We start from the raw sequence: 57,671 nt of genomic DNA, 5'->3' as shown, positions 1-57,671 counted from the left end.
CCGGTGAACTGCTCGCCGGGCCCTGGCAACACTATTACTTAACTAATAAATCTATTTGGCCACCAATTTCATGGTGAATACCGTGCCGGTGCTTTTGCCAGCGCGCAGCAGCATCGTTTTGTCGGTGATGGCCAGAATGCGGTACGTCAGGTCGGGCGCATCGGTGATGCCGATAAAAGTGCCCGCCTTACCCAGCACAAACTGGGCTAGCCCGGCGCCGTCGGCGGCCGTCAGCGTAAAGGGCGTTGAGTCGGAGCGGGGAGCCTGGCACGAGCCGGGGCTGCCAGCCACGAAGGTTTCGGCCTTGGCATCGTAGGTATAGACGTTGGATGCCGAGAACGTGAACTCATCGTCGGCCTGGCAGGCGGGCAGCTGGCCGGCCGCCGGGTTGCCAGCGTAATACTGGCTAGGGTTGCTTTCGGTACCCACAATGATGGGCGCCGCCGAAGCCTGGTCGAGCAGCCAGGTTTTCTGGGTGCCGTTGGTGAGCAGCTGCTTCACGCGGGTCACGGCGTCGAAGGGCACCAGGGTCACTTCGGTCTTGGTGCCATCGGCCAGGGTGCCGCGCAGGCGCAGGGTGGTAGCGGTAGCCTCAATTACGTCGTAGGTGAGGTTATTCACTGCTACTGGCTCCCCGATGAAGGTGCCGGCCTTTTGCAGAATAATCTGCCCTAGCCCGCTAGCCCCGCCGGTGGGCTTGAACACGAACGAGCCGCTGCTCGACTGCGACGTGCCACAGGTGCCGCTGGCGTAGGTGCCCCCGTTGCTTTCATACGTGTAGCTGGCCGAAGTGCCGCTGAACGTAAACTGGTCATCGGCCTGGCACGAGGTCAGCGAGTTGGCCGCCGACGAGGAGATGACGTTGTTGTTGGCGTCGAGGCGCTTCACGGCGCCCTCCGCGTTGGAGTACGTGAATACCCGCGCCCCGGCCGCGTTGCTCTGGCAGTTTACCAGGGTCGAGAAGCCGGCGTTGCCGCACAGCGAGGGGATAACCACGGCCGTTTGGGGCGTAGAGCCCGTGCCGCCGCGACCCGACTCTACCAAGCGCACCTGGTAGGTGCCGGCCTGGTTGTAGGTGTGCGTCACGGTTTTGCCCGTGCCGGTAGTGCCATCGCCAAACTCCCACTCGTTGATGAAGCCGTTCGTGCTGTTGTCGGTAAACGTAACCGTAACGGGGTACTGCGACGAGTTGACGGTGCTGGTGAAGCTGGCCGCGGGGGCTCCGCCTTCGAGGCTGCCCGTGTCGTTTTTCTTGCAGGCTGCCAAAAACAGCGGGCTGGCTAGCAGGACCCAGGCGGCCTTATTCCAAGTATTTTTCATAAAAGACTAAGCTGAGATTTTTTAAAAAAGCGGCTTAGTAGCCTGGGTTTTGCACAAGTTTGGGGTTGGCGTCCAGCTCCGTTTGCGGAATGGGCAGCACGTAATTTTTGTCGGTCGGAATACCGCGCCGCACGCCCACCGTGGCCAGGTAGGCCGACTGGGCCGTCATGCCCGAGATGAGGGTTTTGGTGCGCTTCATGTCAAACCAGCGGTCAAACTCAAATGCTAGCTCATACTTGCGCTCCCGGATTACGGCATCCTGGAAGTTGGGCGTATTGCCTGCGTTCAGGTCACGCGAAGAGGCCACGGTGTAGTCGAGGCCAAAGGCACGGCGGCGCACCTTGTTGAGGGCCTCGTAGCCGGCGGTGGTGCCGCCCAGGCCCTCGGCCACAATCAGGTACATCTCGGCCAGGCGCAGCACCGGCACGTTCTGGGGCGAATCCCAGATGTTGGTGTTCACCATGCCTACAAACCACTTCTTGCAATCGAAGCCGAAGGGCGAGCCCGGTAGGCTCTTGGGCTGAATGCTGCCGTTGGGCGACACATCGCCGGGCACCCACACGCTCACGGCCTTGCGGGTATCGCCGGTTTCGTAGCCCGCCACGAAGTCGGGCTCGGGCACGTTGAAGCCGTAGCCATCGCCGGCTGGCACAAGGCCGCCGCGGCGGGGCGCGAAAAACTGGTTCATCGACGAGCCCACGTTGTTGCGGTCGTACTGGTTGCGGCCGTTGGTAAACTGCACCTCAAACAGTGACTCCTTGGCGTTGTTGTTCTCGTTGGCTACCACGAAGTTATCGCCGTAGTTGGCCCACATCGTCTTGCCCGAGTTGTCGATAACGGCCTGGGCCTGCGTAGCAGCCTCGGCTTTTTTGCCCTCTGTGAGCAGCACCTTGGCTAGCAGGCCTTGCGCGGCCCACTTGGTGGCGCGGCCTAGGTCGGCGCCGCTGTACGAGGCCGGCAGGTTGCCGATGGCGGCCGTCAGGTCGCTCTCAATCACCTTGTACACATCGGCCTGCGGCGAGCGGGCAATGTTTACCTGGTCGATGCCGGTGGGCGGGGTGGTGTACAGGGGAATGTCGCCGTAGGCCCGCACCAGGTCAAAGTACATCTTGGCCCGGATAAACTGCGCCTCGCCCAGGCAGCGCTTCTGAATGGCGGGGTCCATACCCGCGATGAGCGGCACCTTTTGCAGCACGATGTTGCAGCGCTGCACCGAGATGTACGAGCCCTGCCAGAGGCGGGTAATCACGAAGTTGTTCGACGGAATATTGTAGTCGTCGAGCTGCGTGTACTCGATGCCGTCGCTGCCGCCGCCGCCGCCCGTGGTCGAAATATCGGCCCCGATATCCATGCCCCACAGGGCCGCGTTGTACTGGCCTTCCTTGGTGAGTTCGCTGTAGCAGGCCGTTACGGCCTGGATGGCATCGTTTTGCGTTTTATAAAAGTTGGCGTCCGTAATCTGGTCCGAAGGAGATTCTTCGAGAAACTTGCTGGTGCAGCTGCCCAATAGGCCTAGCGACAGCAGAAATACGCCGCAGGTGTACTTAGAGATAATCATGGATTGAGTGGGAATAGACAAGAGCGAGAATTAGAACCCGATGTTGACACCGCCCGTGAACACCCGCGCCTGCGGGTAAATGCCCAGGTCGACACCGCTGGCGCTCACCTCCGGGTCGAAGCCCGTGTAGTGGGTGAGGGTGAGCAGGTTCTGGCCGGTCACGTAGAAGCGAATCTGTTTAGAGCCGACGCGGCTGAGCAGGCTCTGGGGCAGGGTGTAGCCAAACGTTACGTTTTTGAGGCGGATAAACGAGCCGTCTTCCACGAAGTGGCTCGACACGCGCAGGTTGCGGTTGGGGTCCGAGTCGATGGCGCGGGGCACGTCGTTGCTGGTGCCCGGGCCGGTCCAGCGGTTGAGGGTAATGGTGCCGCCGCTGAAGCTACCGTAGAGCGCACTTTCGAGCAGGTAGCGGTTCTGGTTGTAAATCTGGTTGCCCTGGGCGCCGTTGATGAAGAAACTCAGGTCGAAGCCTTTATAGTTCAACGTGTTGGTGATACCAAACGAGAAGTTGGGGTTGGGCTTGCCAATGAACGTGCGGTCGGCCGCGTTGATAACGCCATCGCCGTTGAGGTCCTTGAAGCGAATGTCGCCGGGGGCCGTGCCGTTTTCCTGCTTGGCAGCCTTGGTTACCTCATCAGCCGTCTGGAACAGGCCGTCGGCCACGTAGCCGAAGAACGAGCCGAAGGGCTGGCCCGCGTCGTAGCGGATGATGGGGTCGCCGGCTAGGGTGCCGGGGCCGTTGTAGGGCACGCCCTGGCCCAGCGATTCGAGCTTGGTTTTGAACGCCGATACCGTCACGGAGGTCGACCAGTTGAAGCCGCCGTTTGAGCCAATGAAGTTGCGGGTGTTCAGCGAGAAGTCGATACCACGGTTGTAGGCCGAGGCCGCGTTGGTGTTCACGTTCTCGTAGGTGCCCGAGGCGTAGGACACCGGCACGGGCGCAATCAGGTTGGGCGAATTACGATTATAGACGTCAATCGAGGCCTCAATGCGATTGTCCAGGAAGCCCAGGTCCAGGCCAATGTTGGCTTGGTTGTTATTCTCCCAGCGCAGGTTGGGGTTGGCCAGGCGCGTGGGGGCACCGCCCGTGTTGATAGTCTGGGCCTCGGGGCCAAACGGATAGGTGATGCCGAAGTTAATTGAGTACAGGTAAGCGTAGCGCCCGGCGTTCAGGGGGTTACCTACCCGGCCGTAGCCGGCGCGAATCTTCAGGTTGCTGATGGCGCGGTTGCCCTTGAGGAATTCTTCCTCCGAGATGCGCCAACCCACCGAGGCGCCGGGGAAGAAGCCGAATTTCTCGCCGGGAGGGAACACCGACGAGCCGTCGTAGCGCGCCACGGCCGAGAACAGGTACTTACCGGCAAACTCGTAGTTGAGGCGGCCGAAGTAGCTGGCCAGGTGCTGCGGCGAGCTGATAAAGCCCGCGTTGGCCAGCAGCGTGTTGATGGGGCCGGCGTTGATTACGCGCAGGTCGTTGCGCAGGTAGCCCGTGCGGTAGGCTTCTACGTTGCTGTAGTTAAACTCCTGCGCCGACTGGCCCAACAGGAAGGTTACCTGGTGCTTATCGGCAATGAGCTTGTCATACGTAGCCGTGTTCTCGATGAGGTAGCTAGGGGCGTAGGACGAGGTAGCCGAGGCGCCGGCCGTGGCATAGCGCGACGTAACACCGGGGAAAGGCGGCGCCGAGGGCGCAAAGGAGTTGAACGCGCTGAAGAGCAGGTCGGCCCCCACGTTGGAGCGGATGCGCAGGCCCTTAAACGGCTCTAACTCAGCGTAAAAAGTAGTGAGAATCCGATTTTGCACGTAGCGCTGGTCGTTGCGCTGGGCGCTGGCCAGCGGGTTCTCCTCGATAAAGTTATCGGTGCTGCCGGTGGGCTCGTACCAGTACCCATCCGAGCGGTAGGGCTGGATAATGGCCGGAATCCGGATGAGCTGCTGAATGGTGCCGTACTCGCCGCTGTTCGTCGTTACCTGGCGGTCGGAGAGGTGAGTGAGTTGAATGTTGTTCCCCACCTTCAGCAGCCGGCCGATTTTTACTTCGCCGTTAGCACGCAGCGTATAACGCTCAAAGTTTGAGCCGATAACGATACCATCCTGCTGAAAGTACGAGGCCGACAGGGCATAGCTGGCCTTGTCGCTGCCGCCCGTCACCCCTAGCGAGTAGTTCTGAATCTGGGCACGGCGGAACACCAGGTCCTGCCAGTTGGTGCCGGCTCCTAGCGAAGCCGGGTCGCGCAGGCGGTCTACCACAATGGGCTTGCCCGCCGCAATGCGGCTTTCGTTGTTGATAACTGCGTACTGCTCAGCATTGAGCAGGCTCAGGCGGCGGGCCACCGTTTGCACGCCGGCGTAGGCGTTCACGTTTACGCTCGACTGGCCGGCCTTGCCGTGCTTGGTGGTAATGAGTACTACCCCGTTGGCGGCGCGCACCCCGTAGATAGCAGTAGCCGACGCATCTTTCAGTACGTCAATCGTTTCGATGTCGTCCGGGCTGATGCCTTGCAGCTCGTTGCCGGTGGCATTGCCATTGCCGTCCGTAGAGGTGGCGATGGGAAAGCCGTCGATAACGTACAGCGGGGAGTTGTTGCCCGCCGAGGTGATACCGCGAACGCGTACCGAGCTACCGGCAGAGCCACCCGGCGTGCCGCCGTTGGAGGTAATCGTAACGCCCGCTACCTTGCCCTGCAAGGCCTGCGTTACGTCGGGCACCGGCTGGCGCGTCAGTTCGGCGCCGTTTACGGAGGAGATAGCGCCCGTTACGCTGCCGCGCTCCTGGGTGCCGTAGCCTACTACTACTACCTCATTGAGCTTCTGCGTGTCCTCGCGCATGGTTACGCTCACGTTCGAGGCATTGGCGCTCGTAACCAGCACGGGCTGGCCTACGTAGCCAATAAAGCTGAACAGCAGCGTGCTGCCCTCGGGAGCCCGCAGGGCAAAGCGGCCATCCGCATCGGTGGTGCTGCCAATGGTAGTGCCACGCACCAGCACGGTTACGCCCGGCAGGGGTTCACCCTTGGACCCCACTACCCGGCCCGCAATGGGTATATCAACCAGTACGTGTAGGGCCGAGGTGGGCAAGAGCGGAGTGGTGGCCCCCGCAGCCACTGGTAGCCCGCAGGCTAGCAGCATCGCAGTATGTCGAAACGACGGGGCTAGGTAAAGCTTTCGCTTCATGCTATGAGTGAAAAAAGGGTGGGAAAGGATAAAAAAGTAGCCGGTAAGCCTACCACGTAAGCTGAACGGAAAGACTTCAGGGTGAAAATTCTGCAATCGGTTGCGGAGCCGGCAACGATTGCGGAGCAAGTGAAAAGCGCGTTGCCAGTTAAAAGAGGTCGCCGAATCTTCTGGTCAAAAGTAGCGAGGGTGTTTTGTAAAAAAACAACCCCGATTCTGCCTAAATCGCCTAGAAAAGCACTTTTATCGCTTTGGCACTACCGGCAATTACACCTAGCACACACGCAGCTTGGCGGCCTTTGGTGGTTTAAAAGTGCTGGGCAGGGTTTTAGGTGTAGAAAGAGTGAGGCTAAAAAACAACGCCCCTGGGCCTAAAAATTTAGCGTTTTCAGCCTTCTTTTTTTGTGACGGGTCCAAACCGGCCCGCCAGGCCAGTCTAGGCCGTTTCCAACTCGGGTTCCATATCGGCATTAGCCGTGTCGTCGAAGAGCACGTGCGTCCACGATTCGCTCTCGTCGTAGTCGGGCGCCTGGCGGCGGCGGTCTAGGGCGGCCAGTACTTTTTGGGCAAAAGCCCAGCTCGTAGCGGGGCGAAGCTCCAGCACCCGGGCCAGTTCGGCGGGGGCGTAGCGGCCCCGGTGGGCGTGCAGCAGGAACACCGCGTAGAGCGCCTTCACGATGGGAAACTTGCATTTCTGAAGCAGCGTGCCCGTGGTGGCCGACTCTACGTAGCGGCAGCGGGTGCAGCGGCGGGCGAAGGGCTCGCGGGCCTCGCAGCTCTTTTCGTGGCCGCACTTGCGGCAGCGGTAGCCGTGCTGCCACTTCAGGTCGGCGAGGTAGCGCAGGCAGGCATCCTTGTCGGGATACAGCTGGCTGAACTCGCCAAAATCGAACTCGCGGGCTTGCAGGCGCGCCTCCTTCTGGTCTTGCAAATCGCGGCTCAGGTCGCGGTTGAGCTGCTCAATGGCAGCCGATTGCAGGGCCAGCAGGCTGTTGGTTTCGAGCAGTTCGCGGTTTTGGGCCGCGATGGTATCGTTTTGCTGGCGCAGCTCGTCGGTGCGGCGGGCTACTAGGGCTTCCAGCTCGGTGTTGAGCTGGTCTTTGAGCGCCTGGTTTTCGCGCAGCTGCTCCACCAGCTGGTCCTGGGCCTGGTGGCGCTTGCGCAGCTGCTTAAGCAGGCGCCGCTGCGTGTGCAGCGTGGTGTCCATCAGGCTCTTAATCTTATCGGCCAGCGCGTAGCTGAGCACGGCCACCTCCACTACAAACGCCGCGTTGAGGCTGTACACGGTGTACACGTTGTTGTAAAACTCGATGCCCAGCTTGCGGCTGATGAGAAATGCCAGGCTGCCCGCCACCAGTGCCTGGGCCAGCAGCAGGTAGCGCGCTGCGCGCAGCCCACCCCGGTAAGCGCGCCAGGCCGCGTAATACAGCAGCCCGTAGGGCAGCAGATACAGCCAAAAGCTAAAGCCCGAGTGAATGAGCGCGGCATCGAGCACCAGCAGCGCGCCGCTCAGCGATACCACCCAGCGGATGAGGCGGTCGAGGTGGGGCAGGCGGGCGCCCGCATCGAGAAACGAGCGGGCGTACTGGGCAAAGGTGAGCAGCAGCAGCACCGGCGCCGCCACCGCAATGAAGTGGTTGACCGGCGCGCTGCCCGGCCACAGGTATTGAAACCCTAGCCCGTCTTCCGACAAAAACAGCAGCGCCCCGCTCAGCACGTAGAGCACGTAGTAGAGGTACGACTTTTCCTGTAAAAAGAAATACAGGAAAAGATTGTAAACCAGCATGATAAACAGGATGCCGTAGAAGCCGCCCAGCAGCCAGTATTGCAGGCTCATTTCGGGCAGCAGGCCGGGGCCGCTGTGCAGCATGGCCCGGAAGCTGTTGGGCGAGTCGGAGCGCAGGCGCAGGTAGTAGGTTACCGGCTGGCCGTGGCGCAAAGGCAGGTCGAACAGGAAGTTTTTGTAGGGCAGCGGGCGCGTGGCAAACGGGTAGCTAGCCCCCGTCAGCACGCTATCGTAGGCCAGGGCGCCGCCTGCGCCGGGGCCGCCGCGCGGCCGAAACAGCGTAGCCGCCCCAATGTGCGAGTCATACAGCTCCAGGTACCAGTCGCTGGCCGGGCCCGCGGCGGCTCTCACCGTAAAGCGCAGCCAGTAGGTGCTGCGCGGGTGCTGCATATTGGGCGGCCGCCGGGTGCCCACGAGCGTGGTAAAGCGCCGGGCCCAGGCCGGGCTGCTTATTTGACTTAAGCCCAGGCGGCCGCTCGGGTCTTCGAGCACGCTGTAAAACCGGTCGTCCAAAAACTGGGCGGGGTGGGTGGGGCTAGCCACCAGCGTGTCTTCGGGGGCGGCGGCAGCCGGGCGGGCCAGTGCCAGCAGCAAAACCAGACCCGCTAAGTGGGGCCAGCCGGCCAGGCCACGGCCCGGCAGGCTGCGGCTGGCCAGGCACGCCAGCCAGCGAAGAGAGGAGTGGAAAAGTAACAAGAGCGAAGTGCGTTTGGGTGGGAAAGGGACGCGCACGGGAGAAGGGTAGTAAAAGTAACAAAAAATGATGACCCGCCGACCGGCAAAAGCCGGCCCGCAGTCGGCACAATCGGCCCGGTGGTCGGGCGGGGGCGGGGTGGGGCGGGTGGGCGGCTACTTTTGGCGCGCTTACTTACTATTGCTATGGCCGTATTTTCTTTTCAACGCTTCCTTACCCCGCTCATCCACGTGCTGGCGTGGGGGCTGCTGGCCCTGGCGCTGCTGCTTTTTCAGCCCATGCAGGGGCGGGTGGTGCTGCCCACCGAATACTGGGTGAAGCAGGGCGCGCTACTGCTGCTGTGGATGAGCGCCTTCTACCTCACGGCGCGCCTGAGCGTGCCGCGCCTGCTGCTGCGCGGCCACAGCGGCTGGTTTGTGCTGGTGTTGGCTCTCACGGCGGCGGTGGTAATGCTGCTGAGCCGGGGCCTCGATAATGCCCTGAACCTGCCCGAGCTGCTGCACGCCGCCTTTCGGGCGGCGGGCGAGGGGTTTGGGCGGCGTGGCCCGGCGCGGCCCCGGGGCAATTATTTCGACCTGGTGGGCCTGCTCATTACGCTGCTGGTGCTGGGCATTGCCACGGCCATCACGGTGGTGCAGCACTGGCAGCAGGAAGCCCGCCTGCGCGAGCGCCTCGACCAGCAGCGCACCGAGGCCGAGCTGGCCATGCTCAAGGCCCAGATAAACCCGCACTTCTTCTTCAATACGCTCAATAACATCTACTCGCTCACGCTCATCGACGGCGAGCGGGCGCGGGCGGCCCTGCACCGCCTCTCGCGCATGATGCGCTACGTGCTCTACGACACGGCTTCGGGCCACGCCCGCCTCAGCCAGGAGGTGGCTTTTATTCAGGATTACATCACACTGATGCAGCTGCGCCTTACCGACCGCGTGCAGGTGGTATTCGACCACCCCGAGCCGGTGCGCGAGGTGCTTATTGCGCCCATGATGCTGCTGCCGTTTGTCGAGAATGCCTTCAAGCACGGGGTGGCCGCCACGGCCCCTAGCCGCATCTACATCGGCCTGAGCCAGCCTGCCGCCGACTTACTGTCGATAGTGGTGCGCAATACCTTGTTTCCCAGCAACGGCACCGACCTGGCCGGCTCCAACGGCATTGGCCTCGTAAATACCCGCCGCCGCCTCGATTTGCTGTATCCCGGCCACTACACGCTGCAAGTCAACGAGAAAACGCCCGATAATGAGTTTGAGGTCACCCTCAGCCTGCAAGTAACGGCCTGAACTGCCCCTGGCATCCTTATCCCATTCTGCCGCTGCCACGTAGGCTAGTCTTCTTCCTATTCAACACGCATCCTCTCTGCCCATGTCCGTTTCCTGCATCGCCGTCGATGATGAGCCGCTCGCGCTGGCGCTCCTCTGCACGTTTATCGAGCAAACGCCTTTTTTGAAGCTGGTGGGCCGCTACGGCAGTGGCGTGGAGGCCTTGCAGGGCCTGCACGAGCTTACCGAAAAGGTCGACGTGGCCTTTCTTGATATTCAGATGCAGGAGCTTACCGGCCTGGAGCTGGCCCGGGTGCTGGGCCAGCAGGCCGCGCCGCCGCGCATCATTTTCACCACTGCTTTTCCGCAGTATGCTCTCGATGGCTACAAGGTCGATGCCCTGGACTACCTCGTGAAGCCCTTCAACTACGAAGAGTTTTTGCGGGCCGCCCAAAAAGCCCGCGCCTACGCCGAGCTAGCCCACGCCAGCGCCGAAACGGCACCGGCCGCCGCGCCCACGCCCGAAGAAGAGCACATTTTTCTGAAAGTAGAATACCAGCTCGTGCGCGTGGCCCTGAGCGATATTCTGTACGTGGAGGGGTTGAAAGACTACGTGAAAGTGCACCTTAAGAGCACGCCCCGGGCCTTGCTTTCGCTCATGAGCCTGCGGGCGATGGAAGAGAAGCTGCCCGCCCGGCGCTTCCTGCGCATTCACCGCTCGTTTATCGTGGCGCTCGATAAAATTGAGGCCGTGCGCCGTCTCACCGTTCAGATTGGTACCGAAACCATTCCGGTGGGCGAGCAATACAAAGAAGCCTTCGCCCAGTTTTTGAGCCGCTGGACGTAAGCTACTAAACAGGTACTAGGCGTCAATCAGCGAGTAAAGAAAGCACTCATTGCTACCTATTGGCCGGGCACGCGCATTTCGGGCAAAGGGCGGCTGGGCTTGAGGCCGCGCAGCTCCTGGTATTTGTCAAGCTGGCTAGGGGTGAGCACGGCGCCGAGCTTGGTTTCAAAATCGGCTTCCTGCGCCTGGCGGCGGGCGTGCTCGGTTTCGTCGGGGCGGTGGGTGAGGCGCTGCTTGCGCAGGGCCTTGTTCTCGTCGATAAGCGTGTTGATGCGCGCCACCTGCGCCGGGCTCAGGTTGAGTTGCCGCAGCACGCCGGTGCGCTTGCCCGCGCGGCCCAGCACCACCACTTCGGGCAGGGCTTGCGCCCGCAGGTCGGTATAAAGGAGAGTGGCCGCCAGCAAGGCCAGCGCCAAAAAGTGAGTACGCATACTAAAAGCAGCTGCCAAGGTGGCTAGGGGTAGAAAACCTGGCCCGGCCGCAAAAGTACCGGCCAAGGCGCGCGGCAGCTTGCACCTAACACCAGCAGCGTAGCCCTGGTGCCCAGGCGCCGCTATTAGGTGCCCGATACCAATTTACACGGCCGCCCGCTGCATGAGGGGCGCATGAAGGTGCCCCTGCGCCAAAACCTCTGCCCCACAAACTGCGTCTTTGAGCCTAAGCTAGCCAGCCGGCTGCGGCCGGGCCGGCGGTTTTCCCCTTTCCCCCAATCTTTTTTCATGCCCCAAAATCCTCATCCCCGCCTGGCGGGGCAGTTTGCCCTCGTCACGGGGGCTAGCTCCGGCATCGGGGCGGCCGTGGCCGTGGCGCTGGCCGCTTATGGCGCCGGTGTTGTCGTCAACTACGGCCATGACCTCGACGGGGCCAATGCCACGGCCAAAGTCATTACCGATGCCGGCGGCACGGCCCTCGTCATAAAGGCCGACGTGAGCCAGGAAGACCAGGTGCAGGCCATGTTCAAGCAGGCCATCGAGAAATTTGGCACCCTGCACATTGTGGTGTCGAACGCCGGCATTCAGGTCGATTCGCCTTTTCTCGACATGACCCTGGCGCAGTGGCAGAAGGTGATTGACGTGAACCTGACCGGCCAGTTCTTGTGCGTGCGCGAAGCCGCCCGCGAGTTTGTGCGGCGCGGCCCGCAGCCCGAAGTAAGCAAGGCGCTCGGCAAAATTATCTGCATGAGCAGCGTGCACGAAGTCATTCCGTGGGCTGGCCACGTGAACTACGCCAGCAGCAAGGGTGGCATCATGCAGCTTATGAAAAGCACGGCCCAGGAGCTGGCGCCCCGCAAAATCCGGGTCAACAGCATTGCGCCCGGCGCCATTGCCACGCCCATCAACCTCTCGGCCCGCGACACGCCCGAGGAAGAAAAAGCGCTGTTGGAGCTGATTCCGTACAACCGCGTGGGCGACCCCGCCGACATTGGCGAGCTGGCCGCCTGGCTAGCCTCCGATGAGGCCGACTACATAACGGGCCAGACCATTTTTATGGATGGCGGCATGACTCTGTATCCCGGCTTCGCCGATGGGGGCTAGGAGAATGAGCTGAGAGTTGGGAATGAGGAATGAAGGATTGCTTCGCAGGTTTCTCAGCATCAATTCTTTATTCCTCCTTCCTGATTTCTTAGCACTAGCAAATGACTGCCGAACACCAGCGCCTCTTCGAAGCCGATACCGACCAGCAGCCGTGGCGTAAATTTGGCCCATACCTATCTGAGCGCCAGTGGGGTACGGTGCGCGAAGACTATTCGGCCGGCGGCGATGCCTGGAACTACACCACCCACGACCAAGCCCGCAGCCGTGCCTACCGCTGGGGCGAGGAAGGCCTAGCTGGCTTCTGCGACGACGGCCAGCGCCTGTGCCTGGGGCTAGCCCTCTGGAACGGCCAGGATGCCATCCTCAAAGAGCAGCTTTTTGGCTTGGGCGGCACCGAGGGCAACCACGGCGAGGATGTGAAGGAGATTTACTACTTCCTCGACAGCACCCCCACGCACTCGTACCAAAAGCTGCTTTATAAATACCCGCAGGCGGCTTTTCCTTACGAGAAGCTGGTGGCCGAAAACGCGAAGCGCGACCGCCGGCAGCCCGAATACGAGCTGCTCGACACGGGTATTTTCGACCAAAGCCGGTATTTCGACGTGTTTGTGGAGTATGCCAAGGCTGGCCCCGACGACCTGCTGGTGCGGTACACCATCGTGAACCGGGGGCCCGAAGAGGCGGCGCTGCACGTGCTGCCGCAGCTCTGGTTTCGCAATACCTGGGCCTGGGGCGAAGACGACTACCGCCCCAGCCTGGCGGCCCCGGCCGGCGGCCCCGTGCAGGTGAGCCACCGCGACCTGGGCGAGTTGGCTTGCTACGCCGAAGATGGCGCGCAGTGGCTGTTTTGCGACAACAATACCAATACCGAGCGGCTGTTTCATGCGCCCTCGCCCGAGCAGTTTTTCAAAGACGGCATAAACCAATACCTGGTTGAGGGCCAGCCCGATGCCGTGAATCCGGCCCTGGCCGGCACCAAGGCGGCGGCGCACCACCAGCTTACCCTGGCGGCCGGGGCCACCCGGCAGGTGCGCCTGCGGCTAGGCCCGGCGGGCCAGACCGCCCCTTTTGCCGATTTCGAGCAGCTGTTGCAGCAGCGCCAGGCTGAAACCGACGAGTTTTACGCCGAAATTCAGCGCGACCTCACCGATGCCGACGCCCGGCTGGTGCAGCGCCAGGCCTTTGCCGGGATGCTGTGGAGCAAGCAGTTTTACCACTACAACGTGGCCCGCTGGCTGGTGGGCGACCCCGCTCAGCCCGCCCCACCGCCCGAGCGCCTGCACGGCCGTAATGCCGATTGGAAAACCCTGGATAACACCGACATTATCTCGATGCCCGACACCTGGGAGTATCCATGGTACGCGGCCTGGGACCTGGCTTTTCACTGCATTCCGCTAGCCCAGATTGATTCGGCGTTTGCCAAAAACCAGCTGCGCTTGCTGTGCCTCGACTGGTACATGCACCCCAACGGCCAACTGCCCGCCTACGAGTGGCGCCTCGAAGATGTGAACCCGCCGGTGCACGCCTGGGCGGCCTTCCGGGTGTATAAAATGGACCAGAAGCGGCGCGGTGACGGCGGCGATGTGAACTTTCTGCAAACCGTGTTTCACCGCCTGCTGCTCAACTTCACGTGGTGGGTGAATCGCAAGGACCGCGATGGACGTAACATCTTCGAGGGCGGTTTTCTGGGGCTCGACAATATCGGGGTGTTCGACCGCTCGGCGCCGCTGCCCTACGGCGGCTACCTCGAGCAGGCCGACGGCACGGCCTGGGTGGCCATGTTTGCCCTCAACATGATGCGCATTGCGCTGGAGCTGAGCCGCACCAACCCCGTGTACCAGGACCTGGCGAGCAAGTTTTTCGAGCACTTTCTCTACATCGCCGAGGCCATGACCAACGTGGGCAGCACGGCGCTGAACCTCTGGGACGAGCAAGACGAGTTTTACTACGACGCCCTCAACACCCCCGATGGCGGCCACGAGCTGCTGAAAGTGCGCACTATGGTGGGCCTCATCCCGATGTTCGCGGTGGAGGTGCTCGATGAGGACCTGCTAGCCAGCGCCCCGCAGTTTTTGGCGCGCATGAACTGGCTGCTCACCAACCGGCCGCACTTGGCGGCGCTCGTAAGCCACTGGCAAGAGCCCGGCAAGGGTGCCCGCCGCCTGCTGAGCCTGTTGCGCGGCCACCGGCTCAAGCGACTGCTGTTCAGAATGTTGGATAGCAACGAGTTTTTGTCCGATTACGGCGTGCGCAGCCTGTCGCGGGTGTATAAGGACCATCCTTACGTGTTTCGCGAAACCGATATCACGGTGGCTTACCAGCCAGCCGAGTCGGAAACCCAGCTCTTCGGCGGCAACTCCAACTGGCGCGGCCCCATCTGGATGCCGGTTAATTTCCTGCTCATCGAGGCCTTGCAGCGCTTTCACCACTATTTCGGCGACGATTTTAAGGTGGAATACCCCACGCACTCAGGCCAGTTTGCGACCCTGCTCGAAGTAGCCGACGCCCTCACGGCACGCGTAACCATGCTGTTTTTGCGCGACCCGCAAACCGGCTTCCGCGCCAGCCTGGGCGCTAGCGAAATTATCCGGCACGACCCGCATTTCAAGGATTACCTCACGTTCAGCGAGTATTTCAACGGCGATACTGGCTACGGCCTGGGCGCCAGCCACCAAACCGGCTGGACGGGCCTCATCGCCAAGCTGTTGCAACCCCGCACCAACGGCTAGCATCCCGGCCCCGGCCCCGGCATACGCCTTCTATCACCGCTCACTATTCCGTAAAAAAATGCCCGTACCTGCTCCCTGGCTTGATGCCACCACGCCCATCCGCAACCAGATGGTGCACTGGCCCGATAACCTCGGCGTGACCGTGGGCCGCACCCTTAGCCAGGACCGCGGCGACGCCGCCAACGTAACCGAGCTGCACCTGAGTGCCCACACCGGCACCCACGTCGATGCGCCGCTGCACTTCAGCAGCGATGGCGGCGACAGTACCACCCTCGACCTGGGCCGCCTGCTAGGGCCCGCCACGGTGGTAGCCATCCACGACCCCAAAAGCATCAGCCTGGCCGAGGTGCAAGGCCTTGACATTAAGCCGGGTGCGCGGCTCTTATTTAAAACCCGCATCTCGGGCAGCGAGTGGAGCACCGAGCCCTTCAAGCCCGATTTTGTGGCGTTGGATAGCGATGCTGCCCGCTACCTGCGCGACCTGGGCGTGGTGTGCGTGGGTGTCGATTACCTCTCGGTAGGCAAGGCCGATGCCCACCACGCCCTGCTCGACGCGGGCATTTGCGTAATTGAGGGGCTATCCCTGCAGCACATTGAGCCCGGCGAATATGAGCTGCTGTGCCTGCCGCTCAGCATTGTGGGCAGCGACGGCGCCCCGGCGCGGGTGCTGCTGCGGCCTTTGTAAGCCGGTGGGCAGCCTAGTGGATTCCTAAGCGAAAAGTCTGATTACCATTATACAGGGCGCAGCGGCGCAGGAAAATGAAACAAGCAAACATCGTCGTCATGGGCGTATCGGGCAGCGGCAAAACCACGGTGGGCCAGCTACTGGCCCAGAAAATAGGCCGGCCGTTTTATGACGGCGACGACTTTCACCCGGCCGCCAATGTGGCCAAGATGGCCGCCGGCCACCCCCTCACCGACGAAGACCGCGCTGGCTGGCTAGCCACCCTGGCTGGCCACATGCAGGAGTGGGAAGCCGCCGGCGGCGCCGTGCTAGCCTGCTCAGCCCTCAAGGAGAGCTACCGCCAAACCTTGCAGGCCGGGGCCAGCCTGCCGCTGGATTGGGTGTTTCTCGATACCGACCCCGCCGTGCTGCGCGCCCGCCTCGAAGCGCGCCAGGGGCACTACATGAAGGCCAATATGCTGGATTCGCAGCTGGCAACTCTCGAAAAGCCCACCTACGGCCTGCGCCTCACCGACGATGCGCCGCCCGAAACCCTGGTGGCGCAAGCCGTGGCGCAGCTGCACCTGGCCTTGCCGCCCGCTCAGCCGCAGCCCTAGCCTGCGCTGCTTACCAAAAAGTGCGGCTCACGCCCAGCGTGAAGTAAAAAAAAGAAGCGTCGTAGCCACCCGTTGGCACGTGCAAAGGCAGCAGGTAGCTAGGGGTGGCCGCCACGCTAAAGCGCCCCGCCGCCAGCGTAACCGGCACCGACAGTGTGTAGCCCAGCGTGCTGAAAGCCGGCGTGGCCGGCTCGGTCACCACCGTGGTGGTGCCGCCGCGCTTTTTCGTCCGCACCCGCGAGGTGGTGGCGAGCGAGGCGGCGTAGAAGTGCTGGCTGCCCGCGCCCAGCTCCACGGTGGGCTCTATCGAGAGGGTATCGTGGGCTAGTACCGGCAGCTGAAAGCGGTGGCTCAGGTCCAGGGTCAGCACCACGTCGTGGGTGCTGCCCACAAAAACATCGGCGCTGAGGCTGGCGGTGGCGAAGCTGAAAAACTGCGTGACGCTGGCGCTGATATCGTTGCGCAGCGACGACTGCACCAGCGCGCTCTCACCGTACACGAAAAGGCGCGCGTACTGCACCGTCCAGTAAGTATCGGAGTTGCTCACCGCCTGCCAGCCCGCCATCAGCTCGCCGTAGTTGATGAACGGCTCGCTCAGCGTCTGATAGTTATACGAGTGGTTGAGGTACAGCGAGCCGATGAAGCCCCGGGGAGCCTGGTAGGTGAGGGTGGTGCCGAAATAGCCCTTGTCCTCGGCGGGCGCGGGGGCCCGCTGCAAATAGGTAGTGCGCGTGGCGCTGGCCAGGCCAATAGTGAGGCGCGGCACCGGCGCCGCCGCAGTGGCTATGGTGTCGGTGGGGGCGGCGGGTGCCGCCAGCGCCGGGGCTAGCCCCAGCAAGGCAGTAAGCAAGAAGCAGTACGTAACGAGTTGGGGCATAAAGCGCGAGTAAGCGGCAGGGTAAGGCGAACAAAGATGGTGGCCCGACCTGAACAATTAGTGACGAGGGCCGCAAAGCTGAGGCAGCCGGCGCGCACGCGGCGGTTTCTTCAAAAAATACCGCCCTGTATTGGGCCGTGGGCCACCTGGGGCGGACCTTTGCGCAATACTCGTGCTTCGTTATGCTAAAAAAATACTGGCTGCTTTGCCTGCTGCTTTGCCTTAGCGGCGTGGCCCACGCGCAGGGCTCGGCCCCTGCTACGCCGCTGCTGCGCAGCCTCTCACTCACCTTCGACACGGTGCGCTACAGCCTGGGCGAGCAAATGCTGACCGTGGCCGGCGAGCCTCGCCTCTACTTTTATTACCACAACGACGACCAGGTAGCCGAGCTGCGCCTCGTGCCCGCCAGGCCCGGCCGCCGCCCGCCGCGCCTGCTGCCCTCGCCCGATTTTGTGCTGCAAGATTCGCTCATTGCCGGGCCTGGCGGCGAGTACCGGGGTATGCTGCACTTTCGCAACCTCACCGGGGCGCCGTTTGTGCGGCTGGCCTTTGCGCCGGCCACCGACTCGGCCGGCCAGCCGGCGCGGGCCCAGCAGATTGTGAGCCTGCTGCCCCTCACGCGCACTACTCTCGATGCTCGCCTGGCTAGCCCCGAACTGTTTATCGGGGAGGAGAAAGTGCTGGAAGTGAGCACCAACAACGTGGCCAACGTGCGCGTGCCCAACGAATGGACCAAAAATCAGGACATCGACTACAAGCTGACCCGGGAGAAGAATGGCCTCTTTCTGCACCTCGTGCCCAATACGCTAGGGGCCCACACGGTAATAGTGCGCGCCCTGGCCGAGCGCCCGCACCTCGACGGGGCCGGCCGCCTCACCTACCAGCTGCCGCCGCTGCGCCTCGACTTCTCGGTGCGGGCCAGCCGCCTGCGCTTTCTCACGGCCGAGCGCAAAGATGTGACCTACGACGACGCCGGCCGCAGCCAGGGCACCGAGTTTGTGCTCGATGATGGCCACAACTTCGAGCTGCACCACACTTACCGCGTGGAAGCCCAGCAGGAGCCCGGCGGCGCGCTCGTGGCCGAGCTTTACACCCGTAGCTACCTCTCCAACGACCGGGTGCTGTGCCAGCTGCGGGTGTACAACACCCACCGCCAGGCCGATGGCTACCTCTTCATCAAGGATGGCGACGTGGCCAAGTACATCACCAACTTCGACATCACGCCCCGGCCGCGCATTGCCACCCTGAGCGTGCTGCACCGCGGCGGCGACTGGGGCACCAACACCACCGTGAACCCCGGCGAAACCGTGGACGTACGCCTCGAAGGCGAGTCGCTGCTGAAGGGCCGCTACCACTTCGACGGCGCCAATATTGTGCCTTCCGACTCATCTACGCGCTCCGAGAAGGTGCTCATCTACCGCGTGCAGCTGCCGCTGAGCAGCGTGCGCAAGCGCATTACCATCTTCGACGGCAGTACGCCCACCGACTTTGGCCTGAGCGTGAAGGAGGCCCAGCGGCCCCACCCACTCAACTTTGTGCAGGTGAACTACGGCGATGGCGCGCACCCCATTACGCAGCTCAACGGCCCGATTCTCTACGACAAAACGATTCCCGACGTGGTGTTCAGCTTTAATGCCAACGCCATTGATGAAAGCGGCAACCTCTACGGCCGCCAGTACCTGACGATGGACGTGCGCACCGTCGACGACAAGGGCAACCTCATCGACCAGCGCACCGTGGACCAGCTCGTTATCTGCCCCGGCGAGGCCTCGCCGCGCTACGCCTACTACCAGGGCAACGACTGCCAGGTGGGCAATTTCAGCCTCAACAACCTGCTGGGCCGCAAAACCTACGACCTCGACGCGTGGTACCGCATCATCATCACCGTGCGCAACGATGCCCGGCAATACAGCAGCAAGGGCTACTCGCAGCAGATAGAGCTGGTGCTGCGGCGGCACGTCAACTTCGACATCAGCGTGAGCTTCCCGGCCGGCCTGCTCACCAAATACGCCGGCGAATCGACCTACAACAGCTTCGGCGGCATCAGCCTGGCCACGCTGGCGCAGCTCAGCTTCTACGCCCCCGACCGCATCAACCGGCTGCGGCCCTACCGCATCGGCGCCGGCTTCGTGGCGCTGAATGCCTTTAACCTCTCCAACAACACCGATGTGCAGCGCGACCTGGGCATTGTGGTACTAGGCTCGGTGGTGCCGGTGCGCACCGGCGCGCGGCTCACGTTTCCGCTGTACCTGGGCGGCGGCTACCTGCTCACCAAAGGCCAGCCGTTTTTGCTTTTTGGGCCGGGCATCGGCGTTACGCTGTAGAGGAAAGACTTGCTTACGCGGCTAAGCTCTACACTAAGAGCGTGTTTGGGAATTGTAAAAAACACGATTTTTGTCATGCTGAGCTTGTCGAAGCATGACCCGGAAATTGAAAATCCAAACACGCTCTAAGCTCTACACTAAGGCTGATAAAAGCTTGTTCGTCCAGCTGGCGTACTTACGTGCAACCGACTTCGGCTACCCCCGAAGTGCCTTTTACTAGCTCGGAAGTACCTTTTGCCAGCTCAGAGCTACTAAAAAGTACTTCCGAATTGCTTTTTTCTATCTTCGAGGTACCTTTTCCTATCTCCGAGCCACCTCTTTCTATCCCGGAGGTGCCTTTTCCTGCCTCCGGGCTACCAGCGCCAGCCTAGCAGCAGCCCGGCGTAGTAGTTGCGGCCCGGTGCCGGCTGAAAGTAGCGCCCGCCAAAGGCATTCAAATCGTTGCCGAGGCTGTAGCGGCGGTCGGCGGCATTCTCGATGCCCCCGTATAGGTCGGCTTCGAGCCGCCCGGCCAGGGTACGGCGCCAGCCGGCCCGGCCGCCCAGCACCCAGTAGCCGGTCGCGTAGTCGGTATTAGCATCGTTGAGCGGGAGCGCGGCCTGGTGCCCCACGGTAGGGCTGAAGTAGAACCCGAGCTGCTGGCTGAAATCGAGCCCTGCACTAAGGGTGTGCGGCGCCGTGCCCGTGAGCTGGTTGCCGCCGTACTGCTGGCCGGTGGCCGATTCGTAGCTGCCAAACCGGAAGCGATTATAGGCGTAGCTGGCCCAGGCCCGCAGGCCCGCCGGCGGGCTAGCCGCGTTGGCCGGCGCGGCGGGCTGCCAGAGGTAGCCGCTGGCCGCCACCTCGGCCCCGCGCTGGTGGGTGTCGCCGGCATTGGCGAAAAGCTGGATGCCCTGCGCATCGGAGCGCGACACGATGGTGTTGCGCAGCTCCAGGTCAAACACGGCCACGTCGAACGTGAGCCGGCCGCCCAGCAGCGTGCCCCGGCTGCCCACCTCGTAGCTGGTGCCGCGCTCGGCCTGCAAATCCTGGCTGATGGTGCCATCCGACGGCCGCAGCTCGGCCTCGGTGGGCGGCGAGAAGCCGGTGCTCACGCTGGCGTAGGCCGAGACATTGGCGGAAATTTCTTTGAGCAAGGCCAGCCGGGGCGATACCTGGGGCTGAAAATCGCGCGCCACGCCGTAGCCCGCCGGGTTGGCGGCGGCCGACGAGATGCGCGCAATCTGGTAGCGCAGGCGGTTGTAGCTAGCCCCCGCCGTGAGCAGCAGGCCGGCCGGCAGCTCGTAGTCGGCCTGCGCAAAAACGAAGCCCGTGCGGGTCGTTATCTCATCGTCGTAGCGCAGCGTGGTGGGCGCGCCGCCCACGTTGAGGTAGCTGCGCGAATCGGTAAACGAGGCCTGAAACTCGCCGCCGCCCTGCACCCGCAGCGGGCGCCCGGCCACGGTGCCCCGGTAGTGCAGCGCTGCCCGGCCGCCGCCGCCCAGGATGGCATCGCGCTCCCAGTCCACGAGGTAGGGCGTGGCTACGTGGGTGCTGCGGCCATACACCGTGGCCACGGTGCGCCACTTATCCGAAAACCGATATTCGTGCGTGAGTCCCAGCAGTCCGGTTTGCGAAGCGTAGCTGGCCTGCTGGGCCACCGTGCCGGGGCTGGCTGCCGTGCCGGGCCGTGCCTGGCGCGGGTCCTGCTCGTACTGGGCCCGCGTGAGGCCGCCCGGCAGCTGGTAGTACAAGTCGGTGTAGAGCGCGTGCACGGCCAGCGTCTGGCGGTCGGAGGGCGAGGTTTGGCCATCTAGTACGAATACGTTGCGGCGCAGGGCGCTCTGCTGGCGGTAGCCGTGCAGCTGCTGGTGAGCGTACTGCGCGCGCCAATAGTCGCCGTTGGCCTGGCTAGCCTCGGCCGTGGCCACAAAGCGCCGCAGCCCATACGAGCCCACCGAGTAGCCCACCTGGGCGCGGGCCTGGCCGGGCGCGGGCCGGCGGTTTTCGAGGCGCACCACGCCGCCCGTGCCCGCCCCGTACACGCTGCCCGCCGGCCCCTTCAGCACCTCGATGCGGCCTAGCTGCGCGGGGTCCAGAATGTTGAGCGGGCTCGTGCCATTAGCTTCCGTGAAGGGAATATCGAAGTAGTACAGCTTCACGTTGCGCACCCCGAAGGGCGAGCGCAACGTGCTGCCCCGCACGCTGATGCGGTAGCTGCCGGTGGCCCGCTCCTCCAGCCGCACGCCGGGCAGCGTATTCACGGCCGAGGCCAGCGAGTTTTCATTAAAGCGCTGAATAATAGTATTGTCGAGCACGCTTACGCCGGCCGCCGTGCGGCGCAGCGGCAGCCGCTGGCCGTAGCCTACCACGGTGGCGCCGGGCAGGGCATGGGCGTTGAGGGTATCGGTGGGGCTAGGGGCCTGCTGGGCCGCCAGGCGCAGGGCGGGCACCAGCAGCAGGGTAGCCAGCGGGTAGCGAAGGGGCATGAAGGCGGAGGGAAGTTGCTACGCCAAACGGCCAGGGTAGGCCAGGGGTTTATGGGTAAAACGCAGCATCTAGCCAACAGCACCATAACTGGCCGGGTATTCAGCCGCGCGCATGCCTCACTTTAATACTCCCAATCACTTCTATCGGGGTACATGCGCTCGAGCTTAAACTCAGCAAAGGAATTGAAAAAAATCATCTTGGGGAAAGATAGGTTCTGCTCTTGCCTGCCCGACCAAGTGAGATGCACCAAGGCAAAAGGGCTAGTAAACGCAGCCGATTCACGGACGGAAAATAGCACATCATCCGTAGTGCCCAGTCTGCATAAAGCGGAGAACTGGGCGCCAACCACTACTGAGCTGCTGCCGGCCGAAGCTAAAGGACTCTTAAATATATTACCCCACTCGCGGCCGAATTCGGCTTCCAGCGCTAGCTTTTGCGCAATAGTTAGCGCTTCCCAGGGCTCTTCTACAAAGGTGCGTGGCGGGTCAAAGGAGATGAAATCCTCCAATATTTCAGCGGCTATTCCGGCGAGGTAAACTTGTATAGGCTCATTGGGAAATTTCACATTATCATCAAAGCTATAGCCGCCCATTGGGAAAAGAAAGTAACCGTTTTCGAGTTGGACGTTAAGCGCTAATGCCTGCCAAGCAGTGTAATCGGGCGATGTGTTCGCATTAAATTCCCAAACAGTTTTTTGTACGCTGCGATAGTAATCCACAGTCGGAATAAACTCGCCATAAACGCCGCCCATTGCCGCATCGCCGGGTCGCAGGTCGGTGTGGCCTATTAAAGTCTGATTGGAGTAAATAGACGCTTTCATTGCCGAAATACAAAAGCAGCGATACAAAAGCTACGCAGTTGCGCGGCATCCGCTGATGCCGATAAATGTAGCTGCTGCTGGCGGGCTTCACTACTGCCCAAGCCCAAATCGCCACAGAATTGCCCGGTAATTTTGGGGCTTGCCAGTAGGTACAATCCATGTCGTTTGTTGAAAGAATACCCGGGCCGCTGGCCCTGGCGCTGCTGCTAGGCGCGCCCGCACTGGCCCAGGCCCAAACCGGCGCCGTGCGCGGCACGCTGCTCGATGCTGCCACCGGCCAGCCTATTCCCTTTGCCTCGGTAGTGGTGCTACACCTGCCTGACTCCACCGTCGTGGCCGATGCCCAGACCACCGAGGCCGGCGCCTTCGCGCTGGAGAAACTGCGGCTAGGGCCCTACGTGCTGCGGGCCAACGTGCTGGGCTACCGCGTGGGCCGGCGGGCCCTGAGCCTGACCACCGCCGCGCCCGTGGCCCAGCTCGGCACCCTGCGCCTGCGCCCGGCCGCCACCCAGCTTACCGAAGTGGTGGTGCAGGGCGAGCGCCCGCCCGTCACCACCGACCTAGACAAGCGCGTGGTGAACGTGGCCAAGGACCTGACCGCCGTGGGCGGCACCGCCACCGACGTGCTCCAGAACGTGCCCTCGGTGGCCGTAGACCAGACCGGCGCCATCAGCCTGCGGGGCAAGAGCGGCGTTACCATCTTCATCGACGGCAAGCCCACCGGGGCGGCTGGCGGCGGGGGCAGCACCAGCCTCGACCAGATTCCGGCCAGCAGCATCGACCGGATTGAGGTGATTACCAACCCCTCGGCGCGCTACGACGCGGCCGGCTCGGCGGGTATTATCAACATCATTCTCAAGAAAAACCAGCGCGATGGGCTCAATGGCGTGGCTTCGGGCGGGGTGGGCACGCGCAATAAATACAATACTTCGCTCACCCTTAACTATCGCAGGGGCAAGCTGAACGTGTTTGGCTCCTACGATTTTCGGCACGACCAGCGCTTCACTCAGGGCAGCCTCGACCAGACCACCACCGGCCCGGTGCTGGACCCCGCCACCGGCCAGCCCACCGCCGATGCCCACACCCTGTACCTGCGCCAGACCCGCGACGGGCTAGCCCTCCAAACCTCGCACGCCGTGCGCGTGGGCCTGGAGTATGCCCTGCCCCATGACCAGACCCTGACGCTGGCCGCGCAGCCGCGCTTCAACAGCACCCAGGCCGACGAAACCATCGTGTCGCGCCAGCAAGACCAGACGCTCGGCCAGCCCGTGTATGTGGGCACCTCCGACCGCCAGAATACCAGCCTGGGCCACAACAACTCGGCCGATTTTACCCTCGACTACCGCCGCCTGTGGCCCGCCCGGCCCGGCCGCGAGCTTACGGCCGGCGCCGTGTACACGCCCTTGTATGCCGATAATGCCCTGGCCGCCGACCTGCGCTACCCCGGCGATGGGGCGCGGGCTAGCCAGCAGCAGGATTTTCATACCTACCTGCACCAGGGCGCCGCGCAGGTCGATTTTACGCAGCCGCTAGGGGAGAAAGGGCGCTTCGAAACCGGGGCCAAGAGCACCTGGCAGCAGTCAGACAACCGCTACGAGTTTAGCAGCACCGCCACCAGCGCCAGTCCGGCGCTGGCGCAGCAGTCGGTTTTTCTGTACCAGGAATACGTGCAGGCGCTCTACGCCAGCCTGGGGGGCGAGCGCGGCAAGCTGCGCTACCAGGCCGGCCTGCGCCTGGAGCAGACGAACACCCACGGCCAGCAGCAGCAAACGGGCGCCGAGTTTCGCCGCAGCTACCTCAACCTGTTTCCGAGCGGCACGCTAGCCTACGACCTGGCCCACGAGCAGCAGGTGCAGCTCAGCTACTCGCGCCGGGTGCAGCGCCCCAACCAGGGCGAACTCAATCCCTTCCTCGACCGCGCCGACCCGCTAAACCTGCGTGCCGGCAACCCCGCCCTGCTGCCCGAATACGTGGGCCAGGTCGAGCTAGGCTACCAGAAGGGCTTTGAAAACAAGGCCTCGGTAGCCGCCACCGGCTTTTATAGCCTGGAAACCCAGACCATTACCAGCTACCGCCAGGTCATCGCCGACCCGCTCACCGGCAACCAGGTCACGAGCACCAGCCGCCTCAATATCGGCCAGGAAACCAACTACGGCCTTGAGCTAGTGGGCGCCCTGCCCCTGGCCGCGTGGTGGAAAATCAGCGGCTCGGCCTCGGCCTTTCGGCGCATTGTGCGCACCAGTGCCCTAGCTAACTCTGATTTTACCAACAGCAGCCTCGTGGGCACGGCCCGCCTCAACGCCACGTTTACGCCCGTTAAAAAGCTCGATGTGCAGGTGTCGCTCAACTACCGCTCGCCCGTAGCCACGGCCCAGGGCCGCCGCCTCACCTCCTTCAATACCGACCTGGCGGCCAAGTATTCCTTCCTGCCCCAAGACCGCGGCACGCTCACGCTGCGCGTGTCGGACGTGTTCAACACGCTGCAATTCAACTTCATCGCCTACGGCCCTGGCCTCGATGCCACCAGCTACAACAAGCGCGAGTCGCGCGTGGCCTTCCTCAATTTCAGCTACCGCTTCGGCCGCGATGGCGAAGCCGCCAAGTCCAGGCGCAAAGAGGAGAAGGAGGACGCTGGCCGGGGCTTCGACTAGAATAGGAAACCAGCTTAGCTTGTTATTTAGAAAAATTCTAAAAAGACTTGGTGCGACCGAAGGGAGCCTGTACATTTGCCGCTGTTTAGAAGATTTCTAAATAGAGTACAGGCTTCACTAGCCCGGCGCTTGCCGGGCAGTGGGGCTGCCTAAAGCCCGGCACTGGCAACCTGCGAGATAATAACGGCGAGTATAGCTTTGTGGTGAGGCTATTCGGCGCGGGTGGCTGGTGTCGGCACTAGGTGGTGTTCATTTTTCATCCCTGCCTTATGTCGCGCTGCCTTCATCATAACACGCTGGGCTGCATTGCCCAGTGCCCAGGCCGGTGCTGCCTGCACCTGTATTTCGGTAATGTGGGCCTGCGCCTGCTGCCCCACGAGCTAGGCCAGTGGCGCACTACCGTGGCCGGGTGCTGCGCCCACCACGCGCTCCAAACGCTGGATGCCACCGAGCGCTGCCTGAGCCTGCCGGGGCCGGTGGCTAGCCAGGTATTCCTGTTCTCGCTCGAAGAGCTTTTTCTGCTGCACGACCTGCTGGTGAGCGCCGCGCTTTTGCTGGAAGTCGAAACGATTCTGGCGCGGCCCGTCAGCCGTTGAATAGCTTTCGGGCGGCCTGAAGCCCTAGTAGCGGCAGTCGGTCCAGTGCACGAGCTGGCCCTGGAAAGGCAGGGGCTGACCAGCGAAAAAAGCCAGCAGCTCGGCAAAGTTGGCAAAGCCATCGGCCTGAGCCAGAGCCAGCGCCTCGGCCGGGACTAGCGGGCGGCCGTCTACCAGTATTTCGTTGGCTGTTAATTCAATAGTCTGTACCAGGCGTATCGGCTTTGGGGGCCAGAACTCGTATTGGTCGGGCTGCCCGGCGCGGGCGCAGAACTGCGCTACCTGGCCCGCTTGCCAGCGCTGGCCCGCCCGAATGGTGTGCACCTTGGTGCCCGCCACGATAAGCGGAATGAAGGACTCATTGAACCCCAGTATCATGCCTGGGCCGGGATGTGCACCGTGCCGGCGCGCTCGCGCAGCGGTCGGCCCTGCCGCCCGCTGTGCTGCGCCTGAATCTCGGCCACGATGGCCAGGGCAATTTCTTCCGGTGTTTCGCTGCCCAGGTCGAGGCCGATGGGGCTGTGCAGGCGCTCGCGCAGCTGCTGCACCTGGGCGGCCGGAAAAGCATCCAGCTCGTCGAGCAGGCGCTGGGCCTTGAGGCGCGGGCCCAGCAGGCCCACGTAAGGTGCGGGCGAGGCGAGCAGCGTTTGCAGCGCGGCCAGGTCGTAGGCGTAGTTGTGGCTGAGCAGCACGTGGTAGGCCAGCGGGTCGGGCGTCTGGGTTTCCAGCTCGGCCACGGGTACGATGCACACGGCGGCGGCCTCCGGAAAGCGCAGGGCCGTAGCCAGATTGGGCCGGCCATCGACCACCGTAATGTGCCAGCCCAGCGAAGCGGCCAGGTGCACCAGCGGCTGGGCATCGTTGCCGGCGCCGTACACCACCAGGCGCAGGGGCGGCATCAGTACTTCGAGCGAGGCGCGCACTTGGCCCGCATCGGTATCAATGGTTAACACCCGGGGCTGGCCTAGCGCTAGGGTAGCGCGCGCGGCTTCGGCCAGCGGGGCAGCCAGCAGCGGCGTGCCGCGTACCAGGCCGGCTTCGGATAGCAGCACGCGCTGGCCCACGGCGGCTTTCAGGCCGCTGGCATCGGTTTCGAACACGGTGGCCAGCACGGCCGGGGCGGGGTGCTGGGCAAAGCCGCGCAGCAGCTCCAGCGGGTTGTCGGGGTTGGCGAAGTCGAGCGGCTCCAGCAAGATGCGCACTACGCCCTGGCAGCCGGGGCCCAGCCCGTGGCGCGGGTCGTCCTCGTCGCGGGTGTCGTAGGTAACGAGCGCTGGCTCGCCCCGAAAAATGGCCCGCCGCGCCCGCTGCCGGGCATCGCCCTCCAGGCAGCCGCCGCTGATGGCGCCGGTAAGCTGGCCGTCTTCGGTTACGAGCATCCGGGCGCCGGGGCGGCGGTAGGCCGAGCCAATGACCTCGACCACCGTGGCGAGGGCGCAGGGGCGGCTAGCGGCGCGGTGCTGGTCGTAGGCCAGAAAAAGGCGTTGGAGTTCGGTCATTAGAAGGAGGGCTAAACAGCCCCGGCAATACGCCCGGCAGTAGCACGGGGTTATAGGAACCGGCCACCCGGGAGCAAGGTTCTGGAAACGGGGCGCGCTGCTAGCCCTCAGCAGTACCTTGGCGCCCATGAGCACGGCTATTCCCGTTTATCAGCTAGCTGCCCTGGCCGAGCGGCCGACGCGGCCGGCCGCGTTTTACTTTTTGGGCCCCAATTCGCCGCCGGCCCACCTGCCCATTCACCTGCCGTACCGCAGCGATTACTACAAAATCGGCCTCTGCCTGCGGGGCAGCGCGCGCCTGCAAGTCAACCTCGAAACCTACGAAATCGGGCCCGGTTCGCTTATTGTGCTCTCGCCGTATGTCATCAAGCAGTGGCCCGTTATCTCGGCCGATTTCGACTCGCTCAGCATCTTCTTCACCCAGGAGTTCGTCTCGGCCCACGGCGGCCTCAACCTCGCTGCCTTTTCGTTTTTTGAGCGCGACGCCCGGCACGTTTTTCAGCTAGGCCCGGCGCAGGCCGCGCAGATTGGCGCGCTGCTGCGGGCCATCGAGCAGAAATGCGAAGCGCCGCACGCCTACCAAACGGAGATTGTGCGCAGCCTCATCCACATTCTGCTGCACGAGACGGCTCCCATCTACAGCTCGCAAGCCGTGGCCGCGCAAAGCCTCCAAACGCGCAGCCAACTTATTGTGGCCGAGTTCAAGAAGCTGGTAAGTACGCACTACGCCACCGAGCGCAGCCTGGCGTTTTATGCCAACCGGCTGTGCATCACGCCCAAGCACCTGGCCGAAACCGTGCGCGAAGCCACCGGCAAGCGGGCCCCCGAGTGGCTGGCCGAGGCCGTGCTGCTCGAAGCCACCGTGCTGCTGCAAAACCCGGCCCTCACCATCGCCCAAATTGCCGATACGCTGCACTTTGCCGACCAATCGGCCTTCGGCCGGTTTTTCCGCAAAAGCGTGGGCGTGTCGCCGGCCGCCTACCGGCAGCGCTAGGGCCTGGCGTAGTGCTTGCCGCACTTTGGCCCAATATTCCCGCCGTTTGGCCCTAGTACGCAGCGGCCGGCGGCCGGAGCTTTGCAGCATGAAAATTATCCTCACAGGTTCGCTCGGCAACATCAGCCAGCCGCTGGCTGCCGAGTTGGTGCGCCGGGGCCAGGCCGTCACAGTTATCAGCAGCAAGGCAGAGAAGCAGCCCGCCATCGAAGCGCTAGGGGCCACGGCCGCCATTGGCTCGGTCGAAGACGCCGACTTCCTCACGGCCACCTTCGCCGGCGCCGACGCGGTGTATCTGATGGTGCCGCCCAGCTTTCAGGAGCCCGATTCGCGGGCGTATCACCAGCGCATTGGCCACCACTATGCGCGGGCCATGCGGCAGGCGGGCGTGCGGCGCGTGGTGCAGCTCAGCAGCTGGGGCGCGCACCTGGCGGCGGGCACCGGCGGCATCCTGGGCTCGCACGATGTGGAAATTATTTTGCGCGAGGTGCCGGGCCTGGCCCTCACGCAGTTGCGCCCCACGTCGTTCTACACCAATATGTACAGCTTCGTGGGCATGATAAAGGGCGCCGGCATCATCGGCGTTAACTACGCGGGCACCACGCGAGTGGCCTTCGTGCACCCCCTGGACATTGCCGCCGCGGCCGCCGAGGAGCTGACCAAGCCGTTTGCCGGGGCTAGCCAAACGGTGCGCTACGTGGCCAGCGACGAGCGCACGGCCGACGAAGTAGCGCACGTGCTAGGTGCCGCCATCGGCCGCCCCGACCTGCGCTGGGTAGCCTTCACCGACGCGCAAATGCAGGCTAACCTGGTAAGCCACGGCCTACCCGCCGCCCGCGCCGGCGAAATCGTGGACATCTATACCAGCATCGGCAGCGGCGCGCTTGGGGAAGATTACGAGCTGCACAAGCCCGCGCTGGGCCGGGTGAAGCTCGAAGACTTCGCCAAAGAGTTTGCGGCGGCTTTTTGAGGCAGCGGCCCAACTGCCTGGTTTTTGGGAAGAACTACCCGGCGCTACCTTGCGCCATGCAACCCCAACGAGTTGACCCGCCGGAAGCGCTACGGAATGCCATCAAGGAGCTGTGGTACAATCGGATAGATTTTGACGGCCTGCCGGCTGGGTTTGAGGTGCTGCCGGATGGCTACGCGGAAATTATTTTCTATTTCGGCAGTCCTTGCAGCATAGCTACCCCGGCTGGCTTGCAGCCCTTGCCCTCACCGTTTTTGATGGGGCTGCTGGGCCAGCCGGTGGTGCTGCACGCGCAAAGCCAGCTAGAAATCATTGGTATTAAGTGTTATCCGTGGGCGGTGTTCGAGCTGCTCGGCCTGCCGCCCGGCAAAGGCGAGGTGCACCACTTGGCGCACGCACTTGCCCAGCTGCAAGCGCCGCTGGCGGCGTGCGTGCAGGCGGGGCGGCTAGCCGAGGCGCTGACGCAGGTAGTCCACTATTTCCTGGCTGCCCAGCCGGGGCCGGCCAGCAACCAACTGCTCGCCAAAGCGGGCGGAGCCATGCAGGCCGCCAAGGGTACCCTGCCGGTGAGACAGGTAGCGGCCGCCGCGCACGCCACGGTGCGCACCCTGGAAAGGCAATTCAAAGAGTCGTCGGGCCATACCGTGAAAGACGTATCGGGGCTGATGCGCTTTGAGCAGGTCCGCAACCACTTATGGCTGCAGCCCGAGGCCAACCTGGCCGGCCTGGCGCAGGAATTGGGCTACACCGACCAGTCGCACCTTAGCCGCGAGTTTAAGCGCTACAGCGGCACCACGCCCGCCGCCTTCGCCCGCAAAGCCCGGCGCGGCAAGCTGGCGCTGCCTCGCAATTTTGTCGCGTTTGTACAAGCCTGACGCCGGTGCTCAGCGGAGCTTTGTGTTGTGCTTATCCACTCAGGAAAGCAACCTTAGCCAGTATGGAATCCGCTCAAAATCAATCTTCTTACGACGTAATTATTGCCGGGGCCGGGCCGGTCGGGCTGTTCCTGGCCTGCGAGCTGGCGCTAGCCCGCTGCACCGTGCTGGTGCTAGAAAAGGCCGCTAGCCCCCACTCACCCCTGAAACAGCTGCCGTTCGGAATGCGGGGCCTCAACGCGCTTTCGGTGGAAGCCCTCTACCGCCGGGGGCTGCTGCCAGAATTGGAAGTACCCAAACGCCTGCTATTTCCCCACGCCGCCGCAGCTGCCGGGCCCGGCAAGAAGCCGCAGGCGGGCGGGCATTTCGCGGGCATTCAATTGCCGGCCGATAAGATTGACTTCTCGCAGTGGCCCTATCGCCTGCCTAGAAATACTGAAAATCAGATGATTGCCGAGATGGCGGAGCTGGAAATGGTGCTTGCCCGCCGCGCCGAAGCGCTAGGGGTAACCATCCGGCGCGGACTGGCCATTGCGGGCTTTCAGCAAACTGCTGCTGAGGTTGTTGTTCAAACCGATGAATACGCTTTCGCGGGCAAATGGCTGGTGGGCTGCGACGGCAGCCGAAGCGTGGTGCGCAAGCTGGGCGGGTTCGACTTTGCCGGCACGGAGCCGGAGTTCACCGGCTACACGGCCCTGGTGGACCTGGCCGACCCGGAGAAGCTGAAGCCCGGCCGCAACGTAACCGCCACCGGCATGTATATGCAGTCGCAGCCCGGCTACCTGATACTCCAGGATTTTGATGGCGGCGCCTTTCACCAATCTCAAAAGCCCGTCACGCTGGAGCACCTGCAGGCCATAACCCGCCGCATCACGGGCACCGACGTAACTATCCGGGCCCTCAAGCTCGCCACCACCTGGACCGACCGCGCCCGGCAGGCTACCACCTACCGCCACGGCCGGGTGCTGCTGGCCGGCGATGCCGCGCACATTCATGCGCCGCTGGGCGGCCAGGGCCTGAACCTGGGCCTGGGCGATGCCCTGAACCTGGGCTGGAAGCTCGCCGCCACCATCCACGGGCTAGCCCCGGCCGGCTTGCTCGATAGCTACTATGCTGAGCGCTACCCCCTTGGGGCGCAGGTGCTGGACTGGTCGCGCGCCCAGGTAGCCACCATGAGCCCTAGCCCCCAGGGCCGGGCGCTGCACGCCATCATCCGCGACCTGATGGATACGCGTGACGGGGCCACCTACTTTGCCGGCCGCATTTGGGGCATCAACACCCACTACGACCTCGGCGGTACCCACCCGCTGGTGGGCCGCAGCGTGCCAAATTTCGAGTTTGAAGACGGCACAACTATCGGCGACCTTCTGCACGACGGCCACGGCATACTGCTCGATTTTGCCGGAGATGCTTCTCTCAAAATGTGGGCAAGCACCTACGGCGACCAGCTGAAGTATGTAACCGGCCACGCCCAAGAGCAGCTAGGCCTGCGCGCCCTGCTGATACGCCCCGACGGCTTTGTAGCCTGGGCCACCGACCACGAGCCCGACACCAGCGAGCTACAGCAGGCTGCCGTCCAATGGTTTAGCGAGAGCCGCGTTTATTCCCCGGTTGAATAGCGCTGTCATTCTTTTCACTGCGGCTTATGCCTAAAAAAGCCCCCTAACACTGCGTTAGGGGGCTTTTTAACTGCTATGGCTACTTGCGCACCTGGAGGTGCGGCCGCTGCTACAGCAACTTATCAAGCGTCAGCGGCAGGCTGCGGATGCGCTTGCCGGTGGCGTGGTACACGGCATTGGCAATGGCGGCGGCCACGCCGAGCATCCCGATTTCACCCACGCCTTTCACCCCTAGCGGGTTCACGTGGTCGTCTTCCTCCTCCACAAAAATCACGTCGATTTTGTGGATGTCGGCGTTCACGGGCACGTGGTACTCGGCATAGTTGTGGTTCATGTAGCGGCCCACGTTGTTGTCGAGGTACGCCTCTTCCATGAGCGCCATGCTGATGCCCCACACCGTGCCGCCCAGCACTTGGCTGCGGGCAGTTTTGGGGTTGAGGATGCGGCCGGCGGCCACGGCGTTCACCACGCGCGTTACGTGAATGGTGCCCAGGTCCTCGTCCACTTTTACCTCCACAAACGCCGCGTTGTGCGAGTGCATGGAGTATTTCAGCATGTTAATCGGGTTGGGCTTGGCATCCGACTCAGCCTCCACGGCGGCCTCGCCGCTGGCGACCAGAATATCCTTGATGGCTACCGACCGGGTAATGTCCTCGTTGGCGCGGATGTAGCCGTCGGCAAACTGGGCGTCCGCAAAGTCAACGCCTTTGAGGGGCGAGTCGTCCATCTTCTGGGCTAGCTTGAGCAGCTTTTTACCCACCTCCTGGCACACGGCCTGCACGGCCGAGCCCACCGAGGCCGCCGTCCAGGAGCCACCTTGGATGGGGGCTTCGGGCAGGTTGGTATCACCCAGCACGAAGGTTACTTGCTCCAGGGGCAGGCCCAGAGTCTGGGCGGCTACCTGCGTCATAATAACGTAGGTGCCAGCACCTTGGTCATTGGTAGCGCTGTGCACGGTCAGCTTGCCATCGGCCGTAAGGCTGGCTTTGGCCGCCGCTTTCTGCATTGAGGCATCCCAGCAGCCCGAGCCCAGGCCCCAGCCTACCAGCATGTTGCCCTCGCGCATCGAGCGGGGCTCGGGGTTGCGTTTCTCCCAGCCAAAGCGCTTGGCGCCCTCGTGGTAGCAGTCAATCAAGCGCTTGCTGCTGAAGGGCTTATTCTCGGTAGGGTCGGAGTACGTGTAGTTGAGCAGGCGAAATTCCAGCGGGTCGATGCCCGCCTTGTTGGCTAGCTCATCAATGGCGCACTCGATGGCAAACGAGCCGGTAGCCGCGCCAGGGGCACGCATGTCGGCCGGGGTGTCCACATCAATTTTAGCCAGTTCATAGGCAAACTTGGAGTTGTCGGCTTTGTAGAGAATGCCCGACCAGTTTACCACCGTTTCAGTTTCATCCTCAAACTGCGACGTTTCGGCAAAGGCATTATGCTCAATAGATTGCAGGTAGCCCTGGTCGTCCGAAGACAGCTTGATATCCTGAATAGTGTGCGGCCGGTGCCCCATGCTGAACATCTGCTGGCGCGTCATCGACACGCGCACCGAGTGCTTTAGCTCTAGCGCCGCCGCCACGGCCATAAACACCTGGTGCTGGGGCCGCAGGCCCGCGCCAAAGCCACCGCCCGTAAACTTGGAAACAACGCGCGCCTCTTCCTTGCTCAGGCTGAATACCTTGCGCAGGTACTGCTGCACGTTGGGCGCGCCCTGCGTCTTGTCGTAGATGTTCATCTTCTTGCCATCGCCCAGCCATTCCACGGTGGTGGCAAACATTTCCATCGGGTTGTGGTGCTGCGCGTGGTGCGTGTACTCGCCCTCTATTTTGTGCGGCGCGGCTTTGAAAGCCTTTTCGGCATCGCCCTTGGGCTTAGGAGGGGGCAGAAAGCCAGTTTTGCCCTTGGGTGCATCAAAGCCTTTTCCCGCGGCGCGGGCTTTGTCGAGGTCGGTGTTGAAATCCTCATCTACTTCGTACTCAATGCGCAGGATAGAAGCGGCGTAGCGGGCTAGCTCAAAGGTTTCGGCCACTACCAGCGCCACCGGCTGCTGGCTGAACATGATTTCGGGCTCGTGCAGCGGGCGGAAGGGCGAGCCGCCGGGGGCCACCTGGTCTTTGTAGCTGCGGTCGAACCAGGCGAAGGTCGGCACATTTTCGTGCGAGAACACCTGCTTCACGCCGGGCAGGGCTAGCACGGCCGAGGCGTCAATTTTCGTGATTTTGCCCTTCGTAATGGGGCTGTCCACGATGTAGCCGTACCACAGGTCGGGCACGTTGTACTCGGCCGCGTACTTAGCGGCGCCCGATACTTTGGCCGCACCTTCGGGGCGGCTGATGGGCCGGCCAATCACGTCGCTATCGAGGCGCACGGTAGGCGGGGTGGCAATAGTCTGGCTCATACTAGCTTACGGATTAGAATTCAGGAAGGCGTTGGAATCGAGGGCCTGGTCCATTTCGGTGGCCTGCTTGAGGGCGCGCACAAGGGCGCGTTTGCCCAGCTCGATTTTGAAGGAGTTGAGCCCGTAGCCCTTGGCCTCGGCGAATACCTTGGCCGCCACTTGGCGAAACAAGTCGGCCGAAGGCGTCTGGCCTTCGAGCATCTTTTCGGCCTCCTGGTCGCGCCAGGGCTTGTGGGCCACGCCGCCCAGCGCAAAGCGGGCCGTTTTGATGGTGTTACCGTCTAGTTCGAGCCCCACTGCCACGCTCACCAGCGCAAAGGCATAGCTAGCCCGGTCGCGCAGCTTGAGGTAGGTGAAATTCTTGGCGTAGCCCTGGGCCGGCAGGTCGATGGCCGTAATCAGCTCGCCGGGCTGTAGGGTGTTGTCCAGCTCGGGCTTGTCACCGGGCAGGCGGTGGAAATCGTTAAACTTGATGGTGCGCTCGCCGCTAGGCCCCTGCACGCGCACTACGGCTTCGAGGGCGGCCAGGGCCACGCACATATCGGAGGGGTGGGTAGCGATGCAGTTCTCGCTGGTGCCTAGCACGCCGCACACGCGGTTTTGGCCGTTGATGGCCGAGCAGCCGCTGCCCGGCTGGCGCTTGTTGCAGGGCGTGGCCAGGTCGTAGAAATAGTAGCAGCGGGTGCGCTGCAGCAGGTTGCCACCGTCGGTGGCCATGTTGCGCAGCTGCGGCGTGGCGCCGGCCAAAATGGTCTGGCTCAGCAGTGGGTAGCGCTTTTCTACCTCGGGGTGCCAGGCGGTGTCGGCGTTGGTAGCCAGGGCACCCAGGCGCAGGCCACCGTCGGGCAGGCTTGTGATATCGCTCAGCGGCAGGTGGTTGAGGCTGGTGAGGTGGCTGGGGCGGCTCACGTTTTCCTTCATCAGGTCGATGAGGTTGGTGCCGCCGCCCAGGTAGGCCGCGCCGGTATGGCTGGCAAAGTCGCTAACGGCCTCGTCAACGGCCGCCGCTTGGGTAAGGGTGAAGCTGTTCATAGAAAGCAGTTATTCGGCTGAGTTAGAGAAAGTAGGCTGCATCGGAATGGTAATCAGCGTGCCGTTATCAACCACCACCTGGCCGTCGTGCAGCACTTCCATCACCGCCGATAGAATATTTGTGTAGGCGCCGCAGCGGCACACGTTGCCGCTCATCAGCTCGCGCACCTCATCCTCGGTCTTGGCGCGGCCCTCGTTGATGAGGCCCTGGGCCGAGCAAATCTGGCCCGGCGTGCAGTAGCCGCACTGAAAGGCATCGTGGTCGATAAATGCCTGCTGCAAGGGCGAGAGGTTGTCTTCGCTGCCAATGCCTTCAATGGTCGTAATCTGCTTGCCCTGATACACCGTGGCTAGGGCCAGGCACGAGTTAATGCGCTTGCCATCAACCAAAACGGTGCAGGCGCCGCACTGGCCGTGGTCGCAGCCCTTCTTGGTGCCGGTCATATCCAGGTACTCGCGCAGGGCGTCGAGCAGGCTGGTCCAGGGCGCAATCTGAATGGTGTGGTCTTCGCCGTTGACGTTCAGTGTCACCGATTGGGTCGGCACCACGGCCGGCGCTGTTTTATCAAGCGACTCTTGGATGAAGTGTACACTCATAGGGTAGGAGAGGAAAAGGAGTAAAAGCCGGCTAGCGCCGCCGCCGCCCGCGTTTTGGAGGCTTCCAAACCCTACGGCTCGCTACGCGCTTTTGATGTTTTTATTCATTCTAAATAAGTTTTTAGCCCCGGCAATTAACCGGCTGATGCCTTGAGGCTCAGTTTGGCTAGGGTCTTAGCTGGCGCTGTAACGCGCAGAAAAATATTCTGAATTAAAAAGCGCAGTAAAAAGTGTGACAAGGCGTTGTATAAGAGAATATACAGCGCGTGGTTTCATGCTGCGGATAGCCCAGCATTATCCAAGCCCTGGCCGGCGCGGGCTATTGGCGCAAGGCCACCTAGTTGCGCGAAGCAGCTTTTCCGGCCCTACCTTTGCGGCACGCTCCTTTACCGGGGCTCTTATCCAGAAAGGCGGAGGGACAGGCCCGACGATGCCTTAGCAACCAGCAGCCATGCGAAGGTGCTAATTCCTGTTTCGAAACGCGGCCCCGGCCGCCTTCGGAAGCAGATAAGTTATGAGATGCGACCCGCTGCCCGTGCGGCGGCCTAGCTCTTCTGACTTGTCGGGAGGGCTTTTTTTGGGCCTTTCCGGTGAGGAGTTCTGAATAGGAGTAGGGGAGGCGCGTGCCCGCGAAGCCTTTTATTTCCCCTTTTCTCATGACTCGTACCGACCTCAACATTGGTCTTTTTGGCTTTGGCGTAGTGGGCCAGGGCCTGCACGCCGTGCTGGAGCGCACGCCCGGCCTGCGCGCGCGCATCGGCCGCATCGCCGTTAAGAACCGCGATAAAACCCGCTCGCTGCCCGCCGAACTGTTCACGTTCGACAAAAACGACCTGCTGAGCGACCCTGGCCTCACGGTGATAGTGGAGCTGATTGACGACGCCGACGAGGCCTATCTCATTGTGAAAGAGGCCTTGCTGCGTGGCAAAGCCGTAGTGACGGCCAACAAGAAGATGCTGGCCGAGCACCTGCCCGAACTCATTGAGATTCAGCAAACCACGGGCACGCCGTTGCTCTACGAGTCGGCGGCGTGCGCCAGCCTGCCCGTCATCCGCAACCTGGAGGAGTATTACGATACCGACCTGCTCGAATCGGTGGAGGGCATCGTGAACGGCTCGACCAACTACATCCTCACGGCCATGCACCGCGACGCCCAGCCCTACGCCGAGGCGCTGGCCAGGGCCCAGGAGCTGGGCTTTGCCGAAAGCAACCCGGCCCTCGACGTAGAGGGCCTCGACGCCCGCAACAAGCTGGTGCTGCTGCTGGCCCACGCCTTTGGCGCGGTGGTGGCGCCCACCGATTTGCTGGCCGTGGGCATTACGGGCATTAGTGCCCTAGCCACGGCTTATGCCCGCGAGCAAGGACTGATAATCAAGCTGGTGGCCGAGGCACGGCGGCTGCCGGGCGGCGGGCTGGCGGCGGCCGTATTGCCCACGCTGGTACGCCCGGGCCACGAGCTGGCGCAGGTGCACGACGAGTTCAACGGCCTCATCACCCAGAGCGGCTTTGCCGACCGGCAGTTCTTTCTGGGGCGCGGGGCGGGGGCGTTTCCCACAGCTTCGGCGGTACTCAGCGACTTGTCGGCGCTTACTTACGGCTACCGCTACGGCTACAAAAAAATCCAGCAGAACGCCCACCTGACCCTGGCGCCCGATGCGGCCGAGGTAGAGGTGCTCGTGACGTTTGACGAGGCTAGCGGCGCGCCCGACCGTGCCGATTTCACGGCCGTGCACGAGGAGTTTCGCTCGGCGCAGCGCGGCAATTACCTCACCGGCACTATCGGGCTGGGGCAGCTGGCGCGGGCTGGCTGGCTGCGGGCGCCGGGCGTGTGCGTGGTGCGGCTGGCGGCGCCGCTGCGGGCGGCCGTGGCCGTGCCGGTAGCCCTGGCGGCTGCGGTGGCGTAGTGGCCGCCGCTTTCACTTCTTCTACTTTTGACTATGACTCCTTCCGCTGATACTCCCATCACTGCCGCGCTGCTGGCCTATGGCATGTCGGGCAAGCTCTTTCACGCGCCGTTTCTGGCGGCGCACCCCGGCTTTGCCCTGCGGGCGGTGGTCGAGCGAAGCCAGCAGCGCATGGCCGCCGACTACCCCGGCGTGAAAAGCTACCCGAGCACCGAAGCGCTGCTGGCCAACCCCGCCATCGAACTGGTGGTGGTGAACACGCCCAACGACACCCACTACGACCTGGCGCGCCAGGCCCTGCTGGCCGGCAAGCACGTGCTGGTAGAGAAGCCCGTGGCCACCACCGTGGCCCAGTGGCAGGAGCTAGGGGCCCTGGCCCGGCAGCAGGGCCGCCAGCTGTTAGCCTACCAGAATCGCCGCTGGGACACCGACTTTGGGGCCGTGCGCCGGGTAGTGGAAAGCGGGCAGCTGGGCCGGCTAATTGAAGTGCATTTTCGCTTCGACCGCTTCCGGCCGGTGCTGCACACCAAGGTGTTCAAGGAAGATGGCCGCCCCGGCTCGGGCCTGCTCTTCGACCTGGGGCCGCACCTGCTCGACCAGGTTATTAGCTTGTTTGGCAAGCCGTTGTCGTTTGAGAAAACGCTGGGCAGCTACCGGCACGGCTCGCAGGTGCCCGACTTTTTCGACTTTCACCTGCACTACCCGAAAGGACTGAACGTGTGGGTGACATCGAGCCTGCTCGTGGCCGACCCCGGGCCGGCCTTCATCGTGCACGGCACCCAGGGCAGCTACCAAAAAGACCGCACCGACCCGCAAGAGTCGCAGCTGCTGGCCGGCGTGCTGCCCACCGACCCGGCCTATGGCCGCGAGCAGCCCGGCCAGGAAGGCCGCCTGACCCTGGCCGACCCGGCGGGCCACAACCGCACGCTGCCGCCCGTGGCCGACGCAGCCGCGCCGGCCAACTACCTGGGTTTGTTTGAGGCTGTTTATCAGGCCATTCGCCACGGCCAGCCCTATCCTGTTACGGATGAAGAGCTAACCTGGCAGCTGGCGCTGCTGGCCGCCGAGCCGGGCCGCCACTTACTGGGCTAGCAGGTCGGCGTATTGCTGGTGGTGGCGCTGCACGTAGCTGGTCATAAACTCGCAGCTGGTGCGCACTTTCAGGTGCTGCTGGCGGGCGTAGGCGAGGGCGGCTTCGGCCAGCTCATCGGCTACGCCCTGGCCGCGCTGGCTTTCGGGCACGAAGGTGTGCACAAAGTCGATGACGCCAGCCGCTGGCAGCGAGTAGGCCAGCTCGGCCTGCTGGTCGGCGGGGCCGGTGGTAAATTCTTGATTAGCAAGACTGTGTTGAATATTCATGGGCAAGGAAAGGCAGCCTGTAAGGCAAGGCGGCGCCCTAGTGTACGGGCCGGAGCCAAAAAATGCGAACCGAAAACCCGGAGCGCAGCAACGCGAACCCGCAAACTACAGTAAACAACCTCGGCCGCCAGGCTAGCCCGGCGCCTTACAATCGAACTTCTTTCCCTCCCTCCCAATGAGCACCACCGCTGCTTCTGATTCGGCCGAAGACGGCCAACTGCCTGTCGGCCAGCGCCAGCGCGCCGAAGACGCCCACCTTGATGCCAATGACCCCGCCCGCCAAGCCGAAGCTGGCACTCCAGCTTATGGCAACTTTGGCAAGCCCGGCGATAAAGAAGCGGCTGCCACTACGGCCGCAGCCAGCACCAGCCGCAACGATGGCAGCCACGATAACCCCGACGAATTCAGCGAATTCAATAAGCCGGACCCCCACGTGGCTGCCCAGCCCAACGGCGAGCCGGAGTCGGACAGCACGGGCCCGCAACGGGGCCACGTAACCCAAAACCAGGACCCGGAAGCCGTGCGCGAGGCCCAACACGCTGACACCGACGAGCAGCGCGCCGCCTGGTCGGATGATGACCCGCGCTACGCCGGGGGCCACCGCAAGGCTACCTGGGAAGAAAACAACGATAAAGAACATTCTAACGATAAGTAACTTATGGCTTCTATTCCGCAAACCGCGCCCGGCAACAACCTCAATGGCAAGGCTGCCGCCACCGCTACCACCGATGCGCAGGCCGACGCTTCTGCCAACGCCCGCACCGAAACCGAAAAGGAATCGGATAGCTTCCTCGACCGCGAAACTGCCGGCCAGGTGTTCGACGACAATAGCGGCCAGCAAATGGCCGATATGATGGACGACTCGATGCGCTCGGACATGCAGGCGCCAATGGGCTCATCGCCCGCATCGGCCGAAAACGTGCCCGACGAGCTTTCGCACCCTAGCCAGGCCAACTATACTCTCCCCGAAACCCAGCACCAGGGCAAAACCCTGACGGCCGACGGCGACGACGAGTAACCAGCGCAAGTTTTAACAAAAAAGCCCGTGGCTAGTCAGCCACGGGCTTTTTTGTGCATTAGTAGGCTAGCTGGCATCTGCCTGTAGAGGTGGCACCAGCCGCCTGCTTGTTGCCATGAGAATGCCGCGTCGGGTGCGTCGTCGTTTGCTGTTGCCGCCAGGCTGGGTGGCACTGGGGTTTCTGCTGCTGCTAGGGTGCCAAGTGCTTCAGCCGTGGGAGCGGCAGTTTAAGCTCTGGAATATGATGCAGGTAACGCTGCCACCTTTGAAAGCCGACACTAGCTATTTGCATTTTTTGAGAAAGCACGTGAAGGATAAGCAAGCAATTGAGTATAACCCATATACATCCTCCAGGTCCAAAAATGAAGTAATTACTTTACAAAAGATGCGGCCCTGGCATGACACTGAGTTCAGAGGGGTGTTTCTAGCTGATTTCTTAAATGCGGCTACTACTGAGTCAGCCATCCGAAAAATAATTGCTGACACCAGCCATGCTGGCGGCGTGCGAGTACGCTTTTTACCGGGCTCAACTTATACGAACTTGGTTAAGGTACTGGATATTATGCGCTATACCGACCAGAAGAAATATTGGTTAGATATTCGTCATCAGCCGATTATACTTTATGCCTTTACCGTTAAACCTACTACTATTAAACCTCCTTTAATATTTTCTTGTGGGACGAGAGACAGCGAAGTTTATCCTCCTCCGAAGAAAATAAGTTTTCAAGAAATAGTAACCGATTTTTGGAAGAAGTTGCTGGCTTTATTGAGCCAGCCATGGCAAGCACCTGCGCTATGGCTGGCACTAATTGGTAGTTTGAGTTTACGACAGCTGTTTCAGCTTAAGCTCAGTCGCAGCGATTCATAGCTTATAACTCTCAAATTCTATAGTTTGCCCACCCTGCCACCTACTCTGCGCCGCGCCCTGCTGGAGCTGCCGCAGAAAGAAAAAGACCAGCTGCTAGCCCGCCTCGTGGCGCAAGATGCCGTGCTGACCGAGCAGCTGGCCTACCGCCTGCTCGAAGGCCCCGACGCCCTTGAAGCGCGCCGCGCCGCCCTGCGCCAGCAAATAGATGACCCTGTGCGCGGCTACCACCAAACGCCTAACGACCTGCTCGTTATTCTGCGGCAGCTGCAGGCGCGGCTAGCCTACCACGCCCGCATTACGGAAGACGTTTTTGGCGAAATAGCCCTGGGCCTGCGGCTGCTGGCCAATGTGTTTGCGCATCAGCCCGGGCTGGTGGCGCGCCTGCACGGGCCCACCCAGCCGCTGCTACAGCACCTGGTGCGCCGCACCCAGGAGGCCCTCAAACAAGCCGAAAAGCTGCACCCCGACTACCACCTGGAGCTGGCCGAAACGGGCAATGCCGTACTGGCCGGCCTGTTTGCCTCCGGGGCCGCGCCGCTGGCCCGCGAGGCTGGCCTCCCCACTAGCCTCGCGCACTGGGGCTGAGCCCGGGCCCCGGCCCACTGCCGGCACACTAGCTGTGGCAGCCGGCCGGGCTATGGCCGCGGGCCCGGCAGCTACTCCTGTATCAGTACTAATCGCAGGGTATAATACGTATTTATAGCTGGTTTATAGGTGTTTATTACATGTTTATGCGGATGTGTTTTGCGTAAACAAGGCTATGAAAGAACCGCAGGATGAAGCACAGCGTCGCCGTGCGGTAGCTTGGGCCATTGCCTTAACCGCAGAAACGCACCTGGCCCCCGACCAGTACGAGGCAGAATTGCTGGAGCAGTATGCCCAAGGCCATATAACTTTAGACCAGGCCCTGCTGCGGCTGGACAACCGGGTGCAGCACATTCTCTATCGTAGCCAGGCCGTGCGGCCCCTAACGGCCAGCCAGCGCACCGAGCTGCTGGAGCAATCGCGCGCCTGGAACGAGCAGCACCACATCACGGGCCTGCTTTGCTACAGCTCATCGGGGCATTTTATTCAAATTCTGGAAGGCTCAGCCCTGAACGTACACGCGCTGTTTGCTCGAATACGGCAGGACAAGCGGCACCACCATGTGGCACTGCTGAGCGATAAAGCGAGCCCCACACGGTGGTTTCCCGATTGGAAAATGGCGTATGCGGAAGCCGAGCCGCATGATTTTTTCTGGCTGATGGGCTACCTGGATGCTCGCAACCACAACCTGGTGCAACCCCAGCTCCCCATTACCGACCCCCTGCTGCTCAAACTGCTGGCCCGATTTGCGCAAGGTTAGGCACTGCCAGCAATCCAAATTACACGTGCTGTGCGGCGCTAGCTAAGCTTCCCGGGCCATAGCGTCCGCCCAGCGACTTACTTCTTCGAGAGACAAGCTGTTTTAAAGTCAAAGCCCAGAAGCTTAAGCCCGGTGCTTTTAAAAAATACAGTAAAAAGCCCTTCATGAAGCTATAAAGGGCTTTTTACTGCGGTAAACTTTGTAGTCCGCAGGGAGCCGGAAACTATAGTCCAATTGTATCTAATACAGAACAAACGCATCGAAGAAATAGCTTCGAAGCGGTCCTGCCTTGGCTCACTGTCCGTTTCAACCAGACCACCCCAGGCTTTTCAACCTATATTAGCCCGCTTCCAATTTGCACTGAAGTAGCTGGGCCAGGTAACTGTATGACTTACAATGGAATATATGCCAAGCGCTTTTGCAGCTGCCCGAGCACGTACAATCATTTTTCATACTAACTATTCGCGCTGTAGATTATGAGCATACTCGGGGCTATTGCGGATATTTCCCATTACAACCACAACCCGGAGTCCCCGCATCAGGCACTTGATTTCAGGCGAGCCTACCAGTATGGCCTTCGGGGCGTGTTTCATAAGGCAACGCAGGGGCTGGGCTATACCGACTCGCACTATGCCAGTCGCAAGCAGCAGGCGTTGCAAGCGGGCTTGTTGTGGGGGGCCTACCACTTTGGCGTAAAGGCCGATGGCGCTGCCCAGGCGGCCCACTTCCTGGATAAAGTTCGGCCGGGCCCGCATGATTTATTAGTTCTCGACTTTGAGTTGAATGCTGATAGCGATAGCATGACGACGCCCCAGGCGGAGCAGTTTGTACAGCACATATACAAGGCCACCGGGCGTTATCCGGGCCTCTACAGCAGCCCGTACTTCCTGCAGCAGCGCCGGGCCGGCGGCAGTGCCATCCTGCGCAAGTGTTGGCTCTGGCTAGCTTATTACCGGGACGTGGCGGCCCCCCCGCTGCCGCTAGGCTGGCCTTACTGGACCATGTGGCAGTACACAAACGGCAGTGGTAAGCAGGGCAGTGAACTGCACATCATCCCGGGTATAGGCCCTTGCGACGGCGACCGTTTTAACGGGACTAGCGATGGTTTGCTGCGGTTGTGGAGCCACGAGGCCGCGCCAAGTCAGGCAGCGCTCTCCGCTGGCAGTGCGTTCGGGCACGGTGCGACGGCCCCTGCGCCCGGCCCGGCCCCACGGCAGCTGGCAGAACCCATAACACCTGCCGCCAGGCCCATTTTAGGGGTGTCGGCGGCCCACGTGCAGGCACTAAAGACAGAATTACCCAAGCTTTTAACGACTGTGGCAGCGGGCCTGCCAGTGTCGATGGGTATTCGCCATTTGGCTATTTTGCCCGTTCCTTCTATCCATGCGGCATTGACCCAGCTCTTGTCACCCTCCTATCATAGCCTGCTGCTGCACGGGCTAGTGATTGTGGGCTGCTACATAGCCCGGCTGGCGGCCACCAGCTTCATGCAGTACCTGCAGGCCGCCACGCCGCAACCGGCCTAAAAAGCTGCTGGCAAAGTACTAGGGCAGCTCTTTGGGCTGGCGGAAACGATAGTAAGTAGTGCCGAGCCCCAGTAGGGCCAAGCTTGCCGGGCAGCCAAATAAGAGCGACTGCCCATTGTGCGGCCCCAGAAAGTACCCGTATAACGTTAGCAATAGCAGGCCGCCACCCAGCAGCAGGCCCACCTTTAGCACGCGTTCTTGGAAGGGAATAATGGCTGGGGCCCGCAACAGCGCACTAATCAACACGCCTAAAAGCCCAAACCCCAGCAGCAGGGCCGCTGCAAAGAGCGCTGCCTGCCCCCAGGCGGGCAGCCTGAGGCGAGGTTCGGCTAGCGCCATACGTGCCGGGGTAGTGAGGGTAGGAGTAGCCGGGGTAAGTAAGCCGGCCCGGAGCAGCTGGGCGGCTAGGGCGGCCGGGGCCTCGTAGTTCAAGTCCCCGATACCTATGCCACCCAAGTGATGCCTTAGTATCCAGGCATACGTCATAGCCAGGCTGGCTGGGGCACTGGTTTTCGCTGCTGCCTCCTGCAATACGTTGGCTGAATGGGGAAAAGCCAGCACCAGCTTAGCCGCCGGCACGCCGGCCTTCTCGTAATACGCTATCGAAGCGGCAGCCGCTGCGGAATCCCAGTGCACTTCGGGGCCTAAGGAGGCTAGCGGCGCTGGCGAGTTGGGCTGGCTAGCGGGGTAGTCGTGCGTTGGCACCACGAATAGCCGGACCGCCGAGGCAAGCCCCGCTAGCTGGGCATAGGGGCGGGTGGCATCCACCGCCGGCAGGGTGAGGACTAGGCTGGCGCCGGGAAGGCGCCGGGCCATTTTTTCGTGTAGCAGCACTACGAATTCGCGCAGCTCCGTCGCGTAAGCGGCCGCCGTAGCCGCCGGCGCCGGGCGGGTAGCCCTGGCGAACGTAGGTGGCGGCAGCCCCTTGTTGAAAGCCTTCTGGTCAAGGCGAAAAACTGCCCGACGTAGCCGGAACTCTACCGCCAGCCCACGTTGTGCCTGTAGCTCAGCCGCATAGCCAACGCGCGCGGGGCCAGCATGAGCGGCTCGGATTTGCTGCCGGAGCCGGATAGTATCGTGCTGCAGCCAACTGCTGTCTTTATTCAGGGTTAAGCGCCGCTGCTTCAGCTGGGCTTTTATAAGTTGCCAGTCGCGCGCAGCCAGGGGCTGGCTTGCGGCTGGCAGAAGGGTGGCAGGCCCGCTGCCAGGCTTTGCATCTGGTCGGGAGGCAAGCTCCAGGTTCACGCCGCCGGCCTTAGTAGTAGCCAGCAGATGTATGATTGCCTCCGTCAGGTCCTGTCGGGCCCGGGCAGGTGCGGCTCCTGGTAGCCCCGGCGTAGCTGGCTGGTAGCGCACGCCGAGTAGCACCTTGCAGCCAGGGTTTTGGTGCCGAACGGCGGCTAGCACGCTTGCCGCTGGCACGGCAACGGGTTCGAGGCGGCCTTGGCCAGCAGCCCGGTAGCTACCGCAGCACAGGTGCGACACCAGCGAAAAATCCAGCTGCTTGTAGGCGTGGGCGGGTAGCCCGGCGGGGTACGAGCCCACCACAGCTGCGCCCGCCCGTAGCCGGTAGTGGCCAGTAGCTGTAGCTGGCACCACAGTGCGCTGCCCCCACGCTGCCCCCCCCACCAGTAGATAGAAACAACCCAGCAGCAACGGAAGCTTTAACATTGGAGAGGAGAGAAACGCAAGGCCTCAAGTCAGTATCACAGGGCTATAAATAGCGTAGCGTGACAAGCTGTTTAGGCAGCCCTTACTTATTTGGGAGGCAAGGTAGCAGCTAATCAAAGAGGTATCGTATTATTTTGCCTTCCAGGCGAAAGCAATTCCCTATCTTGCCCATCGGTAGCTTACCAACTGCCCACCTGGCCGATGAAAGACTTTGCCCCCCGCACTCCCGCTACCAAAGCCACCGAGCCCGCCACCGGCAAAGCCGCTACCTTGGTTGACAACCGCGCCAGTACCGTGGCCCAGCGGAAACTGCAGGACGCCATTGCGGCTAGCCCCCGGCAAGTAGCCCAGCGCCAGCCAGCGCCCGTGCAGCTGGCCACCCCGCGCCCCAACCGCACCGGCCTGCCCGATAAGCTGAAAGCCGGCGTGGAAAGCCTCTCCGGCCACTCGCTCGATGACGTGAAGGTGCACTACAACTCGGCAAAACCGGCGCAGCTCCAGGCCCACGCCTACGCGCAGGGCCCGGATATTCACCTCGGGCCGGGGCAGGAGAAGCACCTGCCGCACGAGGCCTGGCACGTGGTGCAGCAGAAGCAAGGGCGCGTGCGGCCGACTAGGCAACTTAAAAAAACTAGTATTAACGATTCCACAAGTCTGGAAAGTGAGGCTACTGCAATGGGTGCTAAGGCCTCTCGCATACGAATACAGAATAGCAATTTGCACGGTTTGCAAAGACATGTTGCCAAGTACATAGCAGTGCAGCGTGTTATGCTCGCTGAATTACCCTTATTCGAAAAATTTCTTTTGGTAAGTAGCAAGAATGTAAAAATAGGTTTCTTTAATTTTGTCAATAAAAGCAGCTTACCCAAAGAATTAAATAATGATTTTCAAATAAGAATGGCATTTGAAAATTTATTTAAAAACAAATCAATAGATGAAGCAAATGATGAAACTTTAGGTAAATTAATTAACAGCTTTTATAAGCGAGCAACAAGTGTGTCTTCTGTAGCTACTCAATCGAAGCACGAGAACTCCGATGAGGACGAAGATGAATCGAGCGTTGTAAGGAAGCGTACTGCAATATTACCTAGTACTTCATCTGCAATTCCTTCACCCTTATTGCCAAAATCGGGGCTAAAATCAGCTGCGGCTGCATCCCCTTCAATTGCTAATCATCGAGCAAGCTCATTCTCTCTGATAACTAACGCTGAAGCGAAGTACGAGGATTTTGAAAGGGGAAATGAACCAAAAAATCATAGTGCTTCAGCGGCTGCCTCAAATCACCCAGCAAGTTTGTATGCAAGGCCTTCCTATTCTTCGCATGCGCAGCAAAACCCTCAAAAGGGCACAAGTGAAAATAAAGCAGATAAGGCTATAAGACAATATACGACACAAGATTATAAAATTTTGAACCCGCTAATGAGAGAAATTTATACTCTCAAAACTCAGTTAAAAGCCGAGTCGCGAGAAAAAGCCAAGAAATCATCATTGTCTCATGTTGAAGCTGTGTTGATGAGCCTATACAAGAAAATGGATACTCGCCAGCTAGTCATAGGGTTCATCAGTAAAGTTATTAACAAGCGTTATCAAGTTTCCCAGGCTAAATTGGATGATAAAATACTTGCGTGTATATATGATTACGTTGAAAATTTCTCTGTTAATGCAGATGCGGCTTTTGAAAGTAGAAGTTCTAATGAAGAAATTAATGTATTGTATCGTTGGGAGAGTCTATTTGAAGGTAGCGATGAGCATTACGGAAAATCATCCTTTACGCAGTCATTTTTATTTTCTTTTAGTACTAAAAAGGATAAACCCAGCTTTGTAGGTACTCCTTGCCGCCTTATTATGATTAAAGGCAGAGATTCAATACAGGAGGCTTTAAATATAAGCAAACAAACAGCTCATAGTAATGAAAAAGAAGTGCTCTTTCGTCAGGGCACTGTATTTAAAGTTGTGAGCAACAAGCGTATCAATAAAAGGGATTATCATACTGAATTATCCGTAATAAAAAACGAGCAACAGCAAGAACATAAAGAATAAGGGGAAATCAAATTGTCTTCCCTTCCTTCGCCAATTCACGCTGTAAGCCCTTCATTATATCACTTATACTCACCGCTTGCTTCTGTTGTAAATGCAGTAACACGCAGTAGCGCAGCACGTTGACAATAGCGCCACCCGCTACCTGGTATTTTGCAGCTAAAGCAGAAAAGTCCACCTCCCTGCTCACTTTAATGGTCGCGAAGGCCTGCTGCCAGAGTTGCAGGCGCCCAGCGGAGCCGGGCAGCGGAAAGTTAATCATGGCCTGGAAGCGGCGGGCGAAGGCGTCGTCCAGGTTGCTTTTTAGGTTGGAAGCGAGGATGATGACGCCGGGAAAGTACTCGATGCGCTGGAGCAGGTAGGCAGTTTCCTGGTTGGCGTGGCGGTCGTTGGAGGAACTGGCGGCGGTGCGCTTGCCGAAGAGAGCGTCGGCCTCGTCGAAGAAGAGAATCCAGCGGCGGCGCTCGGCGGTATCGAAGACGCGGGCCAGGTTTTTCTCGGTTTCGCCGATGTACTTGGACACTATCATTGAGAGGTCGACGCGGTACACCTCGTGGCCCGTGACCTGGCCTAGTAGCATGGCCGTGAGTGTTTTGCCCGTGCCCGGCGGGCCGTAGAACAGGGCCCGGTAGCCGGGCTTGAGGTGGCGGCGCAGGTGCGGGTCCTGCATAATCTCGTCTTGGTGGTCGAGCCAGGTGCGGATTTCCCGGAGCTGGTCGTGCACGTAGTCTTCGAGCACGAGGTCGTCCCAGGTCAGGGGCGTGGTCACGCGTTGGGCCGGGAAGTCGGGGCTGTAGTGCGGGCGGGGGCGCTCGCCGGTGGTGAGTAGGGCCAGGGCTTCGGGCGTCACGGTGAGGGCGCCGCTCAGGGGTGGCTCGTGGGCCTCGGCGGGGCCTAGCTGCACGAGGCGGGCGGTGGCCAGCGGCGAGTGGGCCCAGAGGCTGGTTTGGTAGGGCAGGCGCTGGGTTAGGTCGGCCCCGGCCAGCAGAAACAGGGCCGTTTCGCCGGTGGGCAGGAAGCCCGCGTGGCCTTTGCCCCGGAGGCCGCCAAACTCCGTGAAGGGCCGGTCGTAGAGGCCGTTGCGGCCAAAGAACGGGTCCAGGGCCTGGGGGCGCAGGTGCGGGGCCAGGGCCAGGGCCAGCACCAGGCGCTCGTGCCAGTTCAGCTTTTCGTGCTTCACCAGGCGGGCGTAGGCATCGGTAGCGGCCGTCGGCAGCTTAGGCATCGGTATTCGTTCGATAGTCTTCACGGTACACTCCTGCTTCAGGTGCAGCCGGATGCGGGCATCTAGCACTTTGGTGAGCCAGTCCAGCTCGCGGGCCAGGGTATCGCCGGGGGCGGGGGGCGTAAGGGTTAGCGCCATGTTACGTAGAGGGGTAAGGCCATCCAGGGCAGTTTGATAAGGGCAATGGACCAGGGCAGCTGGTCGAGGAGAATATCCACGGTTTTGGTTTCCACGGTGAGCGTCACTTTGTCGGGGCTCCACGTCAGCTTGCCGGGGCGCTGCAGAAAGGTTTCGCGCAGGCCGGCGATGCTGGTGTTTTTCAGGGCTTGCCAGCGGCCGAGGGCCGCCCCGAGCAGGCCCTCGGCCGTCGCTTTTTCTTCGGCCCTGAGCGGCACGACGCGGGCCAGGGGCTGCGGCCGCTCGATGCCGCACAGTAGCTTATTGAGCACCAGCAGGTATTCCGGGAAGTCTTCGCCCCCGGTAACCAGGAATTGCAGCAGGTGCGCGGCCCGCTCGGCCGCCAGCGGGTCCTGAAAGGCTTTTTCCTGCAACAGGCCAACTCGCTCGAATAGTAGGGTGAAGAAGGGGTACAGCAGCACAAGCCCCGCGTTGGTGATGTACACGGCTTCGGTTAGCGGCTGCTCAGCAGCCGGCGGCTTAGGAAAGGCGGCTTGGCGCAGCTCAGGTGCGGCGGGGCGCGGGGCGGCCCGCTGGAGCGGTTGGGCAACTGCCCCGGGCAGCGCCGCCAGCAAAGCCGCCAACGGGCTCCGCAGGGCTAGCCCGCGCTGGGCAATCGCCTGAACCAGGCGCCGGGGCGCCGGCCGTTGGGCGGGCGGTAGGTGCGCTTGCTCAAGCCGCAGCAGGCTTTGCACCAGCGCGGCGGCCCGCTCCCCGGTGCTTGCGCCAGGAGAAGCCGCCACCGCCAGCACTTCTGCCCACAGCAGCGCCGACCCCGTGCTAGTCTGCACCAACCGCTGCTGATGCAGGCGCTGCCAGTCGCGCAGCAAGGCCGCCAGTAGGCGGTAGGTAGCCGGCATCAGCGCCGGCAGCAAGCCCGTGAACTGCTTTTGCGTTAGCACGGCCGCCAGTCGGGCCCGCGCCACGGGCAAGGCCAGATACGGCCGCAGGCGTTCGGGCTGGCGGGCGCTGCCAGCGCCTAGCAGTTCGGCTACGGCCTGCACGAGCGGGCTGGTGGGCGGTGCATTGTCGCTTTGCAGATGCTGCGCCAGGATATTCCAGGCGGCCTCCGCAGGTTGAGCGGGGCCGGGAAAAAGCCTGAGCTGCGATGCTGATTTACTGGCTGCCCGGCCGGCCGGGCGGCGAGGATGCCTGGCTGGTTCCTCCACTACTACCTGTAAGAGCGTACGGAAGAAAGGGTCAGCGGCCAAACTTGGAATCTGGCGAAGCAGCCCGCTCATCCGCGCCAGCCCGCTACGCCAGGCTAGCCCCATCGCGGCGGCCCGCTGCCGAATGTCGGCTGGCACCTTGGCGCTGGTGGCCGGCTGGCCAGCCACGGCTGTCAGGGCATAAGCGGTGTAAGCTTCCCGTAGAAGCAGTCCAAACCGCGTAGAGCCAGGGCGCGTGGATTGGTGCAGGTGGCGGTCGAGGGCGGCCAGGGCCTGCCGCACCTGCCGGCGCTGCCGCCGCCCCGCCCCGGGCACTGCTACCAGCAGGTGCAGTGAGCCAAAGTCGGCCAGGCGTGCCAGGCGGTGCTGCACGGTTGTGTGGCCAGCGTGCTGCCGCAGGAAGTGCCGCAGGGACCCGGGCTGCCGGATGGCCTGCTGGAAAACCTGGCGCAGCCTGGTCAACGACTGAGAAGATACGTCGGCAGGTGCCTGCAGCAAGTAGCGAAAAACCAGGTCTAGCTGAGCTGGCGCTGACTCTTCGGGTTGAAGGCGAGCGACCGAAGGCTCGAAAAGACGGGCTGGCGCAGGCTGGCGGTCAGGCCGTTTGACCGAAGCCTGGCCGGAAAATAGCAGGGGCCAAATCCGCCGAAAAAAAGGCGCAGCGGCGAGGGCCGGCCAGTGGCTCCCCAGCGCTGCCAGCTGGGCTAAGGTGGCATCCCAGGCCAGGTAGTGGGTAGCAGCGAGCTGCCGGATAGCTCCCCCTGACAAGCGCCCGGTGGTAGGGTAATGAAAAGCTACAAAAAGCGCTTTCAAAAACGTGGGCATGCGCCCTCCACCCGCCGGGCTGGTCGCCCACGCGTCGAGGGCGGCCAGACTGGGCCGGTGGGTGGGGCGAGCCCGCCCCGGCAACCGCTCCAGGGTGGCAAAGTCCGCTACCTGCACTAGCCGGGCCAGCACGCCCGATTGGGACCCGTAGCGGCGCAGAAACCCAGCTACTGCCGCCGGTTGCCGGGTTGCCGCCCGCCGTAGGTTTGCCCGCAGCCAGGCCCCGGATGCTCCGCCGGCCTCCCCGGATAGCAAGTAGGAAAAAACAAGCTCCCTAGCTTCCGAAGCGGTAGCGGGCGTAGCGAGGGAGAAGTGACCGCCCGGCCGGAAGGCGGCCGGGCGCGGTCGCAGCCTGCGGCCCGGGGCAACAACGGCAGCTATCGGCCGTAGCACGGGGCTGGTTGGCTGGGCTGGCCCTGGATGGGTAACTGCCAGGGCAGTATTTTCCTCAGCTGCCCCGAGCAAATAGCTCGGTGGCGCTGGCAGTTTGGCCAGCTCACCGGGCTCAACGGGAGCGCTTTGCTGCTGCAGCGCCCGGATAATGCTGCTAAAAGCAGCGGCCGAGGCCGCTACCGGGCCGCTGGCTAGCCCCTGCTCCTGCCACTGCACCACGGCGGCATAGCCCAGCCCATAGCGGGCGGCCATTTGCCGAAGCTGTTGCTCCACAAAAGCCAGGCTATCGAGCAAGGAATACTGGGTGCTGGCCAGGCTGGCCACTACTTGCTCCAGCACCGCGTAGCGCAACGCTGACTCGCTGGCTGGCACCAGCGGCCGGCGGCTCTGCCGGGCAGCTACTGCGTGCACAAAAGCCAGCACAACGGCGGCCCGCCCGGGTTCCAGGAAGGTAAGGAGGCGGGCCAGGGTTTCGGGCGTGAGCTGCCGCACCAGGCGCTGGCGCGCCAAGGCTTGGCCACCCACTTGCCGGAGCAGGTCGCGCAGGGCACCACGCTGCGCGCGCAAGGCCTGTAGCACTACCGCGTCGAGGTCAAAGTCCGGGGCACGAGCTGCCCAGGGTAGCCGGCCCGAAACCAGGAAATAACGCAGCGTCGCCAGCGGGGCAGCGCTGGCGCCCGGTGCGCCGCCGGCGGGAAGAAGCACTGCCGCCAGCGCTTTGCGCAAGGCAGCCCGCAGGCGCTCGGGAAGCTCCCGCTCCAGTTGGCTGGCGGCTAGGGGCTCCAGCTCCAGAACCAGCCGGGGCAGGCGCAGGCTGGAGCCCGCGGCCGCAAAAGGCGCAAGCTCCTCTGCCAGTATGCGCTGCAAATCGCTGTAAAACAACCGGCTGATGCGCTCGCCCAGCGCTTTGCCCACCAGGGCGCTATTGGTCTGGAGCGCCAGCGTTAGCTGCTCAACAAGGGCGATGGGGGCGGGCACAGCAGCGGGCTAGGAGGCGTGGGGCAGGTGCTTCTTCAAGAAGTGCCGCGCCCGGTGCTGGGCGGCTGGCAGCGCCTCGTGGTCGGGCCGGCCGCTGGCATTGAGCAAGCTGCTGGCCGCCGCAAGGGCCACAAAGATGGTTTCCCATTCCTGCATGGCCGGGTAATCGAGCCAAAGAATGTTGAGCAGCAAATGCGCCGGCGCGTGCTGCTCAACCAGGTTTTCGACAAAACTCCGGGGGCTGGCCAGCGGCGCGGCGCGCGCGCTTTCAGCCGGCCGGAACCGGAAGGCGTAGCCCGGCAGCAGCAGCGTAGCCTGGTACTGGAAAAACTCCCTGTTCGCCGGCCACTGGCTGGCCTCGGCGGCTGGCTCCGTATCAGAGTGGGGCAGCAGTACCAGGTGGTCGAGCAGCGTAAAGCGCTCCAGCTGCGCATCGAGCTGGCGGCCATAAGCCAGCAGGCGCGGCACGAGGTTTTCCAACGTTGCCGGGCCTTGGTCATCCCCCGGTGCACCGGCTAGCTCCAGCTGCGTGTGGTAATGCGGGTGGTGCGGGTCGGGGTGCAGCCGGGCGGTGGTGGCGCTCAGCGGAACCAGGGTAGGCTGCCGCAGCTGCCCGGCAAACAGGGCGAGCAAGTCCGCGAATTCCAGCTTGCGGCCCCGCACCAGCAGCCGGGGCGAGCTGTGCTGCTGGGCCCCGGGCTCCAGGTGCACCGATGCTTCGAGGCTGGCCAGCCTTGCGTGGCGGGCCCACTTGCGGGGCAGGCTTTCCAGGCCCACCAGCAAAAACAGGAAAAATTCCAGGCCGGACTCGGCATAGCCCGCCGTGGCAGCACTCGCCACGCGGGCCGCCCCGCGGTGGTAGGCGGCCGTGTTGAGGTGGGTCAGCAGCCGCTCGGTGGCCTCCACCGCTTCCGGACTTTGGACCGGGGCCTCGGTTTCGCGGGCGTGGTACTGCTGCGCAGCGTAGCCGAAGCGGGCCAGCAAATGCGCCAGAAACTTGCTGCGCTGGTGCAGCACGCCAGTAGCCGGCTCGGCCAGCTCTTGCAGGGCGCGCTGGTAAGGATTGTGCGGCTCTTGCTGGTAGGCTAGCCAGCGAGCGGCCGTGGCGGCGTTGTTTTGCCAGGCCTCGTCGGGGCTGATGCCCGTGCCCGGCAGCAGGGGCGCCACGTAGGGCACATTGTACAGCGCCGAGGTGTAGGTGGTAGTAGCTTGCGGGGCCGGCGAAAAAAAACGCCCCACGTTTTCGAGCTGCGCGCAAAAATTAGCCAGCAGCTGGTCAAACAGCAGCAAGTAGCCTTTCAGCTGCATCACGTGGGCGCGGCCCAGCGCGGAGGTATGCGCGCGCGGCCCCTCTTCGCTGGTGCCGTACAAGGCGGGCAACAAGCGCTGCACCGACTCGTAGCGGCCTAGCTCGGCGTAGTGGCCCTTCGCGGGCAGCGGGGCCAGCTGGGCAAGGGGGGGCAGGCGGCTGCCCCCCACCAGGGCTTGCTGACGATACGTCCACAGTGCCAGGCTGCCATTGCATTCCAGGGGAGCTTCGTGCTGGCTGAACGTAAAATGCCGAAGGCTGGCTTCGGCATCGAGCACGGCTACCCGGCCCGCCGGCACGGCTAGCTGCGTGGGCGAGGCCGGCAACGTGTGGCCGTGAAAGCGCAGCCCACTCACCTCCCGGATACCCGGCACCTGCCGGGCTATTGCCCCTAGCTCGGCGCAGTCGAAGTGCAGGCACTGGGGCGCAAACGAGGCCTCGTCAAACAAGCAGTGCTCGGCGGCGGGGCCGGCAAACAGCTCCTCGGCAGGAACGTCGCGGGCCTGCATTTCTGCCAGCGTAATGGCCGGCGGCGCGGGCGCTATCCAGGCATCAAACGCCCGGAGCACCGCCGCTAGCACCTTGGCGGGCTGCTGGCCGCGCAGCAAGTCCAGGTGGCCCCCCACTACTACCTCGTAGGGCTTCAGGATAATAACCTGCCCGAAATACTCGCCCAGGTTGCGGTGCGCATTCAGCAGGGCCAGGATGCGGGCCCGCACCGAGGAGTGGTCGGGGGCGGGCAAGGCAGCCCCGTGGCCCGGCCGGGGCGGGTGCAGCTCCACGCGCACCTGGTAGTGCCAGGGGGCGGCCGACTCGTCGCCTGGGCCGGTTACCAAGCTGAGCCAGGCGTTTTTTACCGTATCGTGCAGCCGGTCGAGAAGCAGCTTGCGGTAGTCGGCCAGCGTTACCGGGTGGTTGGCAAAGGCCTCGCGGGCGGGCACCAAAAGGCCGGGTACGTGGCTAGCCGGCCCCGGCGGGGAGGCCAGCAGCGTCGGCACGGGCAGGGCGGCGCGGCTGCCCACATCCGTCAGGGTAAAGCACAGGGCTTCGAGCAGGGTTACGCCGGGGTCGTGGTCGTTATAGTCAGTCCACACGCGGCCGCTGAGCTGCTGCAGGTGCGCTAGCCCCTCTTGCCGCAGCAGGGCATAGTCCTGCCCCGGCGGTAGCTTCTGGCTTTTGGTAATAGTCGAAACGGGCTCCATAGCAGCAAAAAAGGGAAGTAGCGGTAGCCGGGCAACGCTAGGCGCCTGGGCTGGGCGGCCCCTGCGGGCGGCGGTCGTCAAATAAGTGCGTGATGTGGTAGACGATGCGCGCATCGGGGCCAAACGAGCTGGCGGTGCGCATATCGAGCCCGTAGTCGTGCAGGGCGCCCGTCCACCGAAACTGAATTTTCTGAAACCACCCCCAAAACCACGCATCCCGGCGGTAAACGCGGCTCTGCGACTTGCCGTAGGCGCTCAGGGCCGTGGCCTGGGTCAGGGCATAGCGGCCCCGGCCGGCCGGGCCGTAGGCGGCGGCCACAATCTCGAAAGCGTGCAAGCCGTCGAGGCCCCGCAAAATGGGGTGCCACTGGCCATCGGCGGGCACTTCGGTGCCGGGGCACTGCGCATCGGCGTAGGTGCCGCGGCGGCCCTGGCTGGCCACGAAGCCGTTGACTTCGAGCTGGGCGGTGGGCGCAGTGGTGCCAATGCCCACGTTGCCGCCCACTTGCAGGTGCAGCCGGCTGATGCCGGGCCGGCTGCCGGGGGTAGCGGCGGCCGCAAGGTCGGCGGCCGTGGTTGGCTCAACACCCTCCGAAATATCCAGCCCCGGCGGTTGCACTCCCGTTTCTAGGCCGACAAGCCAGTTGGGGCTAGTGGCGCGGGGTACTTGCTGGTAGAGCGCAACGCTGTCAGTTGGCTGGTTGGCTGGCGGCTCATCTCCGCCAGGGTTGGGCCCCGGCAAGGGCTCGCGTTGCGGCGGCAGCTCAGCCTTATCATCCAGCCGATTCACCATCGACTCAATCAGGTCGGCAAAATTCTGCTGCGTGGGGAGGCTGCCGCTGACGAAGTAGCTTTTGAGCGTTTTCCGGGACTTTAAGGAGCCTTGTGATTTATCGGGAGTAAGCATGTGGCATAGAAAATCAGGTAAGTGCGCGTGCGTGGCGGGTGGCAGGTGCCGGCACGGCGGCGCTAAAAGTCGCAGGCCACGATAAAGTCTGCTCCTATCCGCAGGCGCTCGATGCCCGTGGGGGCCGCCTCGGCCGGGGCCGGCAGGTGGTGGCGCACCGTGAAGTGGTGCTGCTGCGCCGGCACTTGCACCCCGCCCAGCGGGCTAGCCCCCATAAATTCGGGCGGCTGCCGCGCGTCGGTGGCCGAGTCGTAGAGCCGGTGCCGGCCCGCCTCCACGCCGGTTTTGACCACGGAGAACCCCCCGATGCCCGCCACGTAGGGCAGCAGCTTCAGAAATGCCTCCACGGCCGGCACAGTGAGGTAGTGATGAAAGCCGCCGCGCGGCGGAGCCTGGTGCCAGGGCGATAAAAAAGCCCGCAGGTCTTTTTGCAGCTGCGGCTCGCAACGAGCCAGCGGCAGCGCGGCCGACGGCGCAAAAGCTACTAGGCTGCGCACCTGTACCTGTTCGTAGCACACGTTGAGCACCCGCACCCGCACCGCCGGCGGGGCCAGTGCCTGCAGGTAGCTCTGCACCCGGGTGAGTTCGCCGGGCCCGAACAACGGATAGGGATTGCCGGCCTGCGCCTGGGGCAGCAGCACCAGCGTTACCTGGCCGGGCGTGCGGGGCCCCGGCACGTCATTGGCACTCAGGCAGAGGGCACTGTGCACCTGCGGGAACGCTTCCAGCACCAGGTGCTCGTAGTCCCAGGGCGTTAGGGCCCGGCCCCGATGCCGGAGCCGCTCGCTCACCCGGCTGTAGTAGGCCGATTGGGACTCGGCCGCCTGGCCGCCAAACGACGGGTGCGGATGCGCCACCGCCACAATGGCCGGGTGCGGCGTAAGCAGGCGGGTGGGGGCGTGCGCCGGCACCACCGGCTGGGCAGTAGCCGCCGGGCCGGGCCGCGGCGCGGTGCGCACGGCTGGTACCAGCTGCGAATGCATGGCCCGCACCCGGCCGAAGGAGGCGGCCCCGCTGCCCACCGTGGCCCGCAGCCACCACAGGCCGGCCGGCATGCGCGTTTGGTGCGTGTTCGGAAGAGCCGGCAAATTAACCGCAACGCTACAGCTATTGCCAAAGCCCGGTAACGATACTTCGGCCCCCGGCGCCTGCTCAATGGGTACCCACTGGTCGTTGCGCAGGTAGGCCCAGCTGGGAGCTGGCAACTGGGCCGACTCCGGCAGGCTGCGAATAGTTAGGTCGAATACCAGCTGCACGGGCTGCCCCGCCGCTTCCGGGCTCAGCCCCACAAACAGCTCACCATTTTCGAAGGCTGGAAGTAGCTGCAACGCCAACCCAGCGGCGGGCACGTAGCCCGCAAAGGGCCCGATATGAAAAAAAGCGGGCCGGTCAGCCGCCGCATCCAGGCCAGGGGCTAGCGGCTGCTCGGCGTGGTAGCTTACCGAAAGGCCGCACAGCCTGGGTAGGTAGGGTAGCTGGGGCAGCGGCCGGCGCGGTCCTTGAGGAGGATTAGGCAGGTAAAATTGGGCATTGTACTGCACTGCCTCGCGCAGGGCTTGGGGATACAGCCCCGAGCCAAAGCCCGCCGCCGGGGCCGTAAGCTCGATGCGCAGCAGCCCGGCCGCACCTTCCGGCGCGGCCGTTAGCCGGGCCGGCTCTGGCCACCGCAGCAGGCTCACCGACCGCAGCGGCTCCCCGCTGGCATCGGCCTGAAACAGGGGCTGCGGAGCCGACGCCAGCCAATGGTAGTTCGACAGGTAGCTGGTAGTTACCTGAAAGGAGTCGTCGGCCAGCGGCGACCCGCAGCCTTGGTAGAGCGCGTCATCCGTGGGGCCTGGCGCATACCCCTGGTAGTAGGGCCCAAAGCCG

General features: G+C 62.8%; 42 protein-coding genes and 1 riboswitch (1 of these 43 only partly in view). Of the genes, 22 read left to right on the top strand and 20 right to left on the bottom strand.

Going from position 1 to position 57,671, the window contains the following annotated elements:
• Positions 1-51: 51 nt before the first annotated feature.
• The 4 genes from Q5H89_RS01470 to Q5H89_RS01455 all read right to left on the bottom strand — a co-directional run bounded on the left by Q5H89_RS01470 (position 52) and on the right by Q5H89_RS01455 (position 8,534).
• Positions 52-1,320: a PKD domain-containing protein gene (locus Q5H89_RS01470; RefSeq protein ID WP_305017512.1), complete on the bottom strand. Its 1,269-nt coding sequence runs from the start codon at positions 1,318-1,320 to the stop codon at positions 52-54.
• A 34-nt stretch (positions 1,321-1,354) separates the two neighbouring features.
• Positions 1,355-2,878: a RagB/SusD family nutrient uptake outer membrane protein gene (locus tag Q5H89_RS01465; protein ID WP_305017511.1), complete on the bottom strand. Its 1,524-nt coding sequence runs from the start codon at positions 2,876-2,878 to the stop codon at positions 1,355-1,357.
• A gap of 30 nt (positions 2,879-2,908) precedes the next feature.
• Positions 2,909-6,052, bottom strand: coding sequence for a SusC/RagA family TonB-linked outer membrane protein (locus tag Q5H89_RS01460; protein WP_305017510.1), 3,144 nt, complete (start codon positions 6,050-6,052; stop codon positions 2,909-2,911).
• Between the two features lie 436 nt (positions 6,053-6,488).
• On the bottom strand, positions 6,489-8,534 hold the full coding sequence (locus tag Q5H89_RS01455) for a 7TM diverse intracellular signaling domain-containing protein (RefSeq protein ID WP_305017509.1): 2,046 nt from the start codon (positions 8,532-8,534) through the stop codon (positions 6,489-6,491).
• Positions 8,535-8,717: 183 nt separating this feature from the next.
• Here Q5H89_RS01455 and Q5H89_RS01450 point away from each other — a divergent pair, with 183 nt between their 5' ends.
• Entirely contained in the window at positions 8,718-9,809 is a 1,092-nt protein-coding gene (locus tag Q5H89_RS01450; protein WP_305017508.1) for a sensor histidine kinase, read from the top strand.
• Positions 9,810-9,891: 82 nt separating this feature from the next.
• Complete coding sequence (locus tag Q5H89_RS01445) at positions 9,892-10,635, top strand: LytR/AlgR family response regulator transcription factor (RefSeq protein WP_305017507.1); 744 nt, start codon at positions 9,892-9,894, stop codon at positions 10,633-10,635.
• A 56-nt stretch (positions 10,636-10,691) separates the two neighbouring features.
• Here the strand turns inward: Q5H89_RS01445 and Q5H89_RS01440 are convergent, their stop codons facing one another.
• The gene (locus Q5H89_RS01440) at positions 10,692-11,066 is read right to left on the bottom strand and encodes a hypothetical protein (protein WP_305017506.1); all 375 of its coding nucleotides are present in this window, start codon (positions 11,064-11,066) and stop codon (positions 10,692-10,694) included.
• A gap of 288 nt (positions 11,067-11,354) precedes the next feature.
• On the opposite strand from Q5H89_RS01440, the gene Q5H89_RS01435 reads away from it, so the two are divergent.
• The 4 genes from Q5H89_RS01435 (at position 11,355) to Q5H89_RS01420 (ending at position 16,180) form a co-directional block, all read left to right on the top strand.
• Entirely contained in the window at positions 11,355-12,170 is an 816-nt protein-coding gene (locus tag Q5H89_RS01435; protein ID WP_305017505.1) for a glucose 1-dehydrogenase, read from the top strand.
• 101 nt (positions 12,171-12,271) lie between these two features.
• Positions 12,272-14,899: an MGH1-like glycoside hydrolase domain-containing protein gene (locus Q5H89_RS01430; RefSeq protein WP_305017504.1), complete on the top strand. Its 2,628-nt coding sequence runs from the start codon at positions 12,272-12,274 to the stop codon at positions 14,897-14,899.
• Between the two features lie 58 nt (positions 14,900-14,957).
• Positions 14,958-15,584, top strand: a complete 627-nt coding sequence (locus Q5H89_RS01425; protein WP_305017503.1) for a cyclase family protein — start codon at positions 14,958-14,960, stop codon at positions 15,582-15,584.
• A gap of 74 nt (positions 15,585-15,658) precedes the next feature.
• Positions 15,659-16,180, top strand: a complete 522-nt coding sequence (locus Q5H89_RS01420; protein ID WP_305017502.1) for a gluconokinase — start codon at positions 15,659-15,661, stop codon at positions 16,178-16,180.
• A gap of 10 nt (positions 16,181-16,190) precedes the next feature.
• Here the strand turns inward: Q5H89_RS01420 and Q5H89_RS01415 are convergent, their stop codons facing one another.
• Positions 16,191-17,057, bottom strand: coding sequence for a hypothetical protein (locus Q5H89_RS01415; RefSeq protein WP_305017501.1), 867 nt, complete (start codon positions 17,055-17,057; stop codon positions 16,191-16,193).
• Positions 17,058-17,239: 182 nt separating this feature from the next.
• Here Q5H89_RS01415 and Q5H89_RS01410 point away from each other — a divergent pair, with 182 nt between their 5' ends.
• Positions 17,240-19,381: a hypothetical protein gene (locus Q5H89_RS01410; RefSeq protein ID WP_305017500.1), complete on the top strand. Its 2,142-nt coding sequence runs from the start codon at positions 17,240-17,242 to the stop codon at positions 19,379-19,381.
• Between the two features lie 353 nt (positions 19,382-19,734).
• On the opposite strand, the gene Q5H89_RS01405 is transcribed toward Q5H89_RS01410, so the two are convergent.
• Positions 19,735-21,849: a TonB-dependent receptor family protein gene (locus Q5H89_RS01405; protein ID WP_305017499.1), complete on the bottom strand. Its 2,115-nt coding sequence runs from the start codon at positions 21,847-21,849 to the stop codon at positions 19,735-19,737.
• 122 nt (positions 21,850-21,971) lie between these two features.
• The gene (locus Q5H89_RS01400) at positions 21,972-22,670 is read right to left on the bottom strand and encodes a hypothetical protein (RefSeq protein ID WP_305017498.1); all 699 of its coding nucleotides are present in this window, start codon (positions 22,668-22,670) and stop codon (positions 21,972-21,974) included.
• 158 nt (positions 22,671-22,828) lie between these two features.
• Here Q5H89_RS01400 and Q5H89_RS01395 point away from each other — a divergent pair, with 158 nt between their 5' ends.
• Both Q5H89_RS01395 and Q5H89_RS01390 read left to right on the top strand, forming a co-directional pair.
• Entirely contained in the window at positions 22,829-25,321 is a 2,493-nt protein-coding gene (locus Q5H89_RS01395) for an outer membrane beta-barrel protein (protein WP_305017497.1), read from the top strand.
• A 269-nt stretch (positions 25,322-25,590) separates the two neighbouring features.
• Entirely contained in the window at positions 25,591-25,917 is a 327-nt protein-coding gene (locus Q5H89_RS01390) for a hypothetical protein (protein WP_305017496.1), read from the top strand.
• A gap of 24 nt (positions 25,918-25,941) precedes the next feature.
• Here the strand turns inward: Q5H89_RS01390 and Q5H89_RS01385 are convergent, their stop codons facing one another.
• Both Q5H89_RS01385 and Q5H89_RS01380 read right to left on the bottom strand, forming a co-directional pair.
• On the bottom strand, positions 25,942-26,295 hold the full coding sequence (locus Q5H89_RS01385; RefSeq protein ID WP_305017495.1) for an ASCH domain-containing protein: 354 nt from the start codon (positions 26,293-26,295) through the stop codon (positions 25,942-25,944).
• Positions 26,292-27,416 (bottom strand): XdhC family protein, encoded by a 1,125-nt coding sequence (locus Q5H89_RS01380; protein WP_305017494.1) that lies wholly within the window; start codon positions 27,414-27,416, stop codon positions 26,292-26,294. The genes Q5H89_RS01385 and Q5H89_RS01380 overlap by 4 nt, the downstream gene beginning before the upstream one ends.
• 127 nt (positions 27,417-27,543) lie before the next feature.
• Here Q5H89_RS01380 and Q5H89_RS01375 point away from each other — a divergent pair, with 127 nt between their 5' ends.
• From Q5H89_RS01375 to Q5H89_RS01360, 4 genes are all read left to right on the top strand, one after another.
• The gene (locus Q5H89_RS01375) at positions 27,544-28,410 is read left to right on the top strand and encodes an AraC family transcriptional regulator (RefSeq protein WP_305017493.1); all 867 of its coding nucleotides are present in this window, start codon (positions 27,544-27,546) and stop codon (positions 28,408-28,410) included.
• Positions 28,411-28,498: 88 nt separating this feature from the next.
• Positions 28,499-29,380, top strand: coding sequence for an NAD(P)H-binding protein (locus Q5H89_RS01370; RefSeq protein WP_305017492.1), 882 nt, complete (start codon positions 28,499-28,501; stop codon positions 29,378-29,380).
• 56 nt (positions 29,381-29,436) lie between these two features.
• Entirely contained in the window at positions 29,437-30,255 is an 819-nt protein-coding gene (locus Q5H89_RS01365; protein WP_305017491.1) for a helix-turn-helix domain-containing protein, read from the top strand.
• Positions 30,256-30,317: 62 nt separating this feature from the next.
• Positions 30,318-31,874 carry an FAD-dependent monooxygenase gene (locus Q5H89_RS01360; protein WP_305017490.1) on the top strand — a complete coding sequence of 519 codons (1,557 nt, stop codon included), beginning with the start codon at positions 30,318-30,320 and terminating at the stop codon, positions 31,872-31,874.
• 109 nt (positions 31,875-31,983) lie between these two features.
• On the opposite strand, the gene Q5H89_RS01355 is transcribed toward Q5H89_RS01360, so the two are convergent.
• Genes Q5H89_RS01355 through Q5H89_RS01345 form a run of 3 tightly spaced genes read right to left on the bottom strand, consistent with a single transcriptional unit; the run spans position 31,984 to position 35,889 of the window.
• Positions 31,984-34,260: a xanthine dehydrogenase family protein molybdopterin-binding subunit gene (locus tag Q5H89_RS01355; RefSeq protein WP_305017489.1), complete on the bottom strand. Its 2,277-nt coding sequence runs from the start codon at positions 34,258-34,260 to the stop codon at positions 31,984-31,986.
• Between the two features lie 6 nt (positions 34,261-34,266).
• On the bottom strand, positions 34,267-35,292 hold the full coding sequence (locus Q5H89_RS01350) for an FAD binding domain-containing protein (protein WP_305017488.1): 1,026 nt from the start codon (positions 35,290-35,292) through the stop codon (positions 34,267-34,269).
• Between the two features lie 9 nt (positions 35,293-35,301).
• Positions 35,302-35,889 (bottom strand): (2Fe-2S)-binding protein, encoded by a 588-nt coding sequence (locus Q5H89_RS01345; RefSeq protein WP_305017487.1) that lies wholly within the window; start codon positions 35,887-35,889, stop codon positions 35,302-35,304.
• Positions 35,890-36,284: 395 nt separating this feature from the next.
• Positions 36,285-36,403: riboswitch (SAM riboswitch) on the top strand.
• 142 nt (positions 36,404-36,545) lie between these two features.
• Between Q5H89_RS01345 and Q5H89_RS01340 the strand changes: the two genes are divergently transcribed.
• The gene (locus tag Q5H89_RS01340; RefSeq protein WP_305017486.1) at positions 36,546-37,793 is read left to right on the top strand and encodes a homoserine dehydrogenase; all 1,248 of its coding nucleotides are present in this window, start codon (positions 36,546-36,548) and stop codon (positions 37,791-37,793) included.
• A gap of 33 nt (positions 37,794-37,826) precedes the next feature.
• Positions 37,827-38,885, top strand: a complete 1,059-nt coding sequence (locus Q5H89_RS01335) for a Gfo/Idh/MocA family oxidoreductase (RefSeq protein ID WP_305017485.1) — start codon at positions 37,827-37,829, stop codon at positions 38,883-38,885.
• Here the strand turns inward: Q5H89_RS01335 and Q5H89_RS01330 are convergent.
• The gene (locus tag Q5H89_RS01330; RefSeq protein WP_305017484.1) at positions 38,874-39,152 is read right to left on the bottom strand and encodes a GNAT family N-acetyltransferase; all 279 of its coding nucleotides are present in this window, start codon (positions 39,150-39,152) and stop codon (positions 38,874-38,876) included. The genes Q5H89_RS01335 and Q5H89_RS01330 overlap by 12 nt on opposite strands.
• 175 nt (positions 39,153-39,327) lie before the next feature.
• Between Q5H89_RS01330 and Q5H89_RS01325 the strand changes: the two genes are divergently transcribed.
• From Q5H89_RS01325 to Q5H89_RS01300, 6 genes are all read left to right on the top strand, one after another.
• On the top strand, positions 39,328-39,807 hold the full coding sequence (locus Q5H89_RS01325) for a hypothetical protein (protein ID WP_305017483.1): 480 nt from the start codon (positions 39,328-39,330) through the stop codon (positions 39,805-39,807).
• A gap of 3 nt (positions 39,808-39,810) precedes the next feature.
• Positions 39,811-40,170: a hypothetical protein gene (locus Q5H89_RS01320; protein ID WP_305017482.1), complete on the top strand. Its 360-nt coding sequence runs from the start codon at positions 39,811-39,813 to the stop codon at positions 40,168-40,170.
• A gap of 115 nt (positions 40,171-40,285) precedes the next feature.
• On the top strand, positions 40,286-41,038 hold the full coding sequence (locus Q5H89_RS01315) for a hypothetical protein (RefSeq protein WP_305017481.1): 753 nt from the start codon (positions 40,286-40,288) through the stop codon (positions 41,036-41,038).
• Between the two features lie 24 nt (positions 41,039-41,062).
• A complete protein-coding gene (locus Q5H89_RS01310) occupies positions 41,063-41,623 on the top strand; it encodes a hypothetical protein (protein ID WP_305017480.1) in 561 nt (186 codons plus the stop codon).
• A 175-nt stretch (positions 41,624-41,798) separates the two neighbouring features.
• A complete protein-coding gene (locus tag Q5H89_RS01305; RefSeq protein ID WP_305017479.1) occupies positions 41,799-42,383 on the top strand; it encodes a BLUF domain-containing protein in 585 nt (194 codons plus the stop codon).
• A 476-nt stretch (positions 42,384-42,859) separates the two neighbouring features.
• A complete protein-coding gene (locus Q5H89_RS01300) occupies positions 42,860-43,909 on the top strand; it encodes a glycoside hydrolase family 25 protein (protein WP_305017478.1) in 1,050 nt (349 codons plus the stop codon).
• An 18-nt stretch (positions 43,910-43,927) separates the two neighbouring features.
• On the opposite strand, the gene Q5H89_RS01295 is transcribed toward Q5H89_RS01300, so the two are convergent.
• A complete protein-coding gene (locus Q5H89_RS01295) occupies positions 43,928-44,725 on the bottom strand; it encodes a hypothetical protein (RefSeq protein WP_305017477.1) in 798 nt (265 codons plus the stop codon).
• A 1,056-nt stretch (positions 44,726-45,781) separates the two neighbouring features.
• On the opposite strand from Q5H89_RS01295, the gene Q5H89_RS01290 reads away from it, so the two are divergent.
• Positions 45,782-47,620 carry an eCIS core domain-containing protein gene (locus tag Q5H89_RS01290; protein ID WP_305017476.1) on the top strand — a complete coding sequence of 613 codons (1,839 nt, stop codon included), beginning with the start codon at positions 45,782-45,784 and terminating at the stop codon, positions 47,618-47,620.
• Positions 47,621-47,627: 7 nt separating this feature from the next.
• Here the strand turns inward: Q5H89_RS01290 and Q5H89_RS01285 are convergent, their stop codons facing one another.
• The 5 genes from Q5H89_RS01285 to Q5H89_RS01265 form a co-directional block, all read right to left on the bottom strand.
• A complete protein-coding gene (locus tag Q5H89_RS01285) occupies positions 47,628-48,980 on the bottom strand; it encodes an ATP-binding protein (protein WP_305017475.1) in 1,353 nt (450 codons plus the stop codon).
• Positions 48,971-52,384, bottom strand: coding sequence for a contractile injection system tape measure protein (locus tag Q5H89_RS01280; RefSeq protein WP_305017474.1), 3,414 nt, complete (start codon positions 52,382-52,384; stop codon positions 48,971-48,973). The genes Q5H89_RS01285 and Q5H89_RS01280 overlap by 10 nt, the downstream gene beginning before the upstream one ends.
• A gap of 9 nt (positions 52,385-52,393) precedes the next feature.
• Entirely contained in the window at positions 52,394-54,895 is a 2,502-nt protein-coding gene (locus Q5H89_RS01275) for a hypothetical protein (protein ID WP_305017473.1), read from the bottom strand.
• A 37-nt stretch (positions 54,896-54,932) separates the two neighbouring features.
• A complete protein-coding gene (locus tag Q5H89_RS01270) occupies positions 54,933-55,802 on the bottom strand; it encodes a hypothetical protein (protein ID WP_305017472.1) in 870 nt (289 codons plus the stop codon).
• Positions 55,803-55,864: 62 nt separating this feature from the next.
• Positions 55,865-57,671, bottom strand: the end of a protein-coding gene (locus Q5H89_RS01265; RefSeq protein ID WP_305017471.1) for a baseplate J/gp47 family protein. The gene runs 1,868 nt beyond the window's last position; 1,807 of the gene's 3,675 nt are visible here — the last part of the coding sequence; its start codon lies beyond the right edge, outside the window; it ends in the stop codon at positions 55,865-55,867.

Origin of the sequence: Hymenobacter cheonanensis (assembly GCF_030581075.1) — a bacterium.
Lineage (GTDB): Bacteria > Bacteroidota > Bacteroidia > Cytophagales > Hymenobacteraceae > Hymenobacter.
Note: the sequence above shows the minus strand (reverse complement) of the source record. Positions and strands in the feature narration are given on the sequence as shown.

Coding starts and splice junctions, on each gene's coding strand:
- Q5H89_RS01315 (WP_305017481.1), top strand. CDS start 40,286: ATGAGAATGCCGCGTCGGGTGCGTCGTCGTTTGCTGTTGCCGCCAGGC.
- Q5H89_RS01400 (WP_305017498.1), bottom strand. CDS start 22,670: ATGAAAGCGTCTATTTACTCCAATCAGACTTTAATAGGCCACACCGAC.
- Q5H89_RS01330 (WP_305017484.1), bottom strand. CDS start 39,152: ATGAATATTCAACACAGTCTTGCTAATCAAGAATTTACCACCGGCCCC.
- Q5H89_RS01370 (WP_305017492.1), top strand. CDS start 28,499: ATGAAAATTATCCTCACAGGTTCGCTCGGCAACATCAGCCAGCCGCTG.
- Q5H89_RS01340 (WP_305017486.1), top strand. CDS start 36,546: ATGACTCGTACCGACCTCAACATTGGTCTTTTTGGCTTTGGCGTAGTG.
- Q5H89_RS01350 (WP_305017488.1), bottom strand. CDS start 35,292: ATGAACAGCTTCACCCTTACCCAAGCGGCGGCCGTTGACGAGGCCGTT.
- Q5H89_RS01460 (WP_305017510.1), bottom strand. CDS start 6,052: ATGAAGCGAAAGCTTTACCTAGCCCCGTCGTTTCGACATACTGCGATG.
- Q5H89_RS01275 (WP_305017473.1), bottom strand. CDS start 54,895: ATGGAGCCCGTTTCGACTATTACCAAAAGCCAGAAGCTACCGCCGGGG.
- Q5H89_RS01470 (WP_305017512.1), bottom strand. CDS start 1,320: ATGAAAAATACTTGGAATAAGGCCGCCTGGGTCCTGCTAGCCAGCCCG.
- Q5H89_RS01425 (WP_305017503.1), top strand. CDS start 14,958: ATGCCCGTACCTGCTCCCTGGCTTGATGCCACCACGCCCATCCGCAAC.
- Q5H89_RS01345 (WP_305017487.1), bottom strand. CDS start 35,889: ATGAGTGTACACTTCATCCAAGAGTCGCTTGATAAAACAGCGCCGGCC.
- Q5H89_RS01435 (WP_305017505.1), top strand. CDS start 11,355: ATGCCCCAAAATCCTCATCCCCGCCTGGCGGGGCAGTTTGCCCTCGTC.
- Q5H89_RS01295 (WP_305017477.1), bottom strand. CDS start 44,725: ATGGCCCGGCGCCTTCCCGGCGCCAGCCTAGTCCTCACCCTGCCGGCG.
- Q5H89_RS01385 (WP_305017495.1), bottom strand. CDS start 26,295: ATGATACTGGGGTTCAATGAGTCCTTCATTCCGCTTATCGTGGCGGGC.
- Q5H89_RS01285 (WP_305017475.1), bottom strand. CDS start 48,980: ATGGCGCTAACCCTTACGCCCCCCGCCCCCGGCGATACCCTGGCCCGC.
- Q5H89_RS01320 (WP_305017482.1), top strand. CDS start 39,811: ATGGCTTCTATTCCGCAAACCGCGCCCGGCAACAACCTCAATGGCAAG.
- Q5H89_RS01305 (WP_305017479.1), top strand. CDS start 41,799: ATGAAAGAACCGCAGGATGAAGCACAGCGTCGCCGTGCGGTAGCTTGG.
- Q5H89_RS01420 (WP_305017502.1), top strand. CDS start 15,659: ATGAAACAAGCAAACATCGTCGTCATGGGCGTATCGGGCAGCGGCAAA.
- Q5H89_RS01395 (WP_305017497.1), top strand. CDS start 22,829: ATGTCGTTTGTTGAAAGAATACCCGGGCCGCTGGCCCTGGCGCTGCTG.
- Q5H89_RS01300 (WP_305017478.1), top strand. CDS start 42,860: ATGAGCATACTCGGGGCTATTGCGGATATTTCCCATTACAACCACAAC.
- Q5H89_RS01450 (WP_305017508.1), top strand. CDS start 8,718: ATGGCCGTATTTTCTTTTCAACGCTTCCTTACCCCGCTCATCCACGTG.
- Q5H89_RS01270 (WP_305017472.1), bottom strand. CDS start 55,802: ATGCTTACTCCCGATAAATCACAAGGCTCCTTAAAGTCCCGGAAAACG.
- Q5H89_RS01465 (WP_305017511.1), bottom strand. CDS start 2,878: ATGATTATCTCTAAGTACACCTGCGGCGTATTTCTGCTGTCGCTAGGC.
- Q5H89_RS01290 (WP_305017476.1), top strand. CDS start 45,782: ATGAAAGACTTTGCCCCCCGCACTCCCGCTACCAAAGCCACCGAGCCC.
- Q5H89_RS01360 (WP_305017490.1), top strand. CDS start 30,318: ATGGAATCCGCTCAAAATCAATCTTCTTACGACGTAATTATTGCCGGG.
- Q5H89_RS01380 (WP_305017494.1), bottom strand. CDS start 27,416: ATGACCGAACTCCAACGCCTTTTTCTGGCCTACGACCAGCACCGCGCC.
- Q5H89_RS01390 (WP_305017496.1), top strand. CDS start 25,591: ATGTCGCGCTGCCTTCATCATAACACGCTGGGCTGCATTGCCCAGTGC.
- Q5H89_RS01365 (WP_305017491.1), top strand. CDS start 29,437: ATGCAACCCCAACGAGTTGACCCGCCGGAAGCGCTACGGAATGCCATC.
- Q5H89_RS01405 (WP_305017499.1), bottom strand. CDS start 21,849: ATGCCCCTTCGCTACCCGCTGGCTACCCTGCTGCTGGTGCCCGCCCTG.
- Q5H89_RS01430 (WP_305017504.1), top strand. CDS start 12,272: ATGACTGCCGAACACCAGCGCCTCTTCGAAGCCGATACCGACCAGCAG.
- Q5H89_RS01440 (WP_305017506.1), bottom strand. CDS start 11,066: ATGCGTACTCACTTTTTGGCGCTGGCCTTGCTGGCGGCCACTCTCCTT.
- Q5H89_RS01325 (WP_305017483.1), top strand. CDS start 39,328: ATGAGCACCACCGCTGCTTCTGATTCGGCCGAAGACGGCCAACTGCCT.
- Q5H89_RS01335 (WP_305017485.1), top strand. CDS start 37,827: ATGACTCCTTCCGCTGATACTCCCATCACTGCCGCGCTGCTGGCCTAT.
- Q5H89_RS01355 (WP_305017489.1), bottom strand. CDS start 34,260: ATGAGCCAGACTATTGCCACCCCGCCTACCGTGCGCCTCGATAGCGAC.
- Q5H89_RS01410 (WP_305017500.1), top strand. CDS start 17,240: ATGCTAAAAAAATACTGGCTGCTTTGCCTGCTGCTTTGCCTTAGCGGC.
- Q5H89_RS01375 (WP_305017493.1), top strand. CDS start 27,544: ATGAGCACGGCTATTCCCGTTTATCAGCTAGCTGCCCTGGCCGAGCGG.
- Q5H89_RS01415 (WP_305017501.1), bottom strand. CDS start 17,057: ATGCCCCAACTCGTTACGTACTGCTTCTTGCTTACTGCCTTGCTGGGG.
- Q5H89_RS01445 (WP_305017507.1), top strand. CDS start 9,892: ATGTCCGTTTCCTGCATCGCCGTCGATGATGAGCCGCTCGCGCTGGCG.